At 68.4% G+C, this 57,671-nt stretch carries 49 protein-coding genes and 1 tRNA gene (1 of these 50 cut by a window edge); 21 read left to right on the top strand and 29 right to left on the bottom strand.

Annotated features, from left to right (window positions below):
- The 4 genes from ABD655_RS05115 to ABD655_RS05100 form a co-directional block, all read right to left on the bottom strand.
- On the bottom strand, positions 1-1,190 hold the 5' portion of the coding sequence (locus ABD655_RS05115; protein WP_344712129.1) for an ABC transporter ATP-binding protein. It extends 628 nt beyond the left edge of the window; the window shows 1,190 of its 1,818 coding nt (coding positions 1-1,190); the start codon lies at positions 1,188-1,190; the stop codon falls past the left edge of the window.
- Positions 1,187-3,010: an ABC transporter ATP-binding protein gene (locus ABD655_RS05110; protein WP_344712128.1), complete on the bottom strand. Its 1,824-nt coding sequence runs from the start codon at positions 3,008-3,010 to the stop codon at positions 1,187-1,189. The genes ABD655_RS05115 and ABD655_RS05110 overlap by 4 nt, the downstream gene beginning before the upstream one ends.
- Before the next feature lie 408 nt (positions 3,011-3,418).
- Positions 3,419-3,913, bottom strand: a complete 495-nt coding sequence (locus ABD655_RS05105; RefSeq protein WP_344712126.1) for a methylated-DNA--[protein]-cysteine S-methyltransferase — start codon at positions 3,911-3,913, stop codon at positions 3,419-3,421.
- The gene (locus tag ABD655_RS05100; RefSeq protein ID WP_344715687.1) at positions 3,910-5,535 is read right to left on the bottom strand and encodes a DNA-3-methyladenine glycosylase 2 family protein; all 1,626 of its coding nucleotides are present in this window, start codon (positions 5,533-5,535) and stop codon (positions 3,910-3,912) included. The genes ABD655_RS05105 and ABD655_RS05100 overlap by 4 nt, the downstream gene beginning before the upstream one ends.
- Positions 5,536-5,674: 139 nt before the next feature.
- On the opposite strand from ABD655_RS05100, the gene ABD655_RS05095 reads away from it, so the two are divergent.
- Entirely contained in the window at positions 5,675-7,102 is a 1,428-nt protein-coding gene (locus tag ABD655_RS05095; RefSeq protein ID WP_344712125.1) for a dihydrolipoyl dehydrogenase family protein, read from the top strand.
- Positions 7,103-7,123: 21 nt separating this feature from the next.
- Here ABD655_RS05095 and purH read toward each other — a convergent pair whose 3' ends face one another.
- The 3 genes from purH to ABD655_RS05080 are packed head-to-tail and all read right to left on the bottom strand — an operon-like array spanning position 7,124 to position 11,065.
- Positions 7,124-8,728 (bottom strand): bifunctional phosphoribosylaminoimidazolecarboxamide formyltransferase/IMP cyclohydrolase, encoded by a 1,605-nt coding sequence (gene purH / locus ABD655_RS05090; RefSeq protein ID WP_344712123.1) that lies wholly within the window; start codon positions 8,726-8,728, stop codon positions 7,124-7,126.
- Positions 8,729-8,763: 35 nt separating this feature from the next.
- Positions 8,764-9,351: a phosphoribosylglycinamide formyltransferase gene (gene purN / locus ABD655_RS05085; RefSeq protein WP_344712122.1), complete on the bottom strand. Its 588-nt coding sequence runs from the start codon at positions 9,349-9,351 to the stop codon at positions 8,764-8,766.
- Positions 9,352-9,355: 4 nt separating this feature from the next.
- Positions 9,356-11,065 (bottom strand): cell division protein PerM, encoded by a 1,710-nt coding sequence (locus ABD655_RS05080; protein ID WP_344712120.1) that lies wholly within the window; start codon positions 11,063-11,065, stop codon positions 9,356-9,358.
- A 129-nt stretch (positions 11,066-11,194) separates the two neighbouring features.
- On the opposite strand from ABD655_RS05080, the gene ABD655_RS05075 reads away from it, so the two are divergent.
- A complete protein-coding gene (locus ABD655_RS05075) occupies positions 11,195-12,676 on the top strand; it encodes an NCS2 family permease (RefSeq protein ID WP_344712118.1) in 1,482 nt (493 codons plus the stop codon).
- 13 nt (positions 12,677-12,689) lie between these two features.
- Here ABD655_RS05075 and ABD655_RS05070 read toward each other — a convergent pair whose 3' ends face one another.
- The 5 genes from ABD655_RS05070 to ABD655_RS05050 all read right to left on the bottom strand — a co-directional run bounded on the left by ABD655_RS05070 (position 12,690) and on the right by ABD655_RS05050 (position 17,798).
- Positions 12,690-13,433: a formylglycine-generating enzyme family protein gene (locus tag ABD655_RS05070; RefSeq protein WP_344712117.1), complete on the bottom strand. Its 744-nt coding sequence runs from the start codon at positions 13,431-13,433 to the stop codon at positions 12,690-12,692.
- Between the two features lie 16 nt (positions 13,434-13,449).
- A complete protein-coding gene (locus ABD655_RS05065) occupies positions 13,450-13,890 on the bottom strand; it encodes a nitroreductase family deazaflavin-dependent oxidoreductase (RefSeq protein ID WP_344712115.1) in 441 nt (146 codons plus the stop codon).
- 183 nt (positions 13,891-14,073) lie between these two features.
- Complete coding sequence (sucD, locus tag ABD655_RS05060; protein ID WP_344712113.1) at positions 14,074-14,976, bottom strand: succinate--CoA ligase subunit alpha; 903 nt, start codon at positions 14,974-14,976, stop codon at positions 14,074-14,076.
- 44 nt (positions 14,977-15,020) lie between these two features.
- Positions 15,021-16,184, bottom strand: a complete 1,164-nt coding sequence (gene sucC, locus ABD655_RS05055) for an ADP-forming succinate--CoA ligase subunit beta (RefSeq protein ID WP_344712110.1) — start codon at positions 16,182-16,184, stop codon at positions 15,021-15,023.
- 81 nt (positions 16,185-16,265) lie between these two features.
- Positions 16,266-17,798, bottom strand: a complete 1,533-nt coding sequence (locus tag ABD655_RS05050; RefSeq protein WP_344712108.1) for an FAD-dependent oxidoreductase — start codon at positions 17,796-17,798, stop codon at positions 16,266-16,268.
- Positions 17,799-17,935: 137 nt separating this feature from the next.
- Here ABD655_RS05050 and ABD655_RS05045 point away from each other — a divergent pair, with 137 nt between their 5' ends.
- The 4 genes from ABD655_RS05045 (at position 17,936) to ABD655_RS05030 (ending at position 22,209) form a co-directional block, all read left to right on the top strand.
- Complete coding sequence (locus ABD655_RS05045; RefSeq protein ID WP_344712106.1) at positions 17,936-18,643, top strand: TetR/AcrR family transcriptional regulator; 708 nt, start codon at positions 17,936-17,938, stop codon at positions 18,641-18,643.
- Between the two features lie 135 nt (positions 18,644-18,778).
- Entirely contained in the window at positions 18,779-19,933 is a 1,155-nt protein-coding gene (locus ABD655_RS05040; RefSeq protein WP_344712104.1) for an AI-2E family transporter, read from the top strand.
- Between the two features lie 70 nt (positions 19,934-20,003).
- The gene (locus tag ABD655_RS05035) at positions 20,004-21,050 is read left to right on the top strand and encodes an ATP-dependent DNA ligase (RefSeq protein WP_344712102.1); all 1,047 of its coding nucleotides are present in this window, start codon (positions 20,004-20,006) and stop codon (positions 21,048-21,050) included.
- Positions 21,051-21,225: 175 nt separating this feature from the next.
- Entirely contained in the window at positions 21,226-22,209 is a 984-nt protein-coding gene (locus tag ABD655_RS05030; RefSeq protein WP_344712100.1) for a DUF5074 domain-containing protein, read from the top strand.
- A gap of 103 nt (positions 22,210-22,312) precedes the next feature.
- Here the strand turns inward: ABD655_RS05030 and ABD655_RS05025 are convergent, their stop codons facing one another.
- From ABD655_RS05025 to ABD655_RS04995, 7 genes are all read right to left on the bottom strand, one after another.
- Positions 22,313-23,479: a DNA polymerase domain-containing protein gene (locus tag ABD655_RS05025; RefSeq protein WP_344712097.1), complete on the bottom strand. Its 1,167-nt coding sequence runs from the start codon at positions 23,477-23,479 to the stop codon at positions 22,313-22,315.
- 61 nt (positions 23,480-23,540) lie between these two features.
- A complete protein-coding gene (locus ABD655_RS05020) occupies positions 23,541-23,963 on the bottom strand; it encodes a dihydrofolate reductase family protein (protein WP_344712094.1) in 423 nt (140 codons plus the stop codon).
- 217 nt (positions 23,964-24,180) lie between these two features.
- On the bottom strand, positions 24,181-24,657 hold the full coding sequence (locus tag ABD655_RS05015) for an SRPBCC family protein (protein ID WP_344712091.1): 477 nt from the start codon (positions 24,655-24,657) through the stop codon (positions 24,181-24,183).
- A gap of 5 nt (positions 24,658-24,662) precedes the next feature.
- Positions 24,663-25,010 (bottom strand): ArsR/SmtB family transcription factor, encoded by a 348-nt coding sequence (locus ABD655_RS05010; protein WP_344712089.1) that lies wholly within the window; start codon positions 25,008-25,010, stop codon positions 24,663-24,665.
- Between the two features lie 115 nt (positions 25,011-25,125).
- Positions 25,126-26,103, bottom strand: a complete 978-nt coding sequence (locus tag ABD655_RS05005; protein WP_344712087.1) for an SseB family protein — start codon at positions 26,101-26,103, stop codon at positions 25,126-25,128.
- A gap of 98 nt (positions 26,104-26,201) precedes the next feature.
- Positions 26,202-28,637, bottom strand: coding sequence for an ATP-dependent helicase (locus tag ABD655_RS05000; RefSeq protein ID WP_344715685.1), 2,436 nt, complete (start codon positions 28,635-28,637; stop codon positions 26,202-26,204).
- Between the two features lie 244 nt (positions 28,638-28,881).
- Positions 28,882-29,877, bottom strand: a complete 996-nt coding sequence (locus tag ABD655_RS04995) for a hypothetical protein (protein WP_344712085.1) — start codon at positions 29,875-29,877, stop codon at positions 28,882-28,884.
- Positions 29,878-29,984: 107 nt separating this feature from the next.
- Between ABD655_RS04995 and ABD655_RS04990 the strand changes: the two genes are divergently transcribed.
- Positions 29,985-31,766, top strand: a complete 1,782-nt coding sequence (locus tag ABD655_RS04990) for a SulP family inorganic anion transporter (protein WP_344712083.1) — start codon at positions 29,985-29,987, stop codon at positions 31,764-31,766.
- A 50-nt stretch (positions 31,767-31,816) separates the two neighbouring features.
- On the opposite strand, the gene ABD655_RS04985 is transcribed toward ABD655_RS04990, so the two are convergent.
- On the bottom strand, positions 31,817-32,611 hold the full coding sequence (locus ABD655_RS04985; RefSeq protein ID WP_344712081.1) for an ABC transporter permease: 795 nt from the start codon (positions 32,609-32,611) through the stop codon (positions 31,817-31,819).
- Positions 32,608-33,684, bottom strand: a complete 1,077-nt coding sequence (locus ABD655_RS04980; RefSeq protein WP_344712079.1) for an ATP-binding cassette domain-containing protein — start codon at positions 33,682-33,684, stop codon at positions 32,608-32,610. Before ABD655_RS04980 ends, ABD655_RS04985 begins: the two co-directional genes overlap by 4 nt.
- Before the next feature lie 61 nt (positions 33,685-33,745).
- On the opposite strand from ABD655_RS04980, the gene ABD655_RS04975 reads away from it, so the two are divergent.
- Positions 33,746-34,741 carry a helix-turn-helix transcriptional regulator gene (locus ABD655_RS04975; protein WP_344712078.1) on the top strand — a complete coding sequence of 332 codons (996 nt, stop codon included), beginning with the start codon at positions 33,746-33,748 and terminating at the stop codon, positions 34,739-34,741.
- 36 nt (positions 34,742-34,777) lie between these two features.
- Here the strand turns inward: ABD655_RS04975 and ABD655_RS04970 are convergent, their stop codons facing one another.
- Complete coding sequence (locus ABD655_RS04970; protein WP_344712077.1) at positions 34,778-35,509, bottom strand: peptidoglycan recognition protein family protein; 732 nt, start codon at positions 35,507-35,509, stop codon at positions 34,778-34,780.
- Between the two features lie 149 nt (positions 35,510-35,658).
- Between ABD655_RS04970 and ABD655_RS04965 the strand changes: the two genes are divergently transcribed.
- The 3 genes from ABD655_RS04965 to ABD655_RS04955 all read left to right on the top strand — a co-directional run bounded on the left by ABD655_RS04965 (position 35,659) and on the right by ABD655_RS04955 (position 37,079).
- Positions 35,659-35,734, top strand: a tRNA-Met gene (locus tag ABD655_RS04965).
- A 387-nt stretch (positions 35,735-36,121) separates the two neighbouring features.
- Positions 36,122-36,346, top strand: coding sequence for a DUF6457 domain-containing protein (locus ABD655_RS04960; RefSeq protein ID WP_344712076.1), 225 nt, complete (start codon positions 36,122-36,124; stop codon positions 36,344-36,346).
- A gap of 7 nt (positions 36,347-36,353) precedes the next feature.
- Positions 36,354-37,079 (top strand): winged helix-turn-helix transcriptional regulator, encoded by a 726-nt coding sequence (locus ABD655_RS04955; protein WP_344712074.1) that lies wholly within the window; start codon positions 36,354-36,356, stop codon positions 37,077-37,079.
- On the opposite strand, the gene ABD655_RS04950 is transcribed toward ABD655_RS04955, so the two are convergent.
- Complete coding sequence (locus ABD655_RS04950; protein ID WP_344712072.1) at positions 36,987-38,204, bottom strand: MFS transporter; 1,218 nt, start codon at positions 38,202-38,204, stop codon at positions 36,987-36,989. The two genes, ABD655_RS04955 and ABD655_RS04950, sit on opposite strands and share 93 nt — an antisense overlap.
- 172 nt (positions 38,205-38,376) lie before the next feature.
- On the opposite strand from ABD655_RS04950, the gene ABD655_RS04945 reads away from it, so the two are divergent.
- From ABD655_RS04945 to narI, 4 genes are read left to right on the top strand one after another with little or no spacing between them, the layout of a single operon-like run.
- The gene (locus ABD655_RS04945; RefSeq protein ID WP_344712070.1) at positions 38,377-42,117 is read left to right on the top strand and encodes a nitrate reductase subunit alpha; all 3,741 of its coding nucleotides are present in this window, start codon (positions 38,377-38,379) and stop codon (positions 42,115-42,117) included.
- The gene (gene narH / locus ABD655_RS04940) at positions 42,117-43,802 is read left to right on the top strand and encodes a nitrate reductase subunit beta (RefSeq protein WP_344712068.1); all 1,686 of its coding nucleotides are present in this window, start codon (positions 42,117-42,119) and stop codon (positions 43,800-43,802) included. The genes ABD655_RS04945 and narH overlap by 1 nt, the downstream gene beginning before the upstream one ends.
- Positions 43,799-44,536 carry a nitrate reductase molybdenum cofactor assembly chaperone gene (narJ, locus tag ABD655_RS04935; protein ID WP_344712066.1) on the top strand — a complete coding sequence of 246 codons (738 nt, stop codon included), beginning with the start codon at positions 43,799-43,801 and terminating at the stop codon, positions 44,534-44,536. Before narH ends, narJ begins: the two co-directional genes overlap by 4 nt.
- A 5-nt stretch (positions 44,537-44,541) precedes the next feature.
- A complete protein-coding gene (narI, locus tag ABD655_RS04930) occupies positions 44,542-45,291 on the top strand; it encodes a respiratory nitrate reductase subunit gamma (protein ID WP_344715682.1) in 750 nt (249 codons plus the stop codon).
- Positions 45,292-45,323: 32 nt separating this feature from the next.
- Here narI and ABD655_RS04925 read toward each other — a convergent pair whose 3' ends face one another.
- The gene (locus ABD655_RS04925) at positions 45,324-46,472 is read right to left on the bottom strand and encodes a tyrosine-type recombinase/integrase (RefSeq protein WP_344712065.1); all 1,149 of its coding nucleotides are present in this window, start codon (positions 46,470-46,472) and stop codon (positions 45,324-45,326) included.
- Positions 46,459-47,187: a hypothetical protein gene (locus ABD655_RS04920; protein ID WP_344712063.1), complete on the bottom strand. Its 729-nt coding sequence runs from the start codon at positions 47,185-47,187 to the stop codon at positions 46,459-46,461. The genes ABD655_RS04925 and ABD655_RS04920 overlap by 14 nt, the downstream gene beginning before the upstream one ends.
- Before the next feature lie 96 nt (positions 47,188-47,283).
- Between ABD655_RS04920 and ABD655_RS04915 the strand changes: the two genes are divergently transcribed.
- Positions 47,284-47,496: a helix-turn-helix transcriptional regulator gene (locus tag ABD655_RS04915; RefSeq protein ID WP_344712061.1), complete on the top strand. Its 213-nt coding sequence runs from the start codon at positions 47,284-47,286 to the stop codon at positions 47,494-47,496.
- A gap of 102 nt (positions 47,497-47,598) precedes the next feature.
- Complete coding sequence (locus ABD655_RS04910; RefSeq protein ID WP_344712059.1) at positions 47,599-48,795, top strand: Fic family protein; 1,197 nt, start codon at positions 47,599-47,601, stop codon at positions 48,793-48,795.
- A 90-nt stretch (positions 48,796-48,885) separates the two neighbouring features.
- Here ABD655_RS04910 and ABD655_RS04905 read toward each other — a convergent pair whose 3' ends face one another.
- On the bottom strand, positions 48,886-51,633 hold the full coding sequence (locus ABD655_RS04905; RefSeq protein WP_344712057.1) for an AAA family ATPase: 2,748 nt from the start codon (positions 51,631-51,633) through the stop codon (positions 48,886-48,888).
- Positions 51,634-52,011: 378 nt separating this feature from the next.
- Between ABD655_RS04905 and ABD655_RS04900 the strand changes: the two genes are divergently transcribed.
- Positions 52,012-52,887, top strand: coding sequence for a hypothetical protein (locus ABD655_RS04900; protein ID WP_344712056.1), 876 nt, complete (start codon positions 52,012-52,014; stop codon positions 52,885-52,887).
- Positions 52,888-52,931: 44 nt separating this feature from the next.
- On the opposite strand, the gene ABD655_RS04895 is transcribed toward ABD655_RS04900, so the two are convergent.
- Entirely contained in the window at positions 52,932-53,570 is a 639-nt protein-coding gene (locus tag ABD655_RS04895; protein ID WP_344712054.1) for an AAA family ATPase, read from the bottom strand.
- Positions 53,571-53,808: 238 nt separating this feature from the next.
- Between ABD655_RS04895 and ABD655_RS04890 the strand changes: the two genes are divergently transcribed.
- From ABD655_RS04890 to ABD655_RS04880, 3 genes are all read left to right on the top strand, one after another.
- Positions 53,809-54,405: a hypothetical protein gene (locus tag ABD655_RS04890; RefSeq protein WP_344712052.1), complete on the top strand. Its 597-nt coding sequence runs from the start codon at positions 53,809-53,811 to the stop codon at positions 54,403-54,405.
- 152 nt (positions 54,406-54,557) lie between these two features.
- Positions 54,558-55,319, top strand: a complete 762-nt coding sequence (locus ABD655_RS04885; RefSeq protein WP_344712050.1) for a LysM domain-containing protein — start codon at positions 54,558-54,560, stop codon at positions 55,317-55,319.
- Positions 55,320-56,021: 702 nt separating this feature from the next.
- Complete coding sequence (locus ABD655_RS04880) at positions 56,022-56,429, top strand: hypothetical protein (protein WP_344712048.1); 408 nt, start codon at positions 56,022-56,024, stop codon at positions 56,427-56,429.
- A gap of 68 nt (positions 56,430-56,497) precedes the next feature.
- On the opposite strand, the gene ABD655_RS04875 is transcribed toward ABD655_RS04880, so the two are convergent.
- Both ABD655_RS04875 and ABD655_RS04870 read right to left on the bottom strand, forming a co-directional pair.
- Positions 56,498-56,791: a hypothetical protein gene (locus ABD655_RS04875; protein ID WP_344712046.1), complete on the bottom strand. Its 294-nt coding sequence runs from the start codon at positions 56,789-56,791 to the stop codon at positions 56,498-56,500.
- A 67-nt stretch (positions 56,792-56,858) separates the two neighbouring features.
- Positions 56,859-57,464, bottom strand: coding sequence for a recombinase family protein (locus ABD655_RS04870; RefSeq protein WP_344712044.1), 606 nt, complete (start codon positions 57,462-57,464; stop codon positions 56,859-56,861).
- Positions 57,465-57,671 lie beyond the last annotated feature (207 nt).

The following is a 57,671-nucleotide window of genomic DNA, read 5'->3' as shown; positions in this document are numbered from 1 at the left end:
ACCAGCGCGATGGTCTGACCCGCCGGGATGTCGAGGGTGAAGTCCGGCAGGATCGTCTTTCCGCTGCCGTACCCGAACCGCACGCCGTCGAAGTGGATGTGCCCGCGGGACTCCCACAGGTCGACCGGCGAAACGGGATCCGGAACCGTCGGCTCCTCCTCCAGGACGCCCGAGACCTTCTCCAGCGCCGCTGTCGCGGACTGGTACGAGTTCAGGAAGAACGCGACCTCCTGCAGCGGAGCGAAGAAGTTGCGCACGTACAGCACTGCTGCGATGAGCGTGCCGATCTCGTACACGCCCGGTTCGATGCGCACGCCGCCCCAGAACACCACGACCGCGAGCGAGACCGACGCGACAGCCATCAGCCCCGGCTCGAACGTGCCGAAGAGGCGGATCGAGCGCATGTTGATGTCGCGATAGTCGCTGGCGAGTTCGCCGAACTCGTTGTCGTTGCGCGCCTCCTTGCGGAAGGCCTTCACGGCACGGATGCCGGTCATCGTCTCGACGAATTTCACGATGACCTTCGCGCTGATCACGCGTGACTCGCGGTAGACCCGCTGCGAGCGCGTGTAGAACCACCGCATCAGCAGGTACAGCGGCAGGCCCATCACGATGAGGACCACGCCGGACCGCCAGTCCAGCAGCAGGAGCGCGATCAGGGTGAAGCCTCCGTAGAGGATGCCGGACACCAGCTCGTTCAGGCCGCCGTCCAGCAGTTCGCGGATGGTGTCCAGGTCGCTCGTCTGCCGGGAGATGATGCGTCCCGACGTGTAGGACTCGTGGAACTCCAGGCTCAGCCGCTGCGTGTGCAGGAAGATCCGCTTGCGCAGGTCGAGCATGATGGCCTGCGTCAGTCGGGCCGTCACGACGACGTACCAGCCGATCAGGGCGGCGCCGCCCATCGCGGTGATCAGGTACACCACGACGACGCCGATGGTCGGCATCCAATCCATCCGGTCGACGACTGCCGGCAGCGCCGTGTTGAGGCCGTAGGCGATCAGGGCCGGGCCGGCCACCCGGAGTGCGGTCGAGACGACCAGGATGGTCGCGGCGAGCACGAGCTGCCACTTCAGCGGCGAGACGAGCGAGCCGAGCAGGCGCAGCGAGCGACGGCGGATCGCCCGGCTCTCTTCGCGCGTGTAGTCCGAGCGGTCTTCGCCGCTGGTTCCTTCGACGGTTGCGGTGCTCACAGGTTCACCTCCGTTTCGCGGGTACGGGCCTGTTCGTTCTCCAGGCTGGAGATGACATACCGGTAATGCTCGCTCTCGCGCAGCAGGTCGCTGTGACGGCCGACCGCCGTGATCCGACCGGCTTCGAGCAGAGCGACGCGATCGGCGAGCATGACGGTCGACGGACGATGTGCGACGACGAGCGCCGTGGTGCTGTGCAGCACCTCGCGCAGGGCGTCCTCGACCAGGGCCTCGGTGTCGACGTCGAGGGCCGAGAGGGGGTCATCCAGCACGAGGACGGCGGGACGCGCGGCGACCGCGCGGGCGAGCGCAAGGCGCTGCCGCTGCCCGCCCGAGAGGCTGAGCCCCTCCTCGCCGATGACCGTGTCGACGCCGAACGGAAGGTCCTCGACGAACCCCGCCTGGGCGACCGCGAGCGCCTCGCGCAGCACGGCCTCGGCCTCGGGACTGCCGGGGATCAGGTCCTCCCGGCCGAGCAGCACGTTGTCGCGTACGGTCTGCGAGAACAGCGTCGCGTCCTCGAAGGCCATGCCCACGTGCCTGCGGAGTTCGTTCAGGCTGAGGTCGCGCACGTCCACGCCGTCGAGGGTGACCCGGCCGCCGGTCACGTCGTACAGGCGGGACGGCAGTGTCGTCAGGGTCGTCTTGCCCGAACCGGTCAGGCCGACAAGAGCCATCGTCTCCCCCGGGCGCAGCACGAGATCGATGCCGTTGATGAGGTCCCGTTCGGATGCCGCGGCATCCTGATACCGGAAGTGCACGCCTTCGAACGCGAGCTCGCCGCGCGGTTGGGCGATCGTTGTCGGCGTCGCGGGATCGGTGATGGTGTTCTGCTCGTCGAGAACCTCGAAGATCCGGTCGGTCGCGGTGCGCGCGTCGAGTGTGAACGAGAAGAGGAATCCGATCGACTCCATGGGCCAGCGCAGGACGGTCGCCATGGCGAAGAACGCGATCAGCTCGGGCACGGTGAGCTGGCCCAACTGGACGAGGTAGATGCCCGCACCGAGGCACAGCGCGAACGCGAGGTCAGGCAGCAGGACCAGCCAGAACCAGATGATCCCGACGGCGCGCGCCTTGTTCAGCTCGGTCTGGCGGAGCGTCTCGGCCTGCTTGGCGAACTTCTGCAGGGCGTGCTTGCCGCGTCCGAAGGCCTTGAGCACCCGGATCCCGTGGACGCTTTCCTCCACGGAGGTGGCGAGGTCGCCGGCCTGGTCCTGGCTCTGGCGTGCCAGAGTCCCGTAGGTCTTCTCGAAGCGGTAGCCCGTGTACCAGAGGGGAATCGAGCACACGAGGAAGATGGTGCCGAGCAGCCAGTGCCAACGGAACAGCAGCACGGTGCCCACGAGGATCGTGAGCACGTTGACCACCAGCAGCACCAGGCCGAACGCCAGCCAGCGCCGCAGCATGCTGATGTCCTGCATCATGCGACTGAGCAGCTGGCCGGACTGCCAGCGATCGTGGAAGGACACCGGAAGCCGCTGCAGTCGCGCGTAGAAGCCCTTCCGCAGGTCGTACTCGACCTTCGTCGCCGGGCCGAGCACCAACCAGCGGCGCAGCCACACCATGACGGCCTCGAGCAGCCCGAGCACGAGGATCGCGGCGGCGCCCCAGGCGATCTGGCCGGCGTCACCGGACGCGATCGGCCCGCGGACGATCACCTCGAGGACGAGGGGGATGCTCAGTGCGAGCAGGCTTGCGATCAGGGCGCTCAGCGCGCCGAGGCTGAGCCTGCCCAGCACCGGCTTGGCGAACGGAAGCAGGCGCAGCAGTGCTCTCGGCGTGGAGGGGCGGCCGTCGTGTGATGAAGCGGTGGAAGTCATGATCCTTGTGGGAGTCGCGCGGGTGGAGAGGAGATGGGCCGGCGGGCGCCCGAAACAGCGGCGACGTCGCGGACGTCGGTCGAACGAGAACGCGCGGAGGTGCGGCTTTTGCCTGCTCGGTGGAGTCCCGAGTCCGGTCAGTCGAAGAGCCCCGGGGTCCCGTTCGGGTCGCGGAGGAGCGGAGCGGCGACCGGCGTGACGGCGACGGCGATCGTGTTCATGGCATCCTCCTTCGGCTGACCCGCAGGCGCGGGCGACAGCCTTCCAGACTATCCTCGCGCCCCGCCCGACACAACCGCCCCCTCGCGGTGCCCCGGGTCAGCTCCGCCGCCGCTCATTCGTGTCCCACTTCTGCATGCCACGCCCGGCGTGCCGCATGCAGAAGTGGGACACGAAGAACCGGCGGGGTCAAGCGGCGGCTTCGCGGGCCAGCAGCTCGCGCTTCACGTCCACACCCCACGCGAACCCGCCCAGCGTGCCGTCCGAGCGCAGTACCCGGTGGCACGGCACGAACAGCGCCGGCGCGTTCCGGGCGCAGATGGATGCCGCGGCCCGGACGGCGCTCGGCTGCCCCAGCGCGAGGGCGAACTCCGCGTAGGTGAGCGGTCGCCCGGGGGCGATGCCACGCAACGCCGCCCATCCGGCGGACTGCATCGCGGTGCCCTGCTGGGCGACCGGGACACCGTCGATGGCACGGAGATCGCCGGCGTAGTAGGCCAGGGCGGATGCCGCGGCATCCGTCTCCGCCTCACGCACCGTGACGGGTCGCAGGCGGGGGTGAATGCGGGCGAGCGCCGCGGCCGGATCGGCCGTCCACCCCGAAGCGAGGACCCGACCCCTGTCGTCGGCGACGATCGTGAACGGCCCGTCCGGGGTGTCGATGGTCTGGATGCTCGCGGTCATGTCGGGTCCTCCTCGGTGCTCGGTCGTCCGACCGGTGGTTCGGTTGTGTTCTCGTACGACGGACGTGGCGAGGCCGTCGAGGCCGCCACCGCGGCTGTGCCGCGACGGGGTGCGGGCGGGCGGACGGGGACGGCGCGCCACAGGTGCGCGGTGAAGTAGCTGCGCCACGGCGCGGTCCGCGCAGCCCACGCCTCCAACGCGCGGGGGTCCGCGGGCAGGCCTACCGCGGCGGCGCCGGTGCGCACCGCGACGTCGCCGGGAAGGAACACATCGGTGTCACCGAGCACGCGCATCCGCACGTAGTCGGCCGTCCAGGGTCCGACGCCGGGCAGCGCGAGCAGGGCTGCCCGCTGATCGGCGGCCTCGTCGCCCGGTCCGAGCCGGAGGGAGCCGTCGGCGAGGGCCGCGGCGGCGCCGACGAGCGCGCGGATGCGTGCCGCGGGGCCGCGCAGGACCTCGTGCCCGTGCTCGGCGATCGCCGCCATCGTGGGGAAGAGCCTCGCCTGGTTCGCGGCACCTGGGCCGGTCGCCCCGATCGAGACGGGCTCCCCCAGCGCGTCGGTGAGCGCGGTCAGCGCGGTGCGCGCCGCCGATACCGTGATCTGCTGTCCGACCATCGCGCGAATGAGCATCTCGTGCGGGTCGGCGGCTCCGGGCACGCGGATCCCGGGCACACGCGCCACGAGCGGGGCGAGTTCGGGATGCCGCGACAGCGCGGCGTCGATCGCGATCGGGTCGGCGTCGAGGTCGAACAGGCGACGGGCACGCGTGACGAGCGTGGACAGATCGGCCAGGTGGGTCAGCCGGGCACGCAGTCGCACGCGCCCCGTCTCGTCGAGGCGGAGCTCGAACCACGCCGGACCACCGGGCAGTCGCAGGGTGCGGGCGAACGACGCGGGAGTCGCCGACTCCATTCCGCTCACGGCGCGCGCGGTCATCCAGGCGAACAGACCCTCCGCATCGAGCGGGCCGCGGTGCGGCAGGACGAGGTCGATCGCGCCGTCGAGGGGTTGACTCCCGCCGCCGCGACGGCGGCGGGCGCGCAGCTCGAGCGGCGGCATCCCGAACACCTCCCGCACCGTCTCGTTGAACTGCCGGATGCTGGTGAACCCGGCCGAGAACGCGACATCGGCGGCCGGCAGGTCGGTGCCCACCAGCAGCATCCGCGCGGTGTGCGCGCGATGCGCTCGGCTCAGCGCGAGCGGTCCGGCACCCAGCTCGGCGGTCAGCAGTCTGGTGAGGTGCCGTGACGAATACCCGAGCCGGCGCGCGAGACCCGGGACGCCCTCGCGCTCGATCACGCCGTCCGCGATCAGCCGCATGGCGCGGGCCGTGGTGTCGCCGCGCAGATCCCACTCCGGGGATCCGGGCGCGGCCTCGGGCAGGCACCGCTTGCATGCCCGGTAGCCCGCCTCGTGCGCGGCGGCGCTGGTGGCGAAGAAGGACACGTTGGCCGGTTTGGGCGTGCGCGCCGGGCAGCTCGGCCGGCAGTAGATCCCTGTAGAGCGCACGGCCGTGACGAACTGCCCGTCGAAACGGGGATCGCGCGACTGGATCGCGCCGTAGCGCTCATCGAACGACAGCGGCGCGATGCGCGTCGCGGTGGTGGCGGTGGAGCTGATCACAGGTTCCACAATGCCACGCTCCGCGGCATCCGACTGGCGGAAATCGGACACGGCTGTGGGGTGCTGTCCGCACGACATCGACGTGGGACGGGACCGACCCTGACCCCGACGCGCGCGTGGGCGCTACCGTGAACGGATGAGCGAACGCGAGTACGACGTCATCGTGATCGGCGCCGGTGCGGTCGGCGAGAACATCGCCGAGCGGACCGTCCAAGGCGGAATGTCCACCGTCATCGTCGAGGCCGAACTGGTGGGCGGCGAGTGCTCCTACTGGGCGTGCATGCCCTCGAAGGCGCTCCTTCGCAGCGCTTCCGCACTGCGGGCGGCGCAGGACGTCGACGGCGCGAAGCAGGCGATCCGCGGCGGCCTGGACATCACCGGGGTCCTGCGCCGCCGCGACCGCATCACCCACGACTGGGATGACGCGTCGCAGGTGCGCTGGCTGAAGAAGACCGGCATCGACCTCGTGCGGGGTCACGCCGAGTTCACCGGAGTCAAGCGCGTCCGGGTGACCGCCGAGGACGGCACCGTGACCGACCTCATCGCTCGCCACGCCGTCGCCGTCGCCACCGGATCGGTGGCGCTGCTGCCCGACATCCCAGGTCTGCGCGAGATCGAGCCGTGGACCAGCCGGGATGCCACCAGCGCACAGACGATCCCCGCGTCGCTCGCGATCCTGGGCGGCGGGGTCGTGGGCGCGGAGATGGCGACGGCGTACGCGGGCTTCGGCACCAAGGTGACCCTGATCGTGCGGTCGAGGCTTCTGCCGAAGCTGGAGCCCTTCGCCGCCGAGCTGGTCGAGGCCTCGCTGCGCGGGCTGGGTGTCACCGTCCGCGCCGGTGTCGCGGTGACGGCCGCGCACCGCACCGACCGGAACGCGGTGCTCGCGCTGTCGGACGGAGGCCGCGTCGTCGCCGAGCAGGTGCTCGTCGCCGTCGGCCGTACGCCGCGCACCGGCGACCTCGGGCTGGGAAGCATCGGCTTCTCGCCGGGAGCATGGCTGGCCGTCGACGACACGCTGCTGGTCAAGGGCACCGACTGGCTCTACGCGGTCGGCGACGTCAACCACCGTGCACTCCTGACGCACCAGGGCAAGTACCAGGCCCGCGCTGCCGGTGACGTGATCGCGGTCCGCGCGAAGGGCGGGCCGGTCGATGACGTGCCGTGGGGTGCGCACGTCGCGACCGCGGACCACGACCACATCCCGCAGGTCACCTTCACCGACCCGGAGATCGCGTCGGTCGGCCTCACCGAGGCGGCCGCGCGTGCCGCCGGCCGACGCATCCGGGTACTGGACTACGACCTGTCCTGGGTCGCCGGCGCCAGCACCTACGCGGACTCCTACGAGGGCAGGGCGCGAGCCATCGTCGACGAGGACCGCGGTGTGCTGATCGGAGCCACGTTCGCCGGCGCGAACGTGGCCGAGCTGCTGCACTCCGCGACCGTCGCGATCGTCGGCGAGGTGCCGATCGATCGTCTCTGGCACGCGGTGCCGTCGTATCCGACGCTCAGCGAGGTCTGGCTTCGCTGGCTCGAGGAGTACGGCCGCCCCGCCCCGCTCTGAACCGCGGGACGAGCGCCAGCGTCAGTGGAAGAAGTGGCGCTCGCCGGTGAAGAACATCGTGACGCCGGCTTCGCGGGCAGCGTCGATCACCTCGTCGTCACGGACCGAGCCTCCGGGCTGCACAATGGCCCCGATTCCGGCGTCGATGAGGACCTGCGGTCCGTCGGCGAACGGGAAGAACGCATCGGATGCCGCGACGGATCCGGCCGCGCGAGCACCCGCACGTTCCACCGCGAGCCGGCAGGAGTCGACCCGGTTGACCTGGCCCATCCCGATGCCGACCGTCGCGGAGTTCTTCGCGAGCACGATCGCGTTGGACTTCACCGCGCGGCACGCCTTCCAGGCGAAGATGAAGTTGGTCATCTCCTCCTCGCTCGGCCGCTCGCCGGAGACGAGCTGCCAGTCCTTCGCGACCGACTCGATGTCGTCGGGGAAGCGGTCGGCGTCCTGCAGCAGCAGGCCGCCGGAGACGAGTCGGACATCCATCCGCTCCTGCTGCCAGTCGACCGGCAGACGCAGCACGCGAAGGTTCTTCTTCAGCGCGAACACCTCGAGCGCCTCGGGCTCGAACTCCGGCGCCACGATCACCTCGGTGAAGATGTCCCGCAGGTTCTCGGCCATCTTGAGCGTCACCCGGCGGTTCGCGGCGATCACACCGCCGAAGGCGGACACCGGATCGCACTCGTGCGCGCGCAGGTGAGCGCTGGCGATCGCATCCAGCGCGTTGGGCGCCGAGACGGCGATCCCGCACGGGTTGGCGTGCTTGATGATGGCCACCGCGGGCTTGACCATGTCGAATGCGGCGCGCAGCGCGGCATCCGCGTCGATGTAGTTGTTGTACGACATGCCCTTGCCCTGCAGCTGTGTGGCCTGGGCGATGCCGTGGCCGCCGACGCGCGAGTAGATCGCCGCGCGCTGGTGCGAGTTCTCGCCGTAGCGCAGCGTCTCGAGCCGCTCGGCCTTGATCGTGAGGTGCTGCGGCAGATCGGCGTCCGAGAGGGTTTCCTCGGCGAACCACTGCGCGACGGCGCGGTCGTACGCGGCCGTGTGCGCGAACGCGCGGGCGGCGAGGGCGCGGCGCTGAGCCAGGCTGGTCCCGCCGACGCCGATCGCGTCGATGACGCCGGGATACGACTCGGGTGAGACGACGATGGCCACGTTCGCGTAGTTCTTCGCCGAAGCGCGCACCATGGCCGGTCCGCCGATGTCGATCTGCTCGACGACCGCGTCGCCTTCGGCGCCGGAGGCCACGGTCTCGACGAACGGGTACAGGTTCACCACGACGAGTTCGAACGCCGCGATGCCGAGCTCGTCGAGCTGACGCTCGTGGTCCTCGAGGCGGAGGTCCGCGAGCAGGCCGGCGTGCACGCCCGGGTGCAGGGTCTTCACGCGGCCGTCGAGCGACTCCGGAAAACCGGTGACCGCAGCGACGTCGGTCACCGCGAACCCGGCATCGCGGATGGTGGCCGCGGTGGAGCCGGTCGAGACGATCTCGATCCCCGCGCCGGCCAGAGCCTCGGCGAGCGTCAGCAGGTCGGTCTTGTCGCTGACCGAGACGAGCGCCCGGCGAACCGGCACGAGATCGCGGTCGCGGTACAGGGAAGGGTCGTGGCTGGGGCCGGCCATGGGTGCTCCTCGGGTGGGGATCAGGGGGGTGGGGGTCAGCTCGCGGCAGCGAGGTCGAGGTCGCCCGTCGCAATGCGGCGGATGACGTCGATCATCAGCCGCCGCTCGACGGGTTTGATGCGTTCGTGCAGGGTGTGCTCGTCGTCCCCGGGAATCACGGGGACGCGCTCCTGGGCGAGGATCGGGCCACTGTCGACGCCGTTGTCGACGATGATGACGCTCGCGCCGGTCTGGGCGACACCCGCGGCCAGGGCATCGCGCACACCGTGCGGACCGGGGAACTCGGGAAGATAAGCCGGGTGCGTGTTGATGATCCGCGGGCTCCACGCCTCGACGAGGGACGGCGGCAGGAGTCGCATCAGCCCGCTCAGCACGACCAGGTCGGGCTTCCACACGTCCAGTTGCGCACCGAGCTCGGCGCCCCATTCCTCGCGCGAGTCGAATTCCCGCCAGGGCACGAGCATGGTCGGGATGCCGTACTCCTCCGCGTGCGCGAATCCGGCGGCCTCGCGGTCGGCGCCGACGACGATCACGCGCGCCGGGAAATCAGCTTCGGCCGCCTCATCGAGCAGGGCCCGCAGATTGGACCCCGCGCCCGAAATGAGGACGGCGACCGTGAGCACCCGTCTAGTCTATCGGCGGCAGGGGCTTCGGCCTGCGGGGCCCGAGGTCGACGGTCGGGGTCGCGTCCGGGTCGTCGGAGCGCGGGCTCGGCGGGGGCTCGGACCTGCCCGGATCGCTCACCTCCGGCGCGGCATCCTCGACGCCGGGCGCGGCTTGGTCGGCGTCGTACGGGTCGACGTCGTGCGGGTCGACGTCGCGCGCCCAGGCGTCCGCGCTCACCACCGGCTGCGTCGCGGCGTCCGAGGGGGACCACGCGAACCCGTTCGACGGGGGTTCCTCGGCGGGTGCCGGGGCCTCCCGACCCTGTTCCCTCCGCGCCGCGCGCGTCCGTCGACGCGGTGACAGCAACAGGATGCCGGCGCCCAGCAGCACCTCCGCTCCCACCGCCAGCGCGACCGGTCCCGGCGGCGGTCCGACCTCGGCGAGGCGCCCCGGTCCGATCGAGCCCGAGGCGAGCAGGCACAGCAGCGCCGCTCCGGCCCCGGCCAGGACGGCGATTCCGACCGCGATCACCAACCGTGCGCCGATCGGATCCCCGGCCGGCGAGCCCAGTTCTGTCCCATCGTCCTGTACCCCCGTCCGGCCCCCGTCCCGCGCCGGCGCGACGGCGGACGGCCGGGTGCCGTCGACCCCGGCCAGCAGTGCGGTCAGCGCCGAGCTGCGTGTGCCACCGGGCACCGCATCCGGGTGCGTCGGGTGATCCGACGGGCCCGGCTCCACCGCGCGCGGCGGCGCGGCCAGGCGCGAGCGCGCGATCCAGCCGGCCAGGGCACCGAGCGCAACCGGCAGCAGGGCCAGCAGGAGCAGCCACGGGGTGGTGGATGCGGGGAGCGCACCGAGCACGGGGATGCCGGGAATCACGCCGAGCTGGGTGCCCGCGGGCGATACCGCCGTGTCGATGCCGACGGCGAAGCCGGGCCCCGCGACGAAGGACATGCCCCAGATGACGAGCGTCGGCAGGTAGGCGAGCTGGGTGAGCGTGACGATCACGGCGCCGAGCGCGTCGACGTTGGCTGCTTCGAACAGCGCGACGACCTCCCCTCCGCGCAGCAGCAGCGCGGCGGCGAGGACCAGCGCGCCGAGTCCGATGAGCCCGGTGAGCACGACGCCGGCGCCGCGGACGGTCAGCCCGACGGCATCCGCCCACCCGTGGGGGGCCCTCTCGACACGGTCGCGCACCCGGGCGATCAGGCCCGCACCGGCCTCGCGCCACTCGGTCACGACGGCTCCGGCGCACAGGGGGAGCGCGAAGACCAGGGCGGGCATCAGGATCGCCTGCCAGAGCTCCACCTGTGCGATCGCGGTGCCCGAGGTCAGGGCGATCGCGGTCGCCAGCGCCGTGAACACGACAGAGCCGGTCACGACGCCGGTGACCCACGCGTCCGCCTGCGAGGCGCGTACCCCCGAGCGGGCCGCGAAGATCGCGGTGAAGACGGCGAAGGCGAGGGGGGCGAGCGAAAGGACGAACGATGCCGCGGTCGGGTCGATGCCCGCGACGGCGAGGTAGTCGCCGGGCAGTGTGACGTGCAGAGGGACGAGATTTCCGAGCTGCCACACCGCTGCGCTCGCGGGCCAGAGGGTCCCCCACTCGGCCGTCCCGCTCATCCCCACCACCCACAGGACGGTGAGCGGGGCAAGGGTCGCCGCGATGCCGACCGCCGCCGCGATGGCGGCATCGACGGCGGCGAGGAGAACGACGATCAGGCGATGCATGCGTCATCGACCCTAGTTCGACACGCGGTGCGATCCCGGCGCACACGCACGCCTCGGTCACCTCCGCCCGAGCCCCGGCGGTCAGAGCAGCGGCATCCGTTCCGATAGCGTCTTTGTCGGAGGTCATTCATGAGCACAGCACCTACGTCCGCGCCCGAAAGCACCGAGGTCGTCGACACCGACGCACCGCGCAGCGCGTTCGATCGCTTCTTCGAGATCAGCAAGCGCGGCTCGACGATCGGCGCGGAGATCCGGGGTGGTCTGGTCACGTTCGTCACGATGGCCTACATCGTGATCCTGAATCCGATCATCCTCTCCAGCGGTACGGACGTCGCCGGCGACACTCTCGGCTTCACGCAGGTCGCCGCCGCGACGGCTCTGACCGCGGGTCTGATGACGGTGCTCTTCGGGCTGGTCACACGCCTGCCGTTCGCGTTCGCGGCGGGTCTGGGCATCAACTCCTTCCTCGCGGTCTCGGTCGTCGGGCAGGTGACGTGGGCCGAGGCGATGGGCCTCGTCGTCATCAACGGCCTGATCATCGTGCTGCTGGCCGCCACCGGTCTGCGCCGCATGATCTTCAACGCGGTTCCGATGCAGCTGAAGATCGCGATCACCGTCGGCATCGGCCTGTTCATCGCGTTCATCGGATTCGTCGACGCGGGCTTCGTCACCGCGACGGGTGCGTCCTCTCCCCCGGTCGGCCTCGGTGTCGAGGGTTCGATCGGCACGGTTCCAACCCTCATCTTCGTCTTCACGCTGCTGCTGACCGGCATCCTGGTCGCCCGCAAGGTCAAGGGCGGAATCCTCATCGGTCTGGTCAGCGGCAGCATCGTCGCGGTGGTCGTCGAGGCGATCTGGAACCTCGGCCCCCGCTTCGCGGACGACGGCACGGTCAACCCCGGAGGGTGGGGCCTGTCGGTCCCCGAGCTTCCCGCGTCGCTGGTCAGCCTGCCGGACCTCTCGCTGCTCGGGCAGGTGTCGTTCGGTTCGTTCGAGCGCATCGGCGTGCTGGCGGCGATGATGCTGGTGTTCACCCTCGTCTTCACGAACTTCTTCGACGCGATGGGCACGATGACCGGCCTGTCCAAGGAGGCCCGCCTGGCCGACGCGCGGGGCGACTTCCCCCGCATCAAGTCCGCGCTGATCGTCGAAGGCATCGGCGCGGTGGCCGGTGGCCTCACGTCGAGCTCCTCGAACACCGTCTTCATCGAGTCCGGCGCGGGCATCGGCGAGGGCGCCCGCACCGGGTTCGCGAACGTGATCACCGGCATCCTGTTCCTTGTCGCGATGTTCTTCACCCCGTTGGCGTCGATCGTGCCGACCGAGGTCGCCGCGGCGGCCCTGGTGATCGTCGGGGCGATGATGATGGCGCAGATCAGGGACATCGACTTCTCCGACTTCTCGGTCCTGCTGCCGGTCTTCCTCAGCGTCACCGTGATGCCGTTGACGTACTCGATCGCCAACGGCATCGGCGCGGGCTTCATCTCCTGGGTTCTGGTCCGCTCGCTCGCCGGCAAGGCGCGCGAGATCAGCCCCCTGCTGTGGATCGTCGCCGCCGGCTTCGCGCTCTACTTCGCACGCGGTCCCGTGGAGATGCTGCTGGGAGGCTGACCGCGGGCGCAGGTCAGCGCCGCGGGGTCCAGCCGAACGGCAGCGGTCCGTCCACGGCGGCCCGCTCGCGGTCGGCCGCCGCGGACCAGCCCTGCGCGGCATCCGCCCCGTCGAACCCGCCGCGCGCGACCCGGAACCCGACGTCGTCGTGGTGCGTGCGTGGGGGGCCGCCGCGGCGTGTGGATGCCCGCACACTCCAGGCGTCGTCGGCGAAGCCGCCGCCACGGAACACCCGGTACTCGTCATAGCGGGCCGGGTCGAGCAGGTCCCAGCACCACTCCCACACGTTGCCGAGCGTGTCGAACAGGCCGTTGAGGTTCGGCAGGCGGCTGCCCACGGGCTGCGGCGCGCTCACGCCGTCGGCCGCCGTCCACGCGATCTCGGCGAGCGGACCGTAGTGCGCTCCGGTCGAGCCCGCGCGACACGCGTACTCCCATTCGGCCTCGGTCGGCAGTCGGTAGCCGTCGGAGTCGACCTGCCACGTGACGTCCTCGCCCTCGAACGTGTAGGCGGGATCCAGGCCCTCCCATTCCGACGCGGCGTTGCAGAACCGAGCCGCGCGGAACCAGCTGACGTTCACTGCGGGCGTTCGGGGGTGGGATGCCGTCACGCCGAGCAGTTCCGCAAGCTGCTCCTCCGTGACCGGGAACACGCCGATCTGGAACGACTCCAGGGCGACATCGCGATGCGCGCGCCGACGAGCGTCATGGAGGGTGACTCTGCCGGCGGGAAGGGACGCCAGCTCGATATCGTTCACCGGGCGCGGAGCCCGCTCAGTGCTCGATCGGCTCGAGCACGAAGATGGCGATCTGCCGGTCGGTGCGCGTCTGGTAGTCGTCGTACGCCGGCCAGACCGCGGTCGCATGCCCCCACCATTCAACGCGCTCGGGCCCGGACAGCTCGCGAGCGTTGTAGTCGCGCTTGACCCCGCCGTCCTGGAGCTCCACGTGCGCGTTCGCGCGCATGTTGCCGGCCCACTTGGGCTCATCCGGATCGCCGCCCTTGGACGCGACCACCGCGTATCGACCGCCGTGCTCGACGCGCATGAGCGCCGTCTTGCGGAGCGCCCCCGATTTGGCGCCCACGGTCGTGAGGACGATGATCGGCACCCCGCGCAGCAGGTTCGCCTCAGCGCCGTCGGAGGCCTCGTAGCGTTCGGCCTGCTTGCGGGCCCATTCCGAGGTGCTGGGCTTGTACTGTCCGATGAGTGGCATCTGTCCACCGTATCCCGACCCCGCTGCCTCGGCGCCATACCGAAAGGGGCGCGCCCGGCGGGCCGGGGTGGGGTGGGCCCCCGCAACGGCGTCTCATGCCGCGGGCTCCGCGCCGCACGGCACCATGACCGATGAGGACGGGGGACGGATGCCGCGGCATCCGTCCCCCGTCCTCTGGTGCGCCTAGAGCGACGCGATGATCTCGCGCATCAAGTCCGCGGTCTCGGACGGCGTCTTGCCGACCTTGACCCCGGCGGCCTCGAGGGCCTCCTTCTTGGCCTGCGCGGTGCCCGCTGAGCCGGACACGATGGCGCCGGCGTGGCCCATGGTCTTGCCCTCGGGGGCGGTGAAGCCCGCGACGTAGCCGACGACGGGCTTGGTGACGTTCTCGCGGATGAAGTCCGCAGCGCGCTCTTCCGCGTCGCCGCCGATCTCGCCGATCATGACGATCGCCTTCGTCTCGGGGTCGGCCTCGAATGCCGCGAGGGCATCGATGTGCGTGGTGCCGATCACCGGGTCGCCGCCGATGCCGATCGCGGTGGAGAAGCCGATCTCACGCAGCTCGTACATCATCTGGTAGGTCAGCGTGCCGGACTTCGAGACGAGTCCGATCGGCCCCTTGCCGGCGATGTTGGCCGGTGTGATGCCGACCAGTGACTCGCCCGGGGTGATGATGCCGGGGCAGTTCGGTCCGATGATGCGCGTGGTGTTGCCCTTGGACTGCGCGTACGCCCAGGCCTCGGCGGTGTCGCCGACGGGAACGCCCTCGGTGATGACGACCAGCAGCGGGATCTCCGCGTCGATGGCCTCGACCATCGCGTCCTTCGTGAACGCAGGGGGCACGAACGCGATCGACACGTCGGCGCCGGTCTTCTCGATGGCCTCGGCCACCGAGGCGAAGACGGGAAGCTCGACGGGGTTGCCGTCCGCGTCGTGGTGCAGCACGGTGGTGCCCGCCTTGCGTGCGTTCACGCCGCCGAGGACCTGCGTGCCGGCCTTGAGCATGAGTGCCGTGTGCTTGGTGCCTTCGCCGCCGGTGATGCCCTGGACGATGACCTTGGAATCCTTGTTGAGGAAGATCGACATATCTTGAAGTCCTTAAGAGTTCGGTCCCTGAGCCCGTCGAAGGGTCAGGCGTTGGCCAGCTCGGCGGCCTTGTCGGCGCCTTCGTCCATGGTGTCGGCCAGGGTCACGAGCGGGTGGTTGGCGTCGCGCAGGATCGCGCGGCCCTCCTCCACCTTGTTGCCGTCCAGGCGCACGACCAGCGGCTTGGTGGCCGTCGCGCCCAGCTCGGCGAGCGCGCCGACGATGCCCTTCGCGACGGCGTCGCAAGAGGTGATACCGCCGAAGACGTTGACGAAGACGCTCTTGACCTGCGGGTCGCCGAGGATGACATCAAGGCCCGCGGCCATGACCTCGGCCGAGGCGCCGCCGCCGATGTCGAGGAAGTTCGCGGGCTTCACGCCGCCGTGGTTCTCGCCTGCGTAGGCGACGACATCCAGCGTCGACATCACCAGACCTGCGCCGTTGCCGATCACGCCGACCTGGCCGTCCAGCTTGACGTAGTTGAGGTCGTTCTCCTTGGCCTTCGCCTCGAGGGGGTCGGCGGCATCCTTGTCTTCGAGCAGCGCGTGCCCGGCGTGACGGAAGTCGGCGTTCTCATCGAGGGTGACCTTGCCGTCGAGTGCGACGATGTCGCCCTCCTCGGTCAGCACGAGCGGGTTGACCTCCACCAGCGTGGCGTCCTCACCCTTGTAGACCGAGTACAGCTTGACGAACACGTCGCTGACCTTGTCGACCAGCTCCGGAGCGAAACCGGCCGTCTCGGCGATCTCGACGGCCTTCTGCTTGTCGATGCCGGTCAGCGGGTCGACCGCGACGCGGGCGAGCGCTTCGGGGCGCTCGACGGCGAGCTCTTCGATCTCCATGCCGCCCTCGACGCTGGCCAGCGACAGGTACGCGCGGTTGGCGCGGTCCAGCAACACCGAGAAGTAGTACTCCTTGTCGATCCGGGCACCGGCCGCGACCATGACGCGCTTGACCACGTGGCCCTTGATGTCCAGTCCGAGGATCGCCTTCGCGGCTTCAAACGCCTCGTCGGGGGTCTTGGCGACCTTCACGCCACCGGCTTTGCCGCGGCCGCCGGTCTTGACCTGGGCCTTGACGACGACGAGTCCGCCGATCTTCTCGGCCGCAGCCTTCGCCTGCTCGGGTGTGTCTGCGACGATGCCGGCGAGCACCGGCACGTCGTACTTCTCGAATAGGTCACGTGCCTGGTACTCGTACAGATCCACAGTGCAAGCCTCCGCTGGGATGAAAGGGGAGATGACGCGAAAGCGTCTTGATGTCGAGAGATCGACCAATCCACAAGCGTACTACCGCGTGACGGAAGGTCCCGACCGGTCCAGCCGCGTGAGGTCCCTGGTCGCCGGTCCCTCGATGCGTCGTCCGTCCGGGGCGAAGCGCGACGCGTGCAGCGGGCAGTCCCACGTGCACTCCTGGTCGTTCCAGGTCAGCACGCCACCGAGGTGGGTGCACACCGCGCTGACGGCGCGGCTCACGCCGTCGACGGTGGAGATGGCCACCGGGTGTCCCCCGCGGTTCGCGACGATTCCCTGCCCCTCCTCCGGCTTCGCCACGGGAACAGGCGTCCGCTGCGCACCGACCCAGCCCGCCGCGGCCTCCCACCCGACGCGCAGGTTCTCGACCCCTCCACGGCCGAGATCGGCGGGCACGGTCATGCGGTGGGCGATCGTCGTCATCCACTCCGGCCGGTCGCGCCGCGGCACGCGCGTGATCTCGGCGGTGAGCCGAAGCGCCGCGGCCGGACCGTTGGACAGACCCCACTTGCCGAATCCGGTGGCGAACCGCACTCGCCCCAATCCGCGGGGCATCGCTCCGACGAAGGGCATGAGGTCGTGCGACTCGTAGTCCTGCGCGGACCACGACATTCGCGGCTGTGCACCGGGGAAGTGCCGGCGCGTCCAGTCGATCAGGTCCGCCACCTGTGCCCGCTCGGACTCGACTCTGCCGACCGGGTGTCCGTTGCCGCCGACGACCAGCCGGGCCCGATCGCCGGGACCGTCCCCCGCGGTAACCGAGCGGATGGAACGCGTCGGGCCGTCCACCGACAGGTAGAGCCCGTCCGGCACCTCGCCGTCCACATCGAAGCCGACGCAGTAAGAGCGCAGTCCCCGTGTCTTGGCGAAGTAGAAACCCCGCTCCATGATCGGTGCGCCCGTGGCCAGCACGACCTGACCGGCCGTGGCGAACCCCGCGGTCGTCTCCACGACGGCTCGGGGCAGGACGTGAACGTGCATCACACGGGTTCCGGTGTGGAGGGTTCCTCCGGCGGCCACGAACTCCCGGGCGAGCGCGAGCGCCACGGCCTGAGGGTCGATCGCGACCTGATCCTCCAGCGCGACCGCGTCGACGACCGGGAACGGGCCGTCCCCATCCGGCAGGACGCGTCGCACGTCCAGACCTGCCTCGTGCGCTGCGGCGAGCTCGGCCGCAACACAGTCCGTGCCGTCGCCGGACTGCGCGTACGAGTACGCCGTGCGCCTCGTGTAGGACACACCCGCCGCATCGGCGAAGGCGGTGAGCCACTCCGCGCCCTCGCGGTTGGCGTCCACGTAGGCGCGGACGAGCGCCGCAGGGTGATGACGCCGCATCGTGGAGAGCACCTTCCCCTGCAGCAGCGAGAGCTTTCCGGTGTTGGCCCCGGTGGCGAGGTTGCCGACCTCTCCCGCCTCCAGCACCGCGACATCCCTGCCCTTTCGCGCGAGCATCAGAGCGGTGGCAAGACCGGTGATCCCGGCACCCACCACGATCACATCGTGCTGTTGGCCGATCTCGAACGGCGTTCCGGCGACGACGGCGCCGTCGGCTCTCCACAGGGACGTCATCGCCCCAGTGAACTCCCCCATCCCGCCGCCGTCTACCCGGTTGACAGGCAGTCCCGGCGTTTCGCGGGCGCGCCATCGGGTTCGTGACGGGCGCGCGCGTCATCCCGGAGGAGGGCGGCCGGCAGTAGGCTTCGGGGATGATCGAGTCCGCGCCCGCGCCGGCCGATTCTGCGCAGCCGCCCGCCTCGCCGCCGTCACGGACGGCGGTCGTGGCCGCGGCGCTGGAGCTGTTCGAACGTCAGGGCTTCGAGGCGACCTCAGTCGAGCAGATCGCCCGAGCCGCAGAGGTTTCCCGCAGCACCTTCTTCCGGCAGTTCGGCGGCAAGGAGGACGTGGTCTTCGCCGATCACGAGGTGCTCCTCGACGAACTGCGGGAGTGGCTCGGGAACGGTCATGACGACCCGTGGCGTGCTGTCTGCGAGGCCTCCGAGCGGGTCTTCCGCCACTTCGCGGCCGAGCCCGACGTGGCGCGCCGTCGCTACACCGTGGTGCGGCAGGTGCCCGCGCTCCGCGAGCGCGAGATCGTCACCGTCTTCCGCTACGAGCGCCTGTTCGACGATTACCTCCGCGGCGCGATACCCGGTCTGGACCCGCTCGATGCGGTCGGCTTCGCCGCGCTCGTGACCGCCGTGCACAACCATGTACTGCGCCGGCTGCTGCGCGGCGGGCGGGTGCGGATCGGCGTGCTGCGCGCGGCGCTCGATGACGTGCGGCGCCGTTACGGGGTCTATCCCGACACGGCCGGCGATGCGGACGACGACCTCGTCGTGGCGGTGTTCCCTCGACGGATGCCGCCCGCCGAAGTCGTCCGCCGCCTTCGCGGTCACCTCGACCCGCCGCGCTGAGGACGTCGGTCCGGGCGCCGGTCCCCCTTGTCCGCGAAGCGCACGTGGGGCCTTGGCCTGACCGCGGCCGCTCGCACACCCCGCGCGCCGGCGCAAGGGTCCCGGCGCATCCGGCACCGGGATTAGCCTCGGACCATGGGACTGTTCCGGAACGAGCCGCAGACGATCCGCTTCGACTCGCGGGATGTCGAACTCAGGGCGACCAGAGCGCCGTGGAGTCTGTGGGCCGACGGGTTCGGCAAGCTCGGCATTCGCGCGATCCAGATCATCGTCGTGGTCGCGGTTGCCGCCGGCATCGTTCTCGTGATCGGTCAGCTGACGCTGGTGACGATCCCGCTGGTGATCGCGCTCATCCTGGCCTGCGCGTTCAACCCCGTGATGCGCTGGATGCGACAGCGCGGCATCCCGTCCGTTCTGGCCACCCTGCTCACGCTGCTGACGATCGTGGTCCTGCTCACCGGCATCGGGTGGCTCATCGTCTGGGCGGTGCGCGACCAGTGGGATGAGCTGTACGCGCAGGCCGAGGAGGGGATCCAGTCCGTGATCGCCTGGGCGCAGGCGCTGCCGTTCTTCGACTCCGCCGCGACCGAGTTCGACGGCTGGGTGGAGTCGGTCACCGATTTCCTCACCAGTGCGCAATTCGGCTCGGGTGCGCTGGCCGGTGTCGGGGCGGTGGCGAACTTCGTGACCGGACTCGTCCTGCTGGTGACGATCCTGTTCTTCTTCCTCAAGGACGGCCCGCAGATGTGGGAATTCCTGCTGCGTCCGTTCCGCGGTGAGAGCTACCTGCGTGCGCGCCGGATCGGCGACAAGACCGTCGGCGTCCTGGGCTCCTACGTGCGCGGAACCGCGACGGTCGCCGCCGTGGATGCCATCGGCATCCTGATCGGCCTTCTCATCCTGCAGGTGCCGCTGGCCATCCCGCTCGCGGTCCTGGTCTTCCTCCTCGCGTTCATCCCGATCGTCGGCGCGACCGTGGCCGGCATCCTCGCCGCGCTCGTGGCGCTCGTGGCGAACGGCTGGGTCAATGCCCTGTTCGTCCTCGGCGTCGTGGTGCTCGTCAACCAACTCGAAGGCAACTTCCTGCAGCCGGTGCTGATGGGCCGGTCGATGAAGCTGCACGCGTTCGTCATCCTGGTCGCGTTGACGGTGGGCACGGTGCTCGGCGGGATCGTGGGCGCGGTCCTGGCCGTACCGATCGCCGCGGCGGTGTGGGGCGTGATCCAGGTCTGGGACGGCCCCGACCTTCCCGCGCGCTGGGCGCGACCGAAGCATCCGATCGAGGCGTAGACCGCGCCGATCCCCGCAGGCGTGGACGGAGCTTCTCGACCGCGTCCGGCCCGGAGGCCAGGATGGACCCATGCCGTACGAGATTCCCGCGCCGATGCTCGCCAAATCCGTCCCGGACGTTCCGGATCAGGACGCGGTCCCGGGCGGCCTGAGCTACGAGCCGAAGTGGGACGGCTTCCGCGGGCTGGTCTCGTGGGACGGCGAGACCGTCGAGATCGGCTCCCGCGGCGCGAAGCCGCTGACCCGGTACTTTCCCGAGCTGGTCGAGGCGTTCGCACGCCTGCTGCCCGAGCCCTGCCTGATCGACGGCGAAGTCGTCGTGCCCAAGGGCGAGCCCGGCGCCCAGCGGCTGGACTGGGAATCGCTGACCCAGCGCATCCACCCCGCGGCCTCCCGCGTGAAGATGCTCGCCGAGACCAGCCCGGCGATGTTCATCGCGTTCGATCTGCTGGCGCGCGGCGACCGCGACCTGCAGTCGGCGCCGTTCGCGACCCGCCGCGCCGAGCTGGTCGAGCTGCTCGCGGGGCTGCCGCACCCGATCCACGTGACGCGAACGACGACGGATGCCGCGACCGCCCGTCGCTGGCTCAGCCAGTTCGAGGGCGCCGGGCTCGACGGCGTGGTCGCGAAGCCGCTCGCCCAGCCGTACGCGCCGAACAAGCGCACGATGTTCAAGATCAAGCACGCCCGTATGGCGGACGTCGTGGCGCTGGGGTACCGCATCCACAAGTCCGGCGAGGGCGTCGGATCGCTGCTGGTCGGCCTGTACACGGATGAGGGCCAGTTGCACAACGTCGGCGCGGTCTCTGCGTGGAGCAATGCACGACGACTCGAGTTGATCGACGAGCTCGCCCCTCTCGTGGAGACGGATGCCGCGGGCGAGGCTCTCACCGGTGAGGGCGAGAAATCGCGCTTCTCGGCGGCGGGGCGGGATTCGTCGTTCGTTCGACTGCGTCCGGAGCGGGTGCTCGAGGTGCGTTACGACCAGCTCGAGGGCTGGCGCTTCCGGCACACCGTCCAGTTCGACCGGTGGCGTCCGGACCGCGACCCGCGCTCGTGCACGTTCGAGCAGCTGGAGTCGGTGTCGGCGTACGACGTGGGTGCCGTCCTGGAGTGACCGGGGCACGTCCCTGGTCCGCCCGCGGGTGAACGTCACGATTCGAGGGCGGGTCATCGTCAGCGGGTTGTGATGCGGCATCCCTCGACGTACCGTGGGCGCCAGCACCGCGCTGGCACCTGACCTCCGGCGGTGCGGACACCGCAGCCCGTCGCGTGTCAGGAGGTGAGCGCCGATGCTGACCGCAGGCAGGAGCGCCCGTCGCCGCCCCGACAGCGAGCCGTCTGCACGGGCGTTCTGGCGCCGCACGGTCCTCGCACCGCTGGCCGTCCTTTCGGCGTTCACCAGCACGGCCTGCTTCGGTGCACCGCCGGAGCGCGCCGAGCCGAGCCCGGAATCGTCGCCGTCCGCGATCCTCGAGGTCTTCGACGTCGGCGGCTCGGGGTGGGAGATGTCGGCGACCGACGATCATCTGTGGGTCCAGGTCGGTCCCCCCGTGGATGCCGTCGTCCGTGTCGAGAAGGCCACCGGCGAGGTGACGGCGACGATCCCGGGCGGATCGACGGTGGAGGCAGACAGCGAGGGACTCTGGGTGGGATGCTGCGACGGGGTGGCGAGGATCGACCCCGTCTCGGGCGAGGAGCTGCTGCGAGCCCCGGGCGAGGGCGCCCTCGCCCTCGGCGAGGGTTTCGCGTGGCTGTACAGCCAGGACGGCCGACTGACGAAGGTGCACGCCACGACCGGAGCGGTGGAGCAGGCAGCCACGATCGACCCGGCGTTGTGCACCGACTCGAAGGACCTGCTCATCGCCTTCGGGTACGCGTGGCTGGCCTGCAGGCACGGGGTCGTCGTGCGTATGGACCTGACCGCCGGCACCTCCAGCGTGCTCCCGACCGCCGGAGGGACGCACACGTTCGCGGCCACCGGCGAGGACGTCTGGGTCACCAACGAGGACGCGAACAGCGTCATGCGCATCGACCCGGATACCGCCGACGTGGTCGAGATCCGCGGCGTCGGCACCGGAGTCGGCATCACGGTCGGCGATGGCTACGTGTGGGCCTCGGACGAGAACGGCATCGCGAAGATCGACCCCGAGACGAACGAGGTCGTCGACCACATCGACCTGGGAACCGACCAGCTCTTCGAGCTGGTGTGGGACGACGGGGTGATCTGGGCCACCACCACGACGGACCGCGTCCTCGAGGTCGACGCTCGCTGACCCAGGCGGCACCGGATTCGGACGCTCGGATGGGATTCGGCCTCACCCGGCCGCGGCATCCGAATCCGGCGCACTGCGCCGATTCCGTCACACCGCCGTGTGGTCAGGCGTCCGGCTTCTTCGCCCGGCTCGGCTGCACGCGCGGGGGCTCGCCGGGCATCTTCGGAAAGTCCGGCGGGAACGCCAGTTCGCCCAGGCCCGAGTCCAGGTCGCGCTGCCACCACTCCAGGAGCGTGTCGATGCGGCCCGGTCGTTCCAGCAGTCCGGCCCACGGGTCGCCGACCGTCGCCAGCCGCTCCGGCACGCTGCGGATCGTGAAAGCGGCGGGGTCCACCTCGTCCAGTTCGTCCCACGTCACCGGCGTCGCCACGGTGGCGGTGGGCAGCGCGCGCGGGCTGTAGGCCCCGGCCATCGTGCGGTCTCGGTTGGCCTGGTTGAAGTCGACGAAGATCCGCTCTCCGCGCTCCTCCTTCCACCAGCTCGTGGTGACCTTCTCGGGCATGCGACGCTCGAGTTCGCGGGCCGCGGCGATCACCGCGTGGCGCACGTCGAGGAACTCGTGCGTCGGCTCGATCGGGCAGAACACGTGGATGCCGCGGTTGCCGCTGGTCTTCACCCACGCGTCCAACCCGGCCTCACGCAGGACTTCGCGCAGCGCGTGCGCGGCCGGCACGGCATCCGAGAAATCCGTCCCGGGCTGCGGGTCCAGATCGATGCGCAGTTCGACCGGATCGTCGGTATCGCCGGCCAGCGATGCCCAGGGGTGGAACACGATGGTGTTCATCTGGACGGCCCACACGATCGCGGCGGCCTCGGTGAGCACGAGCTGCGGATGCCGCCGCCCGCTGTTGTAGGTCACCATGACCGACGTCACGAAATCCGGGGCGCCCTTCGGGGATTCTTCGAGAAGAAGGACTCGCCATCGATCGACTCCGGGTAGCGCTCCAGCGAGACCGGCCGGTCGCCGTTCGCGGACAGGAAGGGTCCCGCCACGGCGATCACGTACTCGGCGAGTTCGTGCTTGGTGATGCCCAGCTGCGGCCAGAGCACCCGGTTCGGGCTCGAGAGCCCCACCTCGCGATCGCCGTCCGGTCCCGGCACCGTCAGAACTGTTCTCTCCGTGGCCATACCCCGACCCTATGGGCCCCTCTGCCTCCGCGCGACGCCTGGAGTCCCTCGGTCCGGCGCCCGGTCTTCTCCGCCGGCGGGCCTCACTGCCGGTGTGCGTCGAAACTCGGGGCAGAACAGGGCCACGAGGCCTCCGGCCCACCGGCGACCCCGAAATCTCCCGCCGGTTTGACCGCGGTCGAGACCGCCGCCGGCGCGGAGGATCACCGGAGAACGGGAAAGCGCAGATGCGTGACCCGAGGTGTCGGGATGATCACGGTCGGATCGCCGAGCCTGACCGCGGCCGGGTCGACGTCCGCGAAGTACCGGTGTCCCGAGCCCATCACGATCGGCACGAGGTCGATCGCGACCTCGTCGACCAGGCCCGCCGCCAGAGCGTGTCCGGCGATCGTGCCGGCAGCGACGCCGACCGTGCCCTCGCCCGCGATCTCTCCGGCCCGGCGGATCGCCGCCTCGATGCCGTCGGTCACGAAGTGGGCGTTGCCGGTATGAGCATGGGTCCAGTCGGTCGGCGGATCGTGTGTGAGGACGACGAAGGGCACGCCGAGCGGATGCTGCCCACCCCAGCCGTCGGTGATGTCGAAGAGCGTGCGGCCACGACGAGGCAGCCCAGCTGGGACGTCCACTCTCTCCAGTAGTCCGCGCTCTCCCGTGTGAGGTGGAACGGGGGCAGGCTTCCGGCGTTGACCGTCTCGACGTCGCCGGCTTCGTACCAGTCGAAGAGTGCGCCGGGATCGTTGTCGTCGTAGGCGACGAAACCGTCGAGGGACATCGTCGCCGACGTGACCACCTTGGCGGGGTTCCGTCCCACTCCCCCGGCGCGCTGACGCGCGCCCCGCCCGCTCACCGGCCCGCTGCGAGCAATTCGTCGAGCTGCTCGTAGCCCTCGCGCATGCCCACCTCCATGCCTTGCTGCATCATGGTCTCGAGGGCATCGACGCTCGCGAAGACACTGTGGTCGACGATGCGCGAGCGTCCGCCCGGCAGCTCTTCGAACCGGATCACGTCGACGCTGATCTCGTCGGGTGCGCCCTCGTACTCGAAGGTCTGGATGATCAGTTCGTTCTCGCGCACGGTGTGGAACACGCCGCGGAATCCGAACGTGCCTTCCTCACCGCCCTGCTCGAACCGGTAGCCGCCGCCGGTGCGGAAGTCCCAATCCGTGATGCGGGTCTCATAGCCGCGCGGACCGATCCAGCTCTTGAAGAACTCGGGGTCGGCGTGGGCGCGGAAGACGGCGACCGCCGGGGCCTCGAACTCGCGCGTGATGTCGGCGTACGACTGACCGGGAGTCGCATCGATGACGACGGGATTGCTCATGATCTCTACTCCTTGTTCGTGTGGGTGATGTCACTTCCGGATGCCGCCAGCACGGCGTCGAGGCGCGCGTAGGCGGCTTCGGCGTCGAGCCGGTACCGGTCGATCCACGAGGTGAGCCGGGCGAGGGCTGCCGCATCGAGATGAACCGGACGACGCTGGGCCTCCCGCGTTCGCCACACAAGTCCCGCGTCCTCGAGGACGCTGATGTGCCTCGAGACCGCCTGGAGGGTGATGGCGAACGGCTCGGCCAGCTCACCGAGCGTTGCAGGCCCACGACTCAGGCGTGCCACGATCGCGCGGCGCACCGGGTCGGAGAGGGCTGCGAACGCCCTGTCGAGCGCAGCATCCGTCATTTGTTTTCAACTGTTCTCTTGATCAACTAACTTGTTGAGTACGGTATCGCCGAGCGCGCCGCACGTCAAGAGGTGTCCGAGGATTCCCGGAAAGCCCTCCGTGCGTCGAGACCGATCAGGCGGGCAGCGCCAGGATCGGCGCGAGTTCAGCGCGCGAAAGACGCATCCACGGACCGCCCGGGTCGACGATCACGCCGGCCAGGCCCTGGTCGGCCTGCAAGGCTGCCGCAAGCTGGGGCGCGGTCATCGGCGCGGCCCGGTCGCCGCGTTGCTGCGAGGCCACCTCGAGGGGATGCGAGTACAGCTCGAGCAACCGGTCGCCGTCGACGGTGCGCGCCTCGGCGACGCCGACCTGTCCCCCGGGCGACGTGTTCACCGCGACCCAGAACTTCGCACGCGTCAGGGTGTCCGCCAGCTCCGACGCCGTCGCGGGGGTGCGCTCTGCGGACAGCAGCGTCTTGACCTCGAACGTCGGATCGCCCTGCTCCACGAGCTTCTCGAGCAGCTCCCGCGGGATCACCGCGCGCGCCGGCGCCGACGCGTGATCGACGACGATCCCGGCGTACGTGCCCGCGAGCACGTAGCGGATGACCGAACGCACCGGCTGGCCCATCGCGGACGTGCCCAGCTCTTTGTCGGCCTTGATGCTCGCACGCAGCGCCGTTCCGCTGCTGTACGCGAGGACGAACTGCTTGCCGTTCAGCGTGACCACCGCGACCGGCAGGTCCTTGCCCGCCGCGAGAAGCTCGCGGGCGTCGCCTTTGACCCGCAGGAACAGGTGTCCCTGCAGCAGCTGCCGGGCGACGCCGAGGATGTCGGCGACCGAGGGCGACTCGGACAGGGCGGCGAGCGCTTCGCGCAGCACGACGTTGTCCTTGATGCCGGGCACCGACTCGGTCGCGGCAGCCGCCCCGGCAGGGGCTGCGGGCGCGGGCTGCGCGCCCATCCCGCGGTACGACGAGACGGAGATGCCGACGGATGCCGCGGCATCCGTGGCCGCATCACGCGAGGGCTGCGTGGCTGTCGCGTCGCCGGACTCCGCCCCTGGGCCGTCGTTGCCGTCTGAGTTCGTCCGCTTTGAGAACAGAGCCATGTGTGGAGCGTAACGGCACCGGCGGCGCTGGCGCGGCAGCGCCGACCGCGTGCGCCGCAGAAAGTCCGCCGCGCCCACCGCGAGGTGGTGCGGACCGGTTACTGGATCTTCTCGATCGGCGCGATCTTGATCAGGAGCTTCTTCGGGCCGGCCGTGTCGAAGCGCACGTGGGCGACGCGCTTCGCGCCCTCGCCGGTGACGGCATCCACCCGTCCCTCGCCGAAGTCGTCATGCTTGATGCGGTCGCCCGAGGCGAGCTGAAGGTCGCCGTTGTCCCGCACTTTCGCCGGGATGCGGTTCGCGAAGCGGTCGATCGAGGTCGACTTCGGCACCAGATCGTCGCCATAGCGCGTGCCGGAACTGCTGGGGCCGCCGGAGCGTCGTGCGTTCAAGGCCCGTGACTGCATGCCTCCGCGCGAGTTGACGTCGCCGGGCGACTGGCGCCAATGGATGAGGTCGGTGGGGATCTCCTGCAGGAACCGGCTGGGCATCGCGACCGAGATCTCGCCGAACTGCGCGCGGGTCATGGCCAGGGAGAGGTAGAGGCGCTTGCGGGCGCGCGTGATGCCGACGTAGAAGAGGCGCCGCTCCTCTTGCGGACCGCCCGGCTCCCCCGCGGAGATGCGGTGCGGAATGAGGTCCTCTTCGACGCCGGTCACGAACACGGCGTCGTACTCGAGCCCCTTCGCGGTGTGCATCGTCATGAGCGACACCGAGCCCGAGGCGTCCTCGAGGTCGTCAGCGTCGGACACGAGCTGCACCTCCGCGAGGAAATCGATCACCGTGCCCTCGGGGTTGTTGCGCGCGAACTCGCGGGCCACGGCCACCAGCTCGTCGAGGTTCTCGACCCGGGCCTCGTCCTGCGCGTCGCGGCTCGCGCGCAGGGCATCGGTGTACCCGGTCTTGGCCAGCAGCAGCTGCAGTCCGTCGGCGACCGCCGTGGGCGGCGCGAGCTCTCCGGTCGCGGGAAGCATCACGTCCGTGGCTTCGGCCAGCACCGCGTCCAGGTGCGCGATGGCGGCCTGCATCTTGGGGCCGACGCCGAGCGCCGACGCGTTCGCGAGCGCATCGCGGAAGGTGATCTGCTCGTTCGCGGCGTACCGCGAGATCGCCTCGACGGTCACATCGCCGATCCCCCGGCGCGGCCGGTTGATGATGCGACGCAGCGCCATCTCGTCGGCGGGGTTGGAGACGGCGACCAGATAGGCCAGCGCATCCTTGATCTCGGCGCGCTCGTAGAACTTCGTGCCGCCCATGATCTTGTAGGGCACCGCGGAGCGGATGAAGATCTCCTCGAGCGCACGGCTCTGCGAGTTCGTGCGGTAGAACACGGCGATCTGCGAGTAGTCGATCCCGCCGCGGCGGAGGGTGTCGACCTCGTCAGCGACGAACTGCGCCTCGTCGTGCTGCGAGTAGCCCGTGAAGCCGACGATCTTCTCGCCGGCGCCGACGTCGGTCCACAGCTTCTTGTCCTTGCGGTCGAAGTTGTTGCCGATGACGGCGTTCGCGGCGCTCAGGATGTTCTGGGTCGAGCGGTAGTTCTGCTCGAGCAGCACGACCTTCGCACCCGGGTAGTCGCGTTCGAATTCGCTGATGTTCCTGATGTCGGCGCCGCGGAACGCGTAGATCGACTGGTCGGAATCACCCACGACGGTGAGGGATGCCGGTGCCCGGTCGGGGTCGTCCGCGGGGTCGGGTTCGAAGATCATCATGCCGCCGCCTGCGGCGATGGGCGGTGCGTCGGATCCGATCGGCCGGGTGAGCTCGTGGATCAGCGCGTACTGCGCGTGGTTCGTGTCCTGGTACTCGTCGACGAGGATGTGACGGAAGCGACGACGGTAGGTGTCCGCGACTTGGGGGAAGGCGCGGAACAGGTACACCGTCTGGCCGATCAGGTCGTCGAAGTCGAACGCGTTGGCCCGCTGCAGCGCGCGCTGATAGTCGGTGAAGACGTCGACGAATTTGCGTTCGGCCGGATCGTTCATGTTCGCCGAACGCGCGTAGGACTCGGCATCCGACAGCTCGTTCTTGAGTTTGGAGATGCGACTCTGCGTGCTCGCGGGGGTCAGCCCGAAGGCGTCCGCCTCGTGCTCCTTGACGAGCCGCTTGATGAGCGCGCGCGAGTCGCCGGAGTCGTAGATCGTGAACGACTTGGTGAACCCGAACTGCTCGGCTTCGCGGCGGAGGATCCGCACGCACGCGGAGTGGAACGTCGAGATCCACATGCCCTGGGCGCGATCGCCGACCAGTTGGGCGACCCGCTCTCGCATCTCGCCCGCAGCCTTGTTCGTGAAGGTGATCGCCAGGATCTGGCTCGGCCACGCCTCTTTCGTGCGCAGCAGGCTGGCGACCCGGCGCGTGAGCACGCTGGTCTTGCCCGAGCCCGCACCGGCGATGATCAGCAGGGCGGGACCACGGTAGATGACCGCTTCGCGCTGGGGAGGGTTCAGGCCCACCAGCAGGTCTTCGTCGGGACGGGCGCCGGTCGGAGCGTCGCCCTGCTGCGGGCCGCGTTCGCCGCCGACGATGATCATCGGGGCGGATGCCGCGCCGCGCGCGGTGGAGGTGGCGTCGGTCATGTCCCATCAAGTCTAGGTCGCCGGGACGACACCGGCCGAGATCGCGGGCGCTGTCGTGATCGCGTGGACGCTCGGCGGCTCGAAGCCGCGCGTCGCCGTTCGCGACGGCATCCTGACGCTGCCGCCTTCTCCGTCGCGCGCAGGTCCGCGCGGCGGTCGGTCACTGACAGGATCTCGGATCAGACCCTGACCTCGCGGCCTAGTTCGTCAGACCCACGGACGCGTCCGGCGAAGCCGGCGCGTCCCGGTCGCGGCGACGGTACGGCAGCGCCAGGAGAACGCCGACCACCGTCACGACCAGTCCCGAGCCGACGGCCCACCACGCGGCGGCGGCGGGGATCTCGGAGTAGACGGTGATGCCGAGGATGCGCGCCATCCCCGAGGGCAGCAGCCCGAGCTCGTCGTTCCACGCGGCGAGCATCGCCTGCGCACCGACGCTCGCCACGATGACGGCGGCGAGGAGCAGGGCTGCGCCGATGCCGGCGAGAACGGTCCCGGTCGCCCGGCGACGTCCGATCTGCGCCGCCAGCGCCCAGCCTGCGGCGACGAACGCCCAGACGAACAGGGCGAACGCAATGGCGATGTACACGGTGCTGCGCGGCGGATCGGTCCAGAACGACACCCAGTGCCCCCCGGGTCCGTCCACCGACAGCGCCACGAGGGCCACGATGCAGCGGAGAACGACCACGCCGCCGACTGCGGCGATCACGGGCCAGGGCGAGCGTCGACCGATCACGAGTCGGACGACCACCACGAACCCGATCCAGGCCGCCAGGACCAGTGTCAGCTGGGCCCCCCACCGGAACGACGACTGCGCGGCACGGGTCGCGATCAGGAGTGCTGCCGGGACGATCAGCAGGAGCCACCGGTCCAGCGGCAGCATTCCGAGCGTCGACTCGCGGGCGCGCCACGGGCGGGTCGCGCCGAGCCAGGAGGCGCGGGCGGCGGCGGCTCCCGGACGACGGACGAGTGACGTCCGCGACGCGACCGCCCCGATGGCGATCCACAACGCCGCGAGCACCAGCAGTCCCCGCGCGACCCAGGCCATCGCCGGGTCGCGCTCGACGACCGTCAGGGGCAGCTCGGCGGGGACGCCCACCGCGTCGCCGACGAAGATCCCGACCGCCGCTCCGAGCACCACCAGCAGGACGAACACGACGACGGCGAGGATGTTGCGCCTCGCCGTCATGGTCATGGCTTCACGCTAGCGCGTCGACGCGGTCCCGACTGCCCACCGGACGGCGCTCGATGCGGGTCGCCCGGGCTCTCCTCCGCGGCCGACCCCGCCCGTATGCTGGCCCGGTGAAGGCCGCCGCGCGGACGCTGCGCCGTTGGATTCCGGGGGTCGCCACGGCCCTCGACTACAAACGCGCGTGGCTGTGGCCCGATATCCGCTCGGGGCTCGTCCTGACTGCGCTGCTCATCCCAGCCGGCATGGGATATGCGCAGGCCGCCGGCCTTCCCGCATACACCGGCCTGTACGCCACGATCGTCCCGCTCCTGGCGTACGCGGTCTTCGGGCCGTCGCGGATCCTGGTTATCGGGCCGGACTCCGCGCTCGCCCCGATCATCGCCGCCGCAGTCATCCCGCTTGCCCTCGGCGACGAGGGCCGCGCCGTCGCTCTCGCCGGGCTCCTCGCGATCCTGGTCGGAGGCATCCTCATCGCCGCCGGCGCGCTCCGACTCGGGATCGTGACGGATCTGCTCTCCAAGCCGATTCGCATCGGCTACCTCAACGCCATCGCGCTGATCGTCATCGTCTCGCAGGTTCCGAAGCTCCTCGGCTTCACGATCGGGTCCGGTGGAGCTCTTGCAGATGTCGCCGGCATCGGCTCAGCCATCGCGGATGGTCGCATCAACGTGCCGTCGGCGGCGTTAGGGGTCGGCTCGATCGCGATCATGGTCGTGTTCCGCCTCGTGTGGGGCGGTCGGATCCCCGGCGTCTTCGTCGCCGTGGCCGGCGCCATGATCCTCACCGCCGCTCTCGGACTCGATGAGGCCGTCGCCGTGGTCGGCGCGATGCCGCAAGGGCTCCCCGCGCCGGCGCTGGGCGGACTGGAATGGGCGGACGTCGCCGCACTGGCGGTTCCCGCCGTCGGGGTTGCGCTCATCGCGTTCGCCGACACGGGCGTGCTCTCGCGCACCCTCGCGGCGCGGCGCGGCGAGACCGTCAGCGGCAGCCGCGAGATGGCCGGCCTCGGCATCGCCAACGTCGCGGGCGGCCTGTTCGGCGGGTTCCCGATCTCGGGTTCGACCTCGCGCACGCCGGTCGCCGAAGCTGCGGGCGCCCGTTCGCAGCTGGCCGGCGTGATCGGCGCTGTCCTCGTGCTGGGGTTCATGCTGCTGATCCCCGGCGTCACCCGGTTCCTCCCAGAGTCCGTGCTCGCGGCGGTCGTGATCATGGCTGTGGTCACCCTCATCGACATCCCCGGCGTGATCCGGTTGTTCCGCGTCGACCTCGTGGATGCCCTGCTCTCGCTCGGCTCCTTCCTGGGTGTGTTCCTCGTCGGCGTGCTCGAGGGCATCGCCGTCGCAATCGGCCTGTCGTTCCTGGCCGTCGTGCTGCACTCATGGCGGCCCTACCGCGCGGAACTCGGGCGCATTCCGGGCGTCCGCGGGTACCACGACCGCGTGCGCAACCCCGAGGCCGAGCGCATCCCCGGAATCGTGATCGTGCGGTGGGACGCGCCCCTCTTCTTCGCCAACGCGGGCATCTTCGATGATTGGGTGCGTGCGGTGGTCAACAGAGCGCAGGCGGATGCCGCACCCGGCGCCCCTCCGATCACCACCGTCATCGTCGCAGCCGAGCCGATCACCGACATCGACACGACCGCGATGGACGAGCTGATCGATCTCGACGAATACCTCTCGCAGCAGGGCATCGAGCTCGTCTTGGCCGAGGCGAAGGGGCCGGTGCGGGATCTCATGCGCCGGCACGGGCTGGGTGAGCGGTTCCCAACAGACCGGTTCCCACCCACGGTCGGCGCCGCCGTCGACGCCGAGACGGGCCGACTCCGCAGCGACATCGGTGACGTCGGAGACCCCGCGGACGACGAGGGTTCTCCGGACCCCCGCGACGCGTGAGCGGATGCCGCGACCCGAAGGCCGCGGCATCCGTCCCCTGGTTCAACCGCTCAGCTGCTGTTGCGGATCGCCCGGACGCCGGCCCACAGCCCGAGGGCGGCCAGCACCAGGGCGGCGACCCACCCCCACAGCACCGTGATATCACCGAGCTCCCCGGCGAACAGCGCCCGCTCCGCCTGCACCACCCAGTTGACCGGGTTCACGGTCGAGACCGCCCGCATCCAGACCGGCCCCTCATCGAGGGGCAGCAGCATGCCCGACAGGATCAGCAGCGGGAAGATGAGCGTCTGCTGCACTCCCCAGAACAGCCACTCGCGATCCTTCGTCTTCAGCGCGAGCGTATAAGAGAGTGCCCCGAGCCCGACACCGAACACCGCCAGCAGCGCGAGTCCGATGACCAATCCCGGCAGGTTGATGGTGAACCCGAATGGCCACGCGATCAGCACGATGATCAGCGCCTGCACCACGATCGGCGCGATCTCTTTGAGCGCACGGCCCACCAGCAGCGACGACCGCGACAGCGGCGCCACCAGCGTGCGCTCGTGCGATCCGGTCATCATCTCGTACTGCAGGTTCGAGCCGGTCGCGCCGGTGCCGAACAGCACGATCATCACGAGCACGCCCGGCACGAACCACTGCAGCGTCTCCCCGACCGGCTGCCCTGACGAGCCGATGAGCAGCGGCGCGAACAGACCCAGGAACACGAGCGGCTGCACGAGGCTGAAGATCAGCGTGAACGGGTCGCGGACGACCGGCTTGAGTTCCCGCGTCAGCACGTTCCAGGTGTCGCGCGCGGGGTTGGCACGCACCGCCGTGTCGGGGCTGGTCCGGATCTGAGTGGTCATCGTTCTGCTCCTGTCGTGACGGATGCCGCGGCGCCGGTGCTGCGGGACGCCCCCGCATCCTGATCGGCGTCGGACGGGGTCTCTTCCTCTTCGGCGGGCCCGCCCTCGCCGGCTTCGCGCAGCGTCCGGCCGGTCAACGCGAGGAACACGTCGTCGAGGGTGGGCGGGACTCCCGCGGCGCGGGTCACGCGAATGCCCGCGGCATCCAGAGCGCGCACCGCCGAGGGAAGCAGGGCGTCGCCGTCCGGCGCGGTCAGGGCGACGGATGCCGGACCCTCACGCCGGACCTCACGATCGGTGAGCTGCCGCACGACGGCGACGGCGCGATCGGCATCCTCCGGCGAGGCGAAGCCGAACGTCAGAAGATCCCCGGCGAGGTTGGCCTTGAGGCGTGCAGCGGTGTCGTCGGCGATCACGCGGCCCTTGTCCATCACCATCACTCGCTCGGCGTAGCGGTCGGCCTCCTCGAGGTAGTGCGTGGTGAGGAACACCGTCGTGCCGTGCTCGGCGCGCAGATCGAGGATGTGCTGCCAGAGATTGGCGCGGCTCTGCGGATCGAGCCCCGTCGATGGCTCGTCGAGGAACAGCAGCGGCGGCGCGTGCATGAGCCCGAGCGCGATGTCGAGCCTGCGCTTCTGGCCGCCGCTGAGCTGCTGCACGGTCCGCGTGGAGAAGCTGCCGAGGTCGAGTGACTCGATGAGCTCATCGGCCCGTTTCGCCGACGCCGAGCTCGGCATCCCGTAGAAGGCGCCCTGACTGAGCAGCTCGTCGCGCACGCGCTGCGAGAAGCTGCCGCTGGTGAGCTGTCCCACGTAGCCGATGCGGGCTCGCACATCGGCGGGACGCTGGAGGATGTCGTAGCCGACGACGTGCGCCGTGCCGGCCGTCGGAGGGATGAGCGTGGTCAGCATGCGGAGGCTCGTCGACTTGCCCGCCCCGTTCGGCCCGAGGAAGGCGACGAGTTCGCCGCGGTCGACCCGGAACGTCAGGTCGGTCACGGCTTCGACGGTCTTCTTCTTCACGGAGAAGCGCTTGGTCAGCCCCTGTGCTTCGATGATCGGTGTGTTCGCCATGCAGTCAAGCTAGAAGTAATCGCGGACACATTCGGTCCGCGATTTAGGGCAATCTGAAGACATGTCGGATACGACCACACGCGCCCTGTCGCTCTTGAACCTGCTGCAGACGCATCGCCACTGGCCGGGGAGCGAACTGGCCGAGCGACTGGGTGTCACCGAGCGCACCGTCCGCCGAGATGTCGAACGACTGCGCGAACTCGGCTACCGCATCGAGTCGACGCCCGGCGTCGCGGGCGGCTACCGACTCGAGGCCGGCAGCGCTGTACCTCCCCTGCTGCTCAACGACGAGGAGGCCGTCGCAATGGCCATCGGGCTGCGGGTGGCCGCCGCCCAGCGGCTCGTCGGCGGGCCCGAGACGACCCTGACCGCCCTCGCGAAGCTCGAGCAGGTGCTTCCGGCTCCGCTGCGACGGCGGGTCACCGCCCTCGCCGATGCCGTCCAGCCGACCGGGATCCGCACCGGCGAGGCCGTCTCGACAGAGGTGCTCGGTGAACTCGCACTGGCCTGCCGTGACCACGAGCGCGTGCGCTTCACGTATACCGCGGCATCCGGAGAGATCTCGCACCGTCGCGTCGAGCCGTACACGCTGGCGCCCGCCGACCGGCACTGGTACCTGCTGTGCTGGGACGTCGAGCGCAACGACTGGCGGACTTTCCGCGTCGACCGGGTGAACGACATCCTCCACACCCGCGTTCTCTTCGAGCCGCGCGAGCTCACGCCGGAGCAGGTCGAGGAGTTCATCCGCGTCGCTCGTTCGTGGGTGCGCACAGCGGTGGAGACCGACATTGTCATGGACCTGCCGTTCGACGCGATACGCGAGGCGTTCGGCCAATGGGGTCAGGGCGCGACCGTCGAGGACGAACGCCGGACGAGGTGGCCGGTCGGCGGTCAGGACTTCCGCGAGACCATGTACGGCATGGCGTGGGTCCCCGCCGGAGTGGAGTACACCACCGACCTCGCCGAACCCGCGCGGTCAGAGCTGCGCGAGACGCTCGAGCGGATGCTGCGCGCTCTGAATGCCGCTCCCCCACCGATACCCTCGACGCGCAAGTGAGGCGCGAGCAAACGCGCCGCGGATCGCGGCGTCCGCCTACCGATCCTCGTCATAGATCTGCCGCGCGCGCTCGACGATCTGATCCAGCCGCCCCTGCAGGAAGTCGCCGGGGCATTCGGTTCCTGGGAGTGCCTCCCGGTGGCTGACGACGTGCTCGCGGTCGATGGTGAATGGCACCGGCACCCCGTCCAGGCTTCCGCCGTCGAACGTGGCCAACCACGCGATCATCTGCGCGAGCTCTTCGATCTGCGCGTTCGTCACGTCGTAGTCCGGCGCGCCGGTGGAATCCAGTGTCTCCACGGCCAGCGACCGCCAGTTCCAGTCCGGTCCGGTCGATGCGGGCTTCGCGCCGGGCCGGATCAACTCGTAGACCGACCCGTCCGTCCGCACGTAGAAGGTGGGAGCGGAGGAGCGGTCGTTGCACGACGAGAAGTAGTCCAGCTGGTCGTCGAGCGCGCCGGTGTGATGGATCACGAACCGGTCGATCTTGGGAGTCACGGCGTGCTGATCGTCGCCTGCGTGGTCGCGTCCGCTCCGCACGCGGGGCGCAGCGCAGTCCGTGAACCCGAGGGGCGCTTCGAGCCCCATCACCGCGCGGGGGTAGACGGGCTCGTACTGCGCCAGCCCTTCGGGGTCGCCCGTGTTCGAGGGGGTCGTCGCGAGCATGAGGGCGATCGCCGCGACGCACGCGGCGATCGCGAGGATGATGAGTCGCCGGGCGCGGGCCGGACGTCTGACGACCGAGGGGGGCGTGCGGGGCTGTTGCATGGTCCCATCCCATGCGCGCGGGCGTTGCACCGGCGTATGCCGATTCGCATACGTGCAGCACAGTCCCCCGGCTGTTGCAGACCGACGCACAGCGAAACCGTACGTCACGCTGGCGAGACAGCTGAGCGGACGCTCTACCTTGGAGGAATCGCGGCGATCCGGGTGGTCCCGGGCCCTGGTTCATACCCGGTGGCGTTGCGGGTTCGACTCCCGCCGTCGCGTCCAATGACGAAGGGCCGCGATCCCAGTGTTTACAAGGGATCGCGGCCCTTCGCGTTTAGGCCGAATGCGGTTTTGCCCACATTTTGCCCACACTTTTCGAGGCGCGATGCGTTGTGATGTCTCAGGACATCGGTGACAGTTCTGCATCAGGACGTCGGTGACACGTGATGTCACAGGACATCGGTAGCGCTCCATGGCTCAGGATTCGAGATCGAGCGGCGGACCACTGTGTGCGTCTTGGAGAGCCGCTTCACCGCTCGCCCGTCGGGCACCAAGGCGGCCTGACCGTAATCCTGAGTCAAGGGCGCTATCGCCAGCGATGCCTTCTCTCCCGACATCGACACGTGGCACGATCTGAACGACGCACAAGACGCACAAAAGGAGAGGCTCATGAACGAGAGGCTGCCCCCCGAGGCACTGGACGCGTGGGCAAAGGCCCTCCGCGAGCGCTTCGGGCGTGGTCCCGATGACATCCCGATCCCTTTGATCCTCGCTCTGGCGAGCGATGTCGCGGTAGGGGTGGCGCGGCCGGCGGCTCCGCTCAGCGCATTCGTCGCCAGATTGGTGGCGTGCAACGTGATCCACGTACGCACCCCGCACCGAGCCGGAAGATGATCCGGCTGTGTCAAGGAGGGTCGAAGAGTTCCGCGGGCTCGCTCAGGCGAGCCGCGTGCGACTCCTGGCGGAGGTCCAGCGAACTCCCGGGCTGCTGCTCCGCGAACTGGCCGAGCGGACGGGCTTGCACGAGAACACCGTGCGCGACCACCTGATCGTCCTCGAGGACGGGGGTCTCATCGCCCGACGCACCGTCCACACGGGAACGCGCGGCCGGCCGCCGGCGACGTATCATCCCGTCACGGCACCAGGCACGAATCGCGAGGCCGAACGTCGCATCGAACGCGCGGCGCAGCATGGTGATCTGCTGCGTCGGATCGAGCCCGCCATGGGCCGTGAGGACCTCGACCCTGACACGCTCCACCAACTCGACACCCTGTACGAGCACCTCGATGACGCCGGTCTGCAGCCTGACCTCGACGACGTGAACCTTCAGATCGAGCTCGTCCCCTGCCCGTACTACGACCTCATCGACCGGGATCCATCACTGGTGTGCCGCGTCCATTCGCAGCTCATCCGCGACGTGCTGGCGCAGGTGCCCGGGCGGGTCGGCCTCACTCTCCTGGAGCCGTTCCGCACCCACGACCGGTGCCGCGTCCATCTCGAGGTGAGCACGCTGTCGGTCTCCGAGGAGAGCGGGCTACCGAGTGGCGCGCGCGTCGCGCAGCATCCCGGCGACCACGAGCGCACCTGCGCCGACGAGCACGAGCAGCCACAGCCCGAGGGCGTATGAATTGGTCTCCTCGTTGTAGGTCGCGCCCATCACGAGTGGAGGGAAGAACCCGCCGAGGCCACCGGCGGCCGCGACGACACCGCTGACCGCACCGACCTTGTCGGGAGGGGTCGAGGGGCCGATCCACGCGAACACCGCCCCCATGCCCAGACCCATCGCGGCGGCCATGAGCAGGAAGGTGACCCCGGTGAGCACGCCCTCCGGAGGCTGCTGACCGACGATGTACGCTGCGGCTACGATGCCCGCAAGGGAGATCAGCGAGATGACTTTCGGTCCGAAGCGGTCGGCGAGGACGCCACCGATCGGACGAGCGATGACTGCTGCGGCGGCGAACAGGGCGGTACGCGTGCCCGCACCGACCGGATCCACCTGATCGGGATAGATCGTGGTCAGGTACTTCGGAAGGTACGTGGAGAAGGCGACGAAGCCGCCGAAGACGATCGCGTACAGGAAGGCCATCTCCCAGGTCACGGCGAGCTTCAGCGCGCCCTTCACTTTGGGGAAGAGTGGCTGGCTGCTCGAGGACCAGGCCGGGGACTCCTTCATCGTGAACCACACGAGCGCCGCCATGGCCACCATCACCCCGGCGATCAGCAGGTGGGTCGGCAGATAGCCGATGGCGCCCACCAGTCGCGGTGTGACGAACGCCGACACCGCGGTGCCGATCATGCCCATCCCGAAGATGCCCGTCGCGAGACCGCGTCGGGTGGCGGGGAACCAGGGGCTGGAGAAGGGGATGCCGACCGCGAAGATCGTCCCGGCCACACCGAGGATGAAGCCTGCCGCCACGAGCAGCGGATAGCTCTTGATGGTGCCGGCGAGTGCCACGAGCAGAACTGCGGGAACGGCGGTCAGCAGGACGCCGGTGAACATCTTCCGACCGCCGAACCGATCCGTGAGCGCGCCGACGACCACCCGGCCGAGTGCGCCCACGAGGATGGGCGTCGCCAGCATGATCGAGATCTGCCCCTGGTCCAGTCCCATCTCGGTGGCGTAGATGTTCTGCAGGGGCGCGATCACCATCCACGCCCAGAATCCGACGGTGGAGGCGAGCGTCGCCAGGATCACCTGGCCGAGTCCGGCCCGCAGGTCGGGCGTCACCGGACGAGCTGCGGTCGTGGTCACGGGGCGCTCCAATCGTTGGAGCAAAGGTACCCACGGTGTGCTGTCCCGCGACAGGGCGATCGGCGGGTTTATTCGGCGCGCACCACCCCGAATAAACACGGTGAACCCGGCCTATCACGGCGGCGAGCGCAGGAGCATACTGAAGGCGAATCGCGAGGTGGAGGAACTGTAGATGACCCCCGACATCCGAACGACATCCGCAACGGACGGTCCGCTCGCCGACACCCTGCTCGGGATGGGGCGATTCCTGCGTCGTGGCGAAGTCTCGCAAGACCTCCGATCGCTGTTCCTGGAGGGCGGCCGCAAAGGCGATGTGTTCTATCGCGACCGCTGGTCGCACGACAAGGTCGTGCGCTCCACGCACGGCGTGAACTGCACGGGGTCCTGCTCCTGGAAGGTGTACGTCAAGGACGGCATCATCACGTGGGAGACCCAGCAGACCGACTATCCGTCCGTCGGCCCAGACTCACCCGAGTACGAACCGCGCGGGTGTCCTCGCGGCGCGGCGTTCAGCTGGTACACCTATTCGCCCACGCGGGTGAGGTACCCGTACATCCGTGACATGCTCGCCGAGCTCTACCGCGAGGCCAAGCGCACACATCCCGACCCCGTCGAGGCGTGGGCGTCGATCGTGGAGGATCCGGAGAAGTCGCGGGCCTACAAGAGCGTGCGCGGCAAGGGCGGCTTGGTGCGCACCACCTGGGACGAGGCGGTCGAGATCGCTGCCGCGGCCCACGTGCACACCGTCAAGAAGTACGGCCCCGACCGTGTCGCCGGCTTCTCGCCGATCCCGGCGATGTCGATGGTCTCGCACGGTGCCGGCGCGCGCTTCCTCAATCTCCTCGGCGGAACGATCCTGTCCTTCTACGACTGGTACGCCGACCTTCCGGTGGCAAGTCCCCAGGTGTTCGGCGACCAGACCGACGTTCCCGAGTCGGCGGACTGGTGGAACGCGGGCTATCTCATCATGTGGGGCTCGAACGTGCCCGTGACCCGTACGCCCGATGCGCACTTCATGGCGGAGGCCCGCTACCGCGGCCAGAAGGTCGTGACGGTCTCACCGGACTACACCGACAACACCAAGTTCGCCGACGAATGGGTCGCGCCGCATCCCGGCACCGACGCGGCCCTCGCCCTCGCGATGGGTCACGTCATCCTGAAAGAGCACTTCGTCGACAAGCGCACCGCGCGCTTCGAGGACTACATGCGGCGGTACACCGACGCGCCCTACCTGGTCACGCTCGAGCCGCACGGTGACTCGCTCGTGCCGGGCAAGTTCCTCACCGCGGCAGATCTCGGCGAAAAGGATGCCGCGGTCCCCCGGGCCGAGTTCAAGACCGTGCTGCTGGACCAGACCGGATCGCCGGTCGTGCCCAACGGCTCCCTCGGACACCGGTTCACTCCCGAGGACGAGGGCCTGTGGAATCTGGATCTCGGAGAGGTGGTGCCGCCGCTGTCCCTTTCGGACCTCGCCGACACGACCGAGACGACCGAGGTGCTCCTGCCTCGGTTCGACCTCGCCCCCGAGCCCGGAGGTGAGCACACCGGCGGGTCCGGCATCATCGCCCGAGGCGTGCCGGTGCGGCGAGTCGCGGGACGTCTCGTGACGACGGTGTTCGACCTGCTGCTGGCGCAGTACGGAGTGGCGCGTCCGGGACTGCCGGGACAGTGGCCCACCGGGTACGACGACCCGTCGTCACCGGGAACGCCCGCGTGGCAGGAGGAGATCACCTCCGTGCCTGCCGCTCAGGCGCTGCGGATCGGTCGCGAGTTCGCCGACAATGCCGACCGATCCGGCGGCCGTTCGATGATCCTCATGGGTGCGGGCACCAACCACTGGTTCCACTCCGACACGATCTATCGCACGTTCCTCGCGCTCACGACGATGACGGGGTGCCAGGGAGTGAACGGCGGCGGCTGGGCGCACTACGTCGGCCAGGAGAAGGTGCGCCCGATCACGGGCTACTCGCAGTACGCCACCGCGGGCGACTGGAACCGTCCTCCGCGACAGCACATCGGCACCGCCTTCTGGTACCTGGCCAGCGATCAGTGGCGCTATGACGGCCTCCCTGCGGACCAGCTCGCCTCCCCGCTCGCCCGCGGCAAGTTCGCCGATCGCACGACCGCGGACTGCCTGGTGGAGTCGGTCAAGCGGGGGTGGATGCCGGCGTACCCGACGTTCTCGCGCAACCCGCTGGACTTGTGCGACGAGGCCGAGGCGGCCGGAAAAGAACCGGCCCAGCACATCGTCGACAGCCTCACCGACGGATCGCTCGAATACGCCGTCGAGGATCCCGATGCACCCGAAAACTTTCCGCGCATCGTCACGATCTGGCGCGCGAACGTGCTCGGTTCGTCGGGCAAGGGAAACGAGTACTTCCTCAAGCACCTGCTCGGTGCCGACGCGGCGATCCGCGCGTCCGAGACGCCCGAGGGTGCCCGTCCGCGCGACATGCGCTGGCGTGAGGAGGCGCCGAAGGGCAAGCTCGACCTGCTGCTGACGGCCGACTTCCGCATGACGAGCACCACTCTGTTCAGCGACATCGTGCTGCCTGCCGCGACGTGGTACGAGAAGCACGACCTCTCGTCGACCGACATGCATCCGTTCATCCACGCGTTCAGCCCTGCGATCAACCCGCCGTGGCAGACGCGTACGGACTTCGACATGTTCGGTGCGATCGCCGAGCGCTTCAGCGAGCTCGCCGTGACGCACCTCGGTGTGCGGCGCGACATCGTCGCCTCGCCGTTGCAGCACGACAGCGTCGACGCCATGGCGACTCCGCACGGGACAATCCGGGATGGTCTGCCGCTCGTGCCGGGGCAGACGATGGCCAAGCTCATCGTCGTGGAGCGCGACTATCCGAACCTCCACGAGAAGTGGAAGGCCCTCGGTCCGCTCACCGCGAAGCTCGGAATGACGACGAAGGCGATCACCTATCGTCCCGATCAGGAGATCGACCGCCTCGCGCATGTCAACGGCACGGTGAAGGCCGGTCCCTACGCGGGATCGGTGCGACTGGATACCGACAAGCGGGTCTGCGAGATGATCCTCGCGTTCTCGGGGACCAGCAACGGCCGCCTCGCGGTGCAGGGGTTCCGCGAGCTCGAGAAGCGCACCGGGCAGCGCATCGCGCAGCTCGCCGAGGATCACGAGGGCACGCACATCACCTTCGCCGACGTGCAGGTGCAGCCGCGGAGTGTCATCACGTCCCCCGAGTGGTCGGGATCCGAACACGGCGGCAGGCGCTACACGGCGTTCGCGATCAACGTCGAGCATCTGAAGCCGTGGCACACCCTCACCGGTCGCCAGCACTTCTACCTCGATCACGACTGGATCGAGGAGCTCGGCGAGAACCTGCCGATCTTCCGTCCGCCGCTGGACATGCACCGCCTGTTCGGCGATGCGCGCGTCGGCGCGACGAAACGCATCGCGGGACCGGGCGCGCCGGGGCAGATGGAGGTCTCGGTGCGGTACCTGACACCGCATTCGAAGTGGTCGATCCATTCGGAATACCAGGACAACCTGTTCATGCTGTCGCTCAGTCGGGGCGGCCCGACGATCTGGATGAGCGCGGAGGATGCCGCGAAGATCGGCGTCCGCGACAACGACTGGATCGAGTCGTACAACAGGAACGGCGTCGTCGTCGCACGCGCGATCGTCTCGCACCGGATGCCGGAAGGCACCGTGTACATGTACCACGCGAAGGACCGCACCGTCGATGTGCCCATCTCCGAGATGAGCGGTCAGCGCGGCGGCATCCACAACTCGCTCACCCGCATCCTTCTCAAGCCCAGTCACCTGATCGGCGGGTACGCGCAGCTCACCTGGGCATTCAACTATCTGGGTCCGACGGGCAATCAGCGCGACGAGATCACGACGATCCGGCGCCGCAGCCAGGAGGTCGAGTACTGATGAAGGTCATGGCCCAGATGTCGATGGTGATGAACCTCGACAAGTGCATCGGATGCCACACCTGTTCGGTGACGTGCAAGCAGGCGTGGACGAATCGCACCGGAGTGGAATACGTGTGGTTCAACAACGTCGAGACCCGTCCCGGCGTCGGCTACCCGCGCGGCTATGAGGACCAGGACAAGTGGGGCGGCGGCTGGGTGCTCAACAAGCGCGGCCGCCTGAAGCTGCGCAGCGGCGGGCGCCTGGCCAAACTCTCGCGGATCTTCTCCAATCCGAAGCTGCCCGAGATACACGACTACTACGAGCCGTGGACCTACGACTACGACATGCTCCTGAATGCGCCGCGCGGCGCACAGGTGCCCGTCGCCCGTCCGAAGAGCCTGCTGACCGGCGAGAACATGAAGATCTCGTGGTCGGCCAACTGGGATGACAACCTCGGCGGATCGCTCGAGACCATGCAGGACGACCCGATCCTGAAGAAGATGAGCGAGTCGGTGAAGGCCGAGTTCGAGAAGGCCTTCATGTTCTACCTGCCGCGCATCTGCGAGCACTGCCTCAACCCGTCGTGTGTTGCCTCATGCCCTTCCGGCGCGATGTACAAACGCGCCGAAGACGGCATCGTGCTCGTCGACCAGGATGCGTGCCGAGGCTGGCGCATGTGCGTCTCGGGGTGCCCGTACAAGAAGGTCTACTTCAACCACAAGACCGGCAAGGCCGAGAAGTGCACGATGTGCTACCCGCGCATCGAGGTGGGACTCCCGACCGTCTGCTCCGAAACCTGCGTCGGGCGGCTGCGCTATCTCGGCCTGGTCCTCTACGACGCCGATCGCGTCGCCGCGGCGGCCAGCGTCGAGGACGACAAGGACCTCCTGAAGGCGCAGCGCCAGATCATCCTCGACCCGCACGACCCTGCCGTCATCGAAGGCGCCCGGCAGGGCAACATCCCCGAAGACTGGATCGAGGCGGCTCAGCGCAGCCCGATCTGGAAGCTCATGCAGTACGAGGTCGCACTCCCGCTGCACCCGGAGTACCGCACGATGCCCATGGTCTGGTACATCCCCCCGCTGTCTCCCGTCGTGGATGTCGTCTCGGGCTCCGGCAACGACGGCGAAGACGCGCGCACGCTGTTCGCGGCGATCGACAAGCTGCGCATCCCGATCGGCTACCTGGCCGAGCTGTTCACCGCCGGCGACATCGCACCCGTCGATCATGCTCTCCGGCGCCTCGCCGCCATGCGGTCCTACATGCGCGGCATCAACCTCGACGACGAGCGCGACGAGCGCATCGCCCGAGCGGTCGGGATGACCGGCACCCAGGTCGAGGAGATGTACCGCCTGCTTGCGATCGCGAAGTACGAAGACCGTTACGTCATCCCTTCGGCCCACACCGAACAGGCGCACGCGCTGGAGGAGATGGCGTGCTCCCTCGACTACGAAGACGGGCCGGGGATGGGCGGTGCTGGGCCGTTCGGATCGTCCAGCGGCAAGTCGGTGCCGGTCGCGGTGGAGAACTTCCACGTGCTCCAGAACCGCCAGACCGCCGACCGTCCCTCGTCGCCGGGCCGCGTGAACCTGCTCAACTGGGACGGCAACGGCTCAGATGGGCTGTTCCCCCCCGAAGCCGACAGCGCGGCGCACGGCACGGGCTCGGTGCCCGAGACCGGCACGGCGAAGGGGGGATCATGATGCGCACCCCGTTCACGAGCCCGGGTCAGGCCACGACCGTCACCCGGGTGACCCCCCGGTCGGGACTCCCCCCAGAACTGCCGTCCCTGCGACTGTCGGAAGAGCACCGGGCGCGCACGCACATGCTCGTGTCCTTGCTGCTGGATTATCCGGATGCCGCGTGGTTCAGGCGCCTGCACGCGTTGCGCGATCATCTGGTCGGCCTGCCGCCCGAGATCCGATCGCCGCTGACGCAGTTCATCGACAGTGCCGAGCAGGCGGGCGAGACGGCATGGCAGCGGCTCTACGTGACCACGTTCGATCTGAAGCGCAAGTGCAGCCTGTACATCAGCTACTACTCGACGGGCGACACGCGCCGCCGCGGTACCGCACTCGTCACGTTCCTCGAGGCCTACCGCGCAGCCGGGTGGGAGTTCGACGCCGCCGATCTCCCCGACTATCTGCCGGCGGTCCTGGAGTTCTCCGCGAGGTCGTCCTCCCCCATCGCCGGCGCGCTCATCGCCTCCCACAGGGAGGGTGTCGAAATCCTGCGGGCTGCGCTGGAGGGCCTCGACAGCCCCTGGGCACTCCTGATCCGGGTGGTGACCCTGTCGCTTCCGCCGATCGACGCGCGCACGCGCGAGCGGTTCCTCGATCTCGTCAACGAAGGTCCGCCCACCGAGACCGTCGGATTGAGCTTCCTGGGCAATCTGCCGACGTTCGCCCCGGTCACGCAGAGGGGCGCTGCCTCGTGAACACGATGTCGTTCATCCTGTGGGTGGCCGTGCCGTATGCGGCGATCGCCGTCTTCATCGTCGGTCACGTCTGGCGCTATCGGTATGACAAGTTCGGCTGGACCACCCGTTCGAGCCAGACGTATGAGAACCGCCTCCTGCGGTGGGGATCCCCGATGTTCCATCTCGGCATCCTGATGGTGATCGCAGGACACGTGGTGGGTCTGCTCGTGCCCCGGGAGTGGCTCTACGCGATCGGTGTCTCCGAGGAGATCTACCACTTCGGCGCCACGACCCTGGGAACGCTTGCCGCCGTGCTCACGCTCGCCGGTCTCGCCATCCTGATCTACCGGCGCCGCACCGTCGGACCCGTCTTCCTGGCCACGACGGTCATGGACAAGGTCATGTACGTCTTCCTCGCAGCCACGCTCGGGTTCGGCACGCTCGCGACCGTCGTCTACCAGGTGTTCGGCGGCGGCTTCCATTACCGCGAGACGATCTCTCCGTGGATCCGCAGCATCCTGTTCTTCCAGCCCCAGCCGGAGCTCATGACGGAAGTTCCGCTCCTGTTCCAGCTGCACGTGCTCACGGCTTTCGCGCTGATCGCGCTGTGGCCGTTCACCCGCCTGGTGCACGTGTTCTCCGCGCCGATCGGCTATCTCTTCCGCCCCTACATCGTGTACCGGTCACGTGACGACGGTCGCGGCGCGCGCACCCCGCGACGCGGGTGGGACCCCGTGGAGGCGCCTGACCCGGAGCGCCTCCGAAAGCTCTGACGGGGAGACCGATCGTCTTGCCCTCCCATTGCTCAGCGGGCGATCGCAGCTCTCCGGGCTTCATTCAGCGAAACGGAGACAGTGTCGAGGTCGTCGTCGAACAGATCGGCGTACACATCGAGGGTCATCGCCGCAGACGCATGCCCCAGCATCCGTTGCACTGCCTTGACGTTGGCCCCCGAGCTGATCGCGAGTGACGCGGCGGTGTGGCGGAGATCGTGCACGGTCATCCGCTCGAGTCCCGCCGCGTCGAGCGCGGTCATGAACCACGACCGCGATGCGCCCGACGAGCGCGGACGACCGAGGTAGTCGACGCCGTCGCCGAAGAGCAGGCCGTCGCGCGCCTTGCCCTCGCACATTTTTGCGATCGGCAGCTCAAGGAACTCCGGGTACGGGACGGAACGCAGCTCGTGCGTCTTTGGCGATCCGACGTGGATTTCCGCACCGACACGGACAGCGTTCTCATTCACGGCGAGCCGCCGTCGCAGCGCATCCACATCACGCACCCGCAGGGCAGTCAGCTCTCCCCAGCGCAGTCCCGTGTATGAGGCGAGGTACACGAGGGTCGAGTACTCGCCCGATGCCGTTGCGAGACGTTCGATCTGCTCGTGGCTGAGGTACCGGTGCGCCTTGCGATGCTTACGGGGAAGGTTGTCAACGCCGCGAGCGGGGTTGTGCGGGATGCGGCGGTCTTTGACCGCGATGTCGAGCACGGATGCGAGCACCCCGTGAGCGCGGATGACGACCGTCGCGCTCTTCGGGCGCGCGGCCTGCCCGCGCGTGCGGATGTGGTCCCGCCGGTTGGATTTGGCGGTGCCGGCCGCCAGCTGAGACACCCAAGTGCGCACGTCGCTATGGGAAATGGCCGACACGGGCGTCGTGCCCCACCGAGGAACGACATAAACGCGCCACGCGTCATCGATCGCGCGATAACTCGACGGCTTCAGCCGTGAGCGCTTGGCCTCGAGCCATCCGGGACCGAGCTCGGCGATGGTGGTGCGGGCCCGGGCGGGCTCGATGTACTCCCCTGTCGCCTTGGACACTTCGACAGTGGCGAGAAAGAGGTCGGCCTCGCGCTTCGTGCGAAAGCCTCGTTTGTCGGTCTGCCGGTGATCGGGCGTCCGGTAGCGGACGCGATATCGCTTGCCTCGCGCGGTCTCGTACGCCTCAATGGTCCCCACGAATCTTCTCCCTCGCGATTGCCTCGTCGACCGCTGCATTCTCGCGCTCGATGAGCGCGCGCAGGCTCTCCTCCGTGAGGTTGTGGCGCGCCCTGAACTCTGCTCCCGACTCCCTGATGTAGGCACTCCAGAAGGGTTCGATCGCCTTCGCGACGCGGCGCGCTGCCTTTCCGTGATCGGTGCTGGTCAGGTATCCGGCGGTTCGCGCGCGCTGGATCCAGTTCGTTGCCGTGCGCTGTTTGAGTCCGATCGACTCAGCGACTGCTTGGGCGGGGTTCTCACCGGAGATCTCGGCGATCCGGTAGAGCAGGCCCGTCAGGAGCAGTGCTTCCTCATCCGACGGGTCATACTCCGCAAAGCTGCGGAGCCCGCCGCGCGCATGCAGGTTGCGTAGCTGCGCGAGCTCAAGCGCCCACGATGGGATGGCCGCGAGGATTCCGATCCTTGCTATCGCGTGAACCCGAACTGTGCGCAGAAAGGCCCCGGAGACTTCGACTGGCGATTCCGCTCGATCGATTCCGAATGCTGCGACTTCGAAGCATCCCGTGTTCTCCGAGTATTCGAGACGGAACGTCACGCGCACGACTTGCTCGTCCTCGAGGGCGCCGATGTCGTTCGTCCTTGCGAACGTCCGCCCGCGAACGACCGGACGGAGGGGGATTCCTGGAGGGACGATGATGCTCGTTCCCGAGGGCGTGAAGACACTATCTTCCATGCGCACATCATGCCACAGAGTGCGTGCCATTGACATGACTACGCAAGCGCCTTAGTCTGTGCGTATCGGTGACACAGTGACGCAAGGAGGTCGGGAATGGATACCGATGACGAATGGCTCACTCTCCCCCAGGCCGCGACCCTCATGCGCATGACGAGAGCCGCGATCGCACAGATGCGGTACCGCGGCGACGGCCCGACGTTCTACCGACTGTCGGCGAAGACGATCCTCTACAAGCGCGCCGAAGTGCTCGCATGGATGGAGAGCCGCGCGTGCACGCGAACGGATGACGTGCTCGCTTCGACGTAATAGCGAAGCCGTACTGGCGCAAACGACCGGAAGTCGCTACCCATAAGTGGCACGATAACATTATGATTAACCATGTTACTCATAATGAGAGGCCGCGGAATTATGACTTCGCCAGGTCCCGCCACGACGTGGCCCGCGCTCAAGTGGGAAGACCAGACCTGGTTCCCCAACACGGCGTGGGCAGGTGCTGGTCTTGACGACTACGGCGCCCGATACCGTTCGGCGATCCCCGCGATGATCGCGGAGCTCAGCCCCGACACTTCGCCTACGGCCGCGTCCTTGGCGGATGTGGCCTCGCGCGAGCTGAGTCGACTGGACGCGGAGCTCGGCGGACGCGTGGCGTCGTTCGCACCGGTTCTGTTGCGGTCCGAGGCGGCATCGTCGTCGCAGATCGAGAACATCACGGCGTCCGCCCGTGCGATCTTCAGCGCCGAGCTCGGTGCGAAGACGAGCCGCAATGCGGAGCTGGTTACGGCTAATACCCGCGCGATGACGGCGGCGATCGGTCTCGCAGACGACGTGACACCTGATTCGATCGCCCGCATGCACGAGGTGCTGATGGCGGGGCAATCCCGGCACACTCCCGGGCGCTGGCGCGACGAGGCGGTGTGGATCGGTACGCGCAGCGACTCACCGGTCGACGCCGAGTTCGTCGCGCCGCATCATTCGCGCATCGAGGGACTACTCGACGACGTCACCGACTTTGCACGACGGTTGGATGTCGCGCCGCTCGTTTCAGTGGCGGTCACTCATGCTCAGTTCGAGACGATCCACCCGTTCTCCGACGGCAACGGCCGCACCGGACGGGCATTCGCGCAAGCGCTGCTGAGATTCCGCGGCGTGACGCGGAACGTCGCTGTGCCCGTTTCAGCGGGGCTCCTCGCCGACGTCGAGGGCTACCATCGCGCGCTCACGGCGTATCGAGAAGGTGATGTCTCCCCGATCGTCACGTCATTTGCGGATGCCGCACTGCGCGCCGTGGGCAACACACGGACGCTGGTAGCCGAGCTCGACGAGATCCGCGCGGGCTGGAACAACCGCCTCGCGGTCCGCCGCTCAAGCAATGCGTGGAAGCTCCTGGACATCCTCCTCCGACGACCGGTACTCACCTCAGCCGCCGCCGCTGCCGAACTCGGCGTCCAGCAGCCGAACGTCTATCCGCCTCTCACCGCACTCGTCGATGTCGGCATCCTGAAATCAAAAGCAGAACACAAGCTCGGACCGTTCTGGCGGAGCGACGAAGTGCTCGCCGCCCTCGACCGGTTCGCCCGGCGGGCCGGGCGGCGCGAAGCACCATAAGCAACGTGGAACTACAGCGGGGGCCAGCACATAGAAATGTGCCTCTTATGTCTATTTTCCGCATTGCTGGATTCGAGTGTGAGGGAGCTCCTACATTCCGGGCCCTCCCCGGCTCGCCGCTGGCCGCACCACCGGATCCATCGCTGCCGGAGCCACTACACGCCGCGCAGCCCGGCTGAGGTCGATCTGCGCGGCGCGCCGAGAGTCCTCGATCGTCGGCTCGGGCACTCCTCGCCGCATCGCGTCGGCCAGCTCTGCACGGGCAGCATCCGCCGACCCTGCAACCACGATCGCCTCGTTCCACCCTCGCCCGCGGGTTAGTCCGACGTAGAGACCGGCGGCATCGACGCCGGGTCCGACGATCGACGTGTCCACCGTCTCGCCCTGGATGCCGTGCACGGTCGACGCGTAGGCGAGGTGTGCGCTCTCGGCCGCGTACTCGGCGCGGATCGTACGTTGCTCCGTCGAATCGGCGAGGTTGGCGAGCGAGAGTCGATCGTCGTCGATGCTGGTGATGATCCATGTCGCGCGATTCTGCACGTCGGCGGCGCGATCGTTGCGCCGCGTCTGGATGACGTCGCCGACGAGCATCCGTTGCCCACCGCGACCGAGTGCGACGGCGTCCGCCGTCAGTTCGCCGGCGTCGAGCCGGCGTTGCTGGATCGCCTCGCTGATGGCGTCTGCGTCGTCGTTGGTTGCGACGACGAGCGCCAACCGCTCGCCGCAACGGACCCGCGCGAACCATGCGTCGACCATTGCGTCGTGCGCGGCATCCGTGCTGGACACCCGACTGATGTGACCGCCGGTGTCGAGCTCCGCTGCAATCGCCGTTGCTGCGACTGCGCTCGAGACGTTCCGCAACCGCAAGGTGAGCTCGCCGTATTGCGAATCTGCGAAGCGATGCACGGCCCGGAGTTCGACGACGTTGTCGGCGCTGCGTGTGAGCAGCGCCATCGCGCCGACATGGCCGACGGGCGCAGCCTGCAGTGGGTCGCCGATCATCGCGATCCCTGCGCCGGTCTCCTCGAGCACGCTTGCGAGAGCATCCGCGCTACGCAGATCGACCATCCCTGCCTCGTCGACGACGATCCGATCACCCCGGCGAAGGACGAAGCGCTGAGGACCGAAGTAACGCTGGCCGGTCGCCTCGTCGATCTTCCCGATGCCCAGGCGCGACCACCGCTGTCCGCCTGCCGCGTCGTCCTCCCAGCGCCATCCGTAGTCCGCGAGGAGCGCATGCAGGCTCGATGCCGTGACCCCCACCTCGCGTTCGGCGACGACCGCCGCCTTCTTCGTGGGCGCCACCAGAACCAAAGTCCGGCGCTGCAGGCGCAGGGCGTCGCGTGCGACACGGAGGAGTGTCGTCTTTCCCGACCCGGCGGGACCGGTGATCGAGACGAGACGACTCGATCCGGCGATGGCGGATGCCGCGGCCAGTTGCGCATCGTCGAGTCCGCCCTGCTCCCCCGCATGCCTAGCCGCGAGCTCGCGCATCTGCTCCTGATACGGAAGTGCGCCTGGCGCTGCGAGGGCGGCGAAGCGATTGCCGACGCGGAGCTTCAGAAGGACCGTCTCCGAGCCCATGAGCGCCTTGATGTGGAGCGGCTTGGTGGTGTCGTCTGGCACGAGGTCCGTGGTGTCGACGACGGCCCGTGCGACCACGTCGTCGATCAGTTCGTCGAGGGTTGCACGATCGGCGGTCGCTCCGCTTCGCGCAACGGCTCGGATCGCTCCGGCGCGGACGTCCCAGGGCGAGAATCGGCCGCCACTCGAGACTGATCGAGCGTCGGCATCCACGAGTGCCATCTGCGCGAGCAGGTCACGGTCGAGGTCGGCGATCGAGGTGGGCTCGAGGTGCGCCGGACTGCGATCCCACAGCAAGAGGGGGTCGATGGCAGCGAGTTCGGTGCGCACCCGCTCCTCCCACTCCGCTTCGTCGAGGTGGGCGGGCTTGCCGGGTCGTCCCTGCGCCCACGCGAGGGTATCGATGTGATGCAGGTCATCGGCGCCGGGCTCTCGACCCGGGTGCTCGCTCCGCCAGGCCTCGATGAGGCGAGAACGGTTGAGCTCGATCTTGTTGGAGCGGCGCGACAGCGGACGCACTACATGCGCGAGCTGCGCGATCTCGCCATCGTCGTCGAGCGTGTACCCATGGGCTGCGAGTGCCGTGATCCACCGCGGGTCGGTGCGCGCGGCGAGCTCGCCCTCCGCGTTGACCACGGTGTGGAACTTCATCGCCACGCGCGAGTCGAGGCTCGACCACTTGCCGTCGACACCCTGCACCTTCATGTTCAGCCACAGATGCCGGTGGATGTGCGGGTCGAGTGCACGCGAACGGCGGTGCTGCAGCTCCACGACCTCGAGGCGGGCGATGTCTTCTCGGATGCATCCAGCGGGACCTCGGCGCGCGTTAAGTTCGCGTTGCCACAGCAGAATGGTGCGGTCCCGAATCCGGTCTTGCAGTGCTTCGAACTCCCGGGCAACAGCAGGGTCGAGCAGAGCCGCCACACTGTACGACTTCGGGAAGTTGATCGTGCCGTCGAGAAGCAGAGCGGCGTTGTCGGTGCAGTGCGGCTTGCCGCGCTGCGTCCCCGTCTGCGGATTCTCACCCTGGATCCAATGGCGAAGCTGACCGGTGTCGAGGGTGTCGCGAGCGATCGCACCGTGAACGACCGTGTACCGGCGGACTGCCTGGCCCCCGCTGTAGCTCAGCGCAGCGGTCGCTCCATCGAGCGAAGTGCGGTGGGCGTCGCAGGTTCCATCGAAGGCGTAGGAGATGGCGTTGCGGATGCCGCGGCCCTCGGCGCCTCGTTTCCAGGTTCGCAGTCCGCCTCGCATGTGGACAGAATACATGCGTAGCTGTGTCACCACCAGGCATGGTGCCTACGTGCATTGCTGTTGCTGTTCCCTTCCTCGGGTCGCCGATGTTGGCTTTGCGTAGCTGCGCAGGCCGGGAGTGCGTCGCGTAGCAGCGCGCGTGTCGGCGCGCGGCTGTCGGCATCAGTTTCGAGCGCCGTGCTTGGGCCCGTATGACGCACCTGACCGCGAAGACCTGTGCGGGCAGGTCTTACGGACATTTGCCACTCCGGCGCCCTCGAACGCTATCGACGTCTGAGCCCGAGACCTCGGCGTCGCGCCGACCGACCGTAATGAGGGCTCAAATGGGAAGGCGCCGACGAGGCGATCCGCCGGCATCGCCTCTGTACGATCACTGGGGTGACAGTGGACCTTTCGTGGCAAGTGAGATCACTCAACGATGCCGACATCCGGATGGTCAGTGCGTCGGTGCTTAGCGTCGCCGTCGCCCTCGAGGAGTTGACGTCGAGTGTCGCGACGGTCGGCTTGCGGAATGACTCGCGCGCTGCGATTGACATTGCCTGGACAGGAAATCCCGAGAACGCGGAAGGCAGCACTCATCTTGAGAGCGCACACAAGTCCATTAGGACGATGTGCCTAGCCGCCACAGACCACATGCGCGCTTTCGTGCAGGGAATCAGATCCCGACGAACCACGGTGGCCAATTGGACCCTTACCCGCGGAGCGCTGGAGTCCCTCGGAGGTGCTCACTATCTAGTGGGAACAAGGGACGCGGCGCAGCTGCTCTCCCGATACGTCGCGACGATCCTCGAGGAGACAAAGTTCAACAAGGGCCAGACCTTTGCATACCGATACGGCGACACCGTCAACGTGGACGAATACCGCCTCGGCGCGAGGTCGATCCTTGAAGAACGGGGAATCACGCTCGAATCGGGGGCGTCGCCCACTTCCCTAGCTCGAGCTGTGATCGAGGACGCTGCACCTGGGAGTGACGCTAAAGCAAGATACTCACAGCTGTCCGCGGTCGCGCATGGTCAGGCTCCAGGCGTTCATATGTTCATGCCGGAGGAGACCGGAATGATTGCACTGCCTAGAGCACTGGCCATTGACGCGGCGCACATGCAGATTGCTTGTGCGCAGTTGGTGGGCACCGAGTTGGTCAACTACTTCGGCCCCAGTCGATTGGCGACGGAGCGATGGAACGAGCAACGCAAGCGCGCCACGGCAACAGTACTGCTGCACGCGCGAGAGGCCGGCGATCAGCTGCCGTCATGAACTTGAAGCGGCGACGGTTCCTGTCTCAGATGGCATCGTGTTCGCTACGGATCGAGCAAATGTCTGAGATACCGTTCGGGCGATTGCAGGTAGGACTTCCACTGCCGGACAAGAACCAGATCGTCCCAGTTGGACGGTCGCATCTCCCACGGTCCGACTTCGATGATGCGGGCTCCAGGCATGGCGGCAAGAACCGGAGAGTGCGTGGCGCAGAGGATTTGACCTCCGTAGTCAGCGATCTGCTGCAAAGTCGATATGAGGCTGAGGGTGGACGTGAACGATAGCGCCGCCTCGGGCTCGTCGAGGCAGTAGAAGGCGGGGGCGTCGAATCGCGTGTCGAGGATGGCCAAGAAGGATTCGCCATGGCTCATCTCATGGAACTTCGGCTCGCCTCCCGTGGAGGGGTTTGCCTCGAGGTACGTGTAAAACGAGTGCATGGTCTCCGCGCGCAGAAAGAAGCCCCACCTGCTCGCGCCGACTCCCCGCTGGAGGTCCAACCATTGCGAGAGGGGCGATTCAGTCGGTCGCGTTGCGTGTTGGGCGGAAGTTGAACCGCCCTCCGGGGACATGCCGTATGCGAGAGCGATGCCCTCGAGGATCGTGGACTTGCCCGATCCGTTCTCACCGACAAGGAAGGTAATGCCGGGGTGAAGTCGGAGGCCGTCGTCCAAGAGTTGGCGCACGGCCGGAATGCTGGCTGGCCACGCGTCGGCTCGCGCAGCGTCAGGATCTCCCGTGGAGATCCGAACGACGGGCGGTTGCGACGCTTGCACCGGAACAGTGTTTCAGGCTGCTCCGACAGCCCACCGCAGCCGGTCGACAATCAACCGCTCTTGTCGCGCATGCGGATCCGTCAGCGCGAAGTCGCAGGTTTGGCCTTGTTGTTCGGAGTCCTCACAGCGAAGTCGCGACACTAGGAGGATGAGCCCGGTCGTGGACGATTCAGTCGTGGAGGACACTTACCGCCGCAAACGCGTTCCGCGGACATACGCGGCCCTTATCTCGGGGGTTGTTCTCCTGGTCTGTGCCGGCGCCGTTGCCGCCTACCTGATCCTGGGACCGTGGTCATCGACTTTGCTGATTGGAAGCGCCAGCGGGTTTCAGATCGGCTACGTCGCCGGCGTAACCGGTCTGGTCGCGTTCACCGTATTCGTGCTGACTGTCTCGGCGAAGCGCTGTTGGCTGGTCGTGGCGATCCCTTTGGGGATCACCGCCACAGCGATTCTTGTACTCGCCATGATCCTGCTCCCACTGACTGAGACGAAGGTCACGCCGATCCTCGTCGACGGCTACTCAAGTGGGTACATCGCTGTAGAGGAGTCGAACGGCTCTGGCTTTGTGGGGGTACAGGATGGTCTTCACGTCCTCAGCATTCATCAATACCGGGCAGACGACTTCGGCACGCCGTTTTCAAACGGAACGTATAGGGCGGTGATGCGTGGCGACGAGATTGACGTGGCGTACGACGGTGGCCGGGGCTTTTCGCTTCCTGCCCACTCTGCGCCGCCCTGTCGCTGAGGCGCAAAGCAGCGCGCTGGCTTCCACTCATGGATACATCGCGGAGATGCTCTGCGACTCCCGGCCTCATTCTCGCGCTCGGCGCGCGGAGGCCCGTCTGATCCGCGCCGCGACCATGGCCTAGGGGCATCGAGTCCCATTAGGTTTGTCACATGAACCTCGCCGCCAAGATCACCACGGGCGTCGCCGTGCTCGTGGTCGGCGGCCTCGTCGCGCTCGCTGTGCCGACTGTATCGGGCGCGTACTCTGAGATGTCGTCCTGGGCGATCTTCCAGCCGACCGAGGAGCCGACCGTCGAGCCAGCGTCCGCGGAGGACGACCCGATCGGCAAGAAGATGATCGATGAGCTTGGCGACGGCTACGTCTACGTCGGGAACGGCACCGCAATCCCAAAGGGCAGCCCTGCCGGGTGCGAGGACCCGGCCTGGCTCAACCTCGGCGGAATGAGCGCGAGCCTGAGCGGGGACCTGGTAGACCGGGGCGGACGGGACCTTGCCGCGGGCACCGCGGGCCTGGACGACGACGGCCGGATCGTGACCTACACCGTCGCGCCCGGTGACGCGCTGTACGCGATCGGTGATCGGTTCTGCATCGCGAACGCACTCACGATCGCGACCCTCAACCACACGCGGACGATCCAGCCCGGCGAGGTGCTGCTACTCCACCCTGACGGCTCCATCCCGTGGATTCCGTACTTCAACCCCGACGACGCGCCTGGCGGGTACCAGCAGATTCCGTACCAGCTCGCGGTCGAGGCGATGAGCGCTGCGGCCCACGCGGACGACCTCGACGCCATGCGCACGATCTTCGCCGACGACCTGTCCAGCCTGTTCCCGAACCCGGCCCACGCCGAGGTGATCGCGCAGGCGCTCGACGCCGGCGACCTCGACGTTCTGCGCCAGATGTTCGCGTAGCCTCCCAGACCACCGAGACCCCGCCGTCGTTGGGGACATCTCGCAACACAGGCGAACCCTGCTCTTCTAAGACCGCTGAGGGATCCGCTTGCGAGAAGGCTGCGCTGCTACCGATTCAGCTGCGCGATCGTCAGACTGCATGAATGACTGCCGATGCTCGGGACTATTCCCTCGTTGACCTGACGCTGCGCGAGGGCATGGATGTTGTGGCGTTCGGAAGAATCGAGGGGCAAGGAATATCGGACGCGGTTACCTTGATTCCGCTGCACCCGTGGGAGCCCGATCTCCAGGGTTGGAGCGCCCGCGGCCATGTGCGCGTGGTGGCTGAGAGCTCATCACCCGACATTCCCGATGGGGCGGTTGTTCGAGTCCAAGGCAGGTGGACAGGATCGCATCTCATTGCGCGACGCCGGAGTGAAACGCTTCCTCGAGCTTGGCCGCGCGGTAGACGCAACGCCGTCGCCGGTCATCTCCTCAGGCGGAGGAGACCTTCCGATACCGCGTGGTTCTACGTGCTGTACGTGACCCCGGAGCTTGCCGAACTCATCGAGCGAACGCCTCTACGGGCGTCGGTTCAGGTTGCGATCACTCCGTCGCTGTAGGGCACACCACTGTCGCCGTTGACGCATTCCTTGTGAGTCGGGGCAGCGCTGCCGCCTCCTCCCGAGAGCACTGTGCTCTTCGTTCAGGTAGCTTCGTGGAATGGTCGATGACGCCGACGTCCAGACCGACGGTTCACCCCACACTGAACGGGCAACGCCCGTCAGCGGCTCATTGTCGCGCTTCGGATATGCGCTCGGAGCGCTGCCGGGCGTCGTTCTTCATCTTGTTGGATCCGCAGTCGCGTGGACGTTCATTCAGCTGAATGGCCTCATGGTGGCAGGATGCGGGACAGATCGGCCCTGCAATTTTGCAGTGACCGACGCAGCTGTGAACGGAATTCAGCCGCTGCTGATTGCGGTATGGGCCATCACATCCGTGTCCGCGTTCGCCCGGGCACTCGCGCGTGGGCGAAGCCCGTGGCCAGTGCTCGGCATAGGGGTTGGCGTCTCCATTCTGATCACCGGGCTGGCCTATCTGGCGCTCGTAATCGGTGCGGGAGTCCTGTAGAAGAGTCTCCCGCTAATCTGCTGGGCTACAGCACCTCCGCCCACGCCCGGTTGGCGATCCTCAACAGCTCAGACTTGAACTCTTCCCGATCCGAGGTCGTTGAGTTCGACGCGGTAGGACTCGCCTAGGGCCTCTTGGAGGACGTCTCGAAGCCTGAGCCCCTCGGCGAGGTGCTCCTCGCGTAAGGCTTCCGATGACCAGCCGGCTTCCTCATTGAAGCCGCGACTGAAGCCGCGCGCCCACTCCGAGATCCGGTCGATTAGCTGCGAGCTAAGAAAGGTCAGGCCGAACTCGTAGTTGCCATCCGATCGCACAGGCCAGCCCGTGTACGGGATGCCAAGCTCGACGAGTGCGACGTTCATAGGGAGATTCTGACCGACGAAGCTGAATCGCGCAGAACGATCCGCATGCGCGACCCCGGTCGTAGCGTCACCCGGCTAGGTCCTGGCCGCTGCTTGCAGTGCGGTTCTGTCGCTCGATGGTCCTGTAGATCGTGGAGCGGGCGACGTTGAACAGTTCGGCGAGCTCGGTCGTTGAGTGAGTGCCAGCGCTGTGCAGCTCCATCATGTGACGTTGCTGAGGCAGGGACAGTTTCGGCTGCTTCCCGCGAAGCCGCCCCTTGGCCTTTGCCACCTGCATGCCCTCGCGGGTTCGAGCTCGGATCAGATCGGACTCGAATTCGGCGACCATCGCGAGGACGTTGAAGAGCAGTCTGCCCACCGGATCGAGTGGATCGTGCACCGAGCCGCCGATGCTGAGTTTGACGTGCTTGGCCGTCAGTTCGTCGACGATGTCTTTGGCGTCGCGAAGCGAACGAGCCAGCCGATCCAGCTTTGCGACCACGAGCGTGTCGCCGTTTCGGCAGGCAGCCAGTGCTTCTCGAAGGCCGGGTCGTGACCGGTTGGTGCCGGTGAGCCCATGGTCGGTGAAGATGTAGGCGGGGTCCACCCCCAGGCGTTCGAGGGCGATTCGTTGGGCGGTCAGATCTTGTTCATATGTGGAGACGCGAGCGTATCCGATCAGTAGTTCATTCATGCCCGAAGACTTCTCCGGCGTAACCAGACGGGATAGAGGCGGCTCAACCTAGCGCACGTGCCGACTGACCAGAGGTGAGTCACAATAGACCATCTCCGCCCGTGCGGCAGAGAGAAGCAGAGGCTCGGTCGCGTGACGAATTGGCTGCGCGCACCTGCCTGGATGTGGCACGCTTTCGGATGGGCCGTGATGGTCAGCATCCAGGTC

It is taken from the genome of Microbacterium terregens (assembly GCF_039534975.1).
GTDB lineage: Bacteria > Actinomycetota > Actinomycetes > Actinomycetales > Microbacteriaceae > Microbacterium > Microbacterium terregens.
This window is presented reverse-complemented; position numbering and strand designations above follow the sequence as displayed.

Bases quoted from the DNA above. Each gene is read 5' to 3' on its own strand.
- ABD655_RS05110 (WP_344712128.1), bottom strand. From the start codon at position 3,010: ATGACTTCCACCGCTTCATCACACGACGGCCGCCCCTCCACGCCGAGA.
- ABD655_RS05105 (WP_344712126.1), bottom strand. From the start codon at position 3,913: ATGACCGCGAGCATCCAGACCATCGACACCCCGGACGGGCCGTTCACG.
- ABD655_RS05095 (WP_344712125.1), top strand. From the start codon at position 5,675: ATGAGCGAACGCGAGTACGACGTCATCGTGATCGGCGCCGGTGCGGTC.
- purH (WP_344712123.1), bottom strand. From the start codon at position 8,728: ATGGCCGGCCCCAGCCACGACCCTTCCCTGTACCGCGACCGCGATCTC.
- ABD655_RS05080 (WP_344712120.1), bottom strand. From the start codon at position 11,065: ATGCATCGCCTGATCGTCGTTCTCCTCGCCGCCGTCGATGCCGCCATC.
- ABD655_RS05075 (WP_344712118.1), top strand. From the start codon at position 11,195: ATGAGCACAGCACCTACGTCCGCGCCCGAAAGCACCGAGGTCGTCGAC.
- ABD655_RS05065 (WP_344712115.1), bottom strand. From the start codon at position 13,890: ATGCCACTCATCGGACAGTACAAGCCCAGCACCTCGGAATGGGCCCGC.
- sucD (WP_344712113.1), bottom strand. From the start codon at position 14,976: ATGTCGATCTTCCTCAACAAGGATTCCAAGGTCATCGTCCAGGGCATC.
- ABD655_RS05050 (WP_344712108.1), bottom strand. From the start codon at position 17,798: ATGACGTCCCTGTGGAGAGCCGACGGCGCCGTCGTCGCCGGAACGCCG.
- ABD655_RS05045 (WP_344712106.1), top strand. From the start codon at position 17,936: ATGATCGAGTCCGCGCCCGCGCCGGCCGATTCTGCGCAGCCGCCCGCC.
- ABD655_RS05040 (WP_344712104.1), top strand. From the start codon at position 18,779: ATGGGACTGTTCCGGAACGAGCCGCAGACGATCCGCTTCGACTCGCGG.
- ABD655_RS05035 (WP_344712102.1), top strand. From the start codon at position 20,004: ATGCCGTACGAGATTCCCGCGCCGATGCTCGCCAAATCCGTCCCGGAC.
- ABD655_RS05030 (WP_344712100.1), top strand. From the start codon at position 21,226: ATGCTGACCGCAGGCAGGAGCGCCCGTCGCCGCCCCGACAGCGAGCCG.
- ABD655_RS05015 (WP_344712091.1), bottom strand. From the start codon at position 24,657: ATGAGCAATCCCGTCGTCATCGATGCGACTCCCGGTCAGTCGTACGCC.
- ABD655_RS05010 (WP_344712089.1), bottom strand. From the start codon at position 25,010: ATGACGGATGCTGCGCTCGACAGGGCGTTCGCAGCCCTCTCCGACCCG.
- ABD655_RS05005 (WP_344712087.1), bottom strand. From the start codon at position 26,103: ATGGCTCTGTTCTCAAAGCGGACGAACTCAGACGGCAACGACGGCCCA.
- ABD655_RS05000 (WP_344715685.1), bottom strand. From the start codon at position 28,637: ATGATCATCGTCGGCGGCGAACGCGGCCCGCAGCAGGGCGACGCTCCG.
- ABD655_RS04995 (WP_344712085.1), bottom strand. From the start codon at position 29,877: ATGACCATGACGGCGAGGCGCAACATCCTCGCCGTCGTCGTGTTCGTC.
- ABD655_RS04985 (WP_344712081.1), bottom strand. From the start codon at position 32,611: ATGACCACTCAGATCCGGACCAGCCCCGACACGGCGGTGCGTGCCAAC.
- ABD655_RS04980 (WP_344712079.1), bottom strand. From the start codon at position 33,684: ATGGCGAACACACCGATCATCGAAGCACAGGGGCTGACCAAGCGCTTC.
- ABD655_RS04975 (WP_344712078.1), top strand. From the start codon at position 33,746: ATGTCGGATACGACCACACGCGCCCTGTCGCTCTTGAACCTGCTGCAG.
- ABD655_RS04970 (WP_344712077.1), bottom strand. From the start codon at position 35,509: ATGCAACAGCCCCGCACGCCCCCCTCGGTCGTCAGACGTCCGGCCCGC.
- ABD655_RS04960 (WP_344712076.1), top strand. From the start codon at position 36,122: ATGAACGAGAGGCTGCCCCCCGAGGCACTGGACGCGTGGGCAAAGGCC.
- ABD655_RS04945 (WP_344712070.1), top strand. From the start codon at position 38,377: ATGACCCCCGACATCCGAACGACATCCGCAACGGACGGTCCGCTCGCC.
- narH (WP_344712068.1), top strand. From the start codon at position 42,117: ATGAAGGTCATGGCCCAGATGTCGATGGTGATGAACCTCGACAAGTGC.
- narJ (WP_344712066.1), top strand. From the start codon at position 43,799: ATGATGCGCACCCCGTTCACGAGCCCGGGTCAGGCCACGACCGTCACC.
- narI (WP_344715682.1), top strand. From the start codon at position 44,542: ATGTCGTTCATCCTGTGGGTGGCCGTGCCGTATGCGGCGATCGCCGTC.
- ABD655_RS04920 (WP_344712063.1), bottom strand. From the start codon at position 47,187: ATGGAAGATAGTGTCTTCACGCCCTCGGGAACGAGCATCATCGTCCCT.
- ABD655_RS04915 (WP_344712061.1), top strand. From the start codon at position 47,284: ATGGATACCGATGACGAATGGCTCACTCTCCCCCAGGCCGCGACCCTC.
- ABD655_RS04910 (WP_344712059.1), top strand. From the start codon at position 47,599: ATGACTTCGCCAGGTCCCGCCACGACGTGGCCCGCGCTCAAGTGGGAA.
- ABD655_RS04905 (WP_344712057.1), bottom strand. From the start codon at position 51,633: ATGCGAGGCGGACTGCGAACCTGGAAACGAGGCGCCGAGGGCCGCGGC.
- ABD655_RS04890 (WP_344712052.1), top strand. From the start codon at position 53,809: ATGAGCCCGGTCGTGGACGATTCAGTCGTGGAGGACACTTACCGCCGC.
- ABD655_RS04885 (WP_344712050.1), top strand. From the start codon at position 54,558: ATGAACCTCGCCGCCAAGATCACCACGGGCGTCGCCGTGCTCGTGGTC.
- ABD655_RS04880 (WP_344712048.1), top strand. From the start codon at position 56,022: ATGGTCGATGACGCCGACGTCCAGACCGACGGTTCACCCCACACTGAA.
- ABD655_RS04875 (WP_344712046.1), bottom strand. From the start codon at position 56,791: ATGAACGTCGCACTCGTCGAGCTTGGCATCCCGTACACGGGCTGGCCT.
- ABD655_RS04870 (WP_344712044.1), bottom strand. From the start codon at position 57,464: ATGAATGAACTACTGATCGGATACGCTCGCGTCTCCACATATGAACAA.